The sequence below is a fragment of the Acidithiobacillus sulfurivorans genome (genome assembly GCF_018853815.1).
Classification (GTDB): Bacteria; Pseudomonadota; Gammaproteobacteria; order Acidithiobacillales; family Acidithiobacillaceae; genus Acidithiobacillus; species Acidithiobacillus sulfurivorans.
The window spans coordinates 1-46,638 of record NZ_JAAOMP010000067.1 but is presented as its reverse complement, the minus strand read 5'-3'; the positions used below and the strand labels follow the sequence as shown (position 1 = coordinate 46,638).

Below are 46,638 nucleotides of genomic sequence, written 5' to 3'. Positions count from 1 at the left end.
TCTGTGTAACCGCCAGCGCCATGCCTGCCCGATCACTGGCCGCGACCGCAGATCCGGCATTAAATCCAAACCAGCCTACCCACAGTAATGAAGCGCCTATCAGGGTGTACATGAGATTATTGGGGTGCATGGCATCATGCTTGTAGCCGATCCGCTTGCCCATGACCAGCGCAGCTACGAGGCCAGCTACCCCGGCATTGATGTGCACCACGGTACCGCCTGCGTAGTCGAGGACGCCATCGGCGCCCAGCCAGCCGCCGGGTCCCCAGACCATGTGGGCGATGGGTGCATAGACCAGCAGGGACCACAGACCGGTAAACCAGAGCAGGGCTGAAAACTTCATGCGCTCTGCGAAAGCGCCCACAATCAGCGCCGGGGTGATGATGGCAAAAGTCATCTGGAAGGTCATGTACACGGATTCCGGGATGGTCGGCGCCAGACTGCTGACCGAATCCAGCCCCAGGCCGTTGAGGAACAAGCGACTCATGCCCCCCATAAAGGCATTACCTGTGGTGAAAGACAGGCTGTATCCCAGCATCATCCATAATACTGAAATCAGCGCCGTGACCGCAAAACTCTGGGCAGCTGTCGCCAGCACATTTTTTTTGCGGACCATGCCTGCATAAAACAACGCCAGACCCGGCACGGTCATGAGCAGCACCAGTGCCGTAGAGGTCAGCATCCAGGCAGTATCCCCACTATTGAAACTGGGCGTGCTGGTGCCTGCCTCTGCCAGCGGACTCCCCAGGAGGGCGAGGGCACCCATCCATGCCGTTCCTCGAAATACGTATTGCCTTGCTCCCTTCTTCATCATATCGCTCCTTGTTTTCCATCGTTTCTGAGGCTGAATGCCCCGTGTGTGCAATTTGGTTTAGCAAAAACCGTGCAAGCCATTAAAAACAACGAATAGAGGTCTTTTGAGCCAGGAGAGGGAGCAAATCATCGAAAATGTGCACCAATATGGTGCAGCGGTTTCAGGGTAAAATAATGCCCGCAGGCGCGGGCATAGGGTTCAGAAGGATCAGATGCCCCGAATTTTAGTGGTGTTTACGATAACGCATATACCAGTCCACCAGCAGGCGTACCTGTTTTTCCGTGTAGCCTTTTCGGGTCATGCGCGCGACAAAATCCTGATGTTTCCGCTCGTCGTCGGAAGAACTTTTTTTACCGAAGGAAATCACCGGCAAGAGGTCTTCGGTATTGGCAAACATTTTCTTTTCGATAACCGCACGCAGTTTTTCATAGCTGGTCCAGGAAGGGCTGATCCCATCATTGGAAGCTTTTACCCGCAGGACAAAATTGACCACTTCATTGCGGAAGTCCTTGGGATTGGCAATGCCCGCCGGTTTCTCGATTTTTTCCAGTTCTTCGTTCAGAAGGCCGCGATCCATGAGTTGACCGGTGTCGGGGTCACGGAATTCTGTATCCTGGAGCCAGAAGTCCGCATATTGAATGTAACGATCAAAAAGATTCTGACCGTAATCCCCATAACTTTCGAGATAGGCTTTCTGGATTTCCAGTCCCAGAAATTCGGCATAGCGAGGCGCCAGTTCGGTTTTCAGAAAGGCCAGATAATGGGATTCAGTTTCCGCCGGGAACTGTTCGGCGCGGATTTGCGTTTCCAGTACGTGCAGCAGATGGACGGGATTGGCAGCCACTTCATCACTGTCAAAATTGAAAGTGCGCGACATGATTTTGTAGGCAAAACGGGTAGAAATGCCATCCATGCCTTCATCTACGCCGGCAGCATCCCGGTATTCCTGCAGACTTTTGGCCTTGGGATCCTTGTCTTTCAATGATTTACCGTCGTAGATTTCCATTTTGGACCAGAGACTGCTGTTGCCCGGCTCTTTGAGACGGCTGAGCACTGAAAAACGCGCCAGCATGTCCATGGTGTCGGGTGCGCAAGGGGCGTCACTGAGGGCGCTGCTTTCCAGCAGTTTATGGTAGATGCGGGTTTCTTCCGTGACCCGCAGGCAGTAGGGCACCTTGACAATATATACCCGGTCAAGAAAGGCCTCATTCCGCTTGTTGTTGCGGAAAGCGGACCATTCCGATTCGTTGCTGTGGGCCAGGATAATGCCCTGAAAAGGCAGGGCACCAAAGCCCTCGGTACCATTGTAGGTGCCCTCCTGGGTGGCGGTCAGCAGTGGATGCAGCATCTTGATCGGCGCCTTGAACATTTCCACGAATTCGAGAACGCCCTGGGTGGCGACATTCAGGCCACCCGCGTAGGAGTAGGCATCGGGATCATCCTGGGAAAAATCTTCCAGTTTGCGAATGTCCACTTTGCCCACCAGGCTGGATATATCCTGATTATTCTCGTCACCGGGCTCCACCTTGGTGATGCCGATTTGATGCAGTTGTGATGGCATCAGGCGCTGCACCGTGAATTGACGGATGTCGCCGCCAAATTCGCGCAAGCGTTTGGCCGCCCAGGGAGACATCACGCCATTCAGGGCGCGACGGGGAATACCAAAACGATCCTCCAGTATGGGGCCATCTTCATCACGATCAAACAAACCCAAAGGCGATTCGTAAAGAGGCGAAACCTTGCCGTTGGCAGCGAGACAATAAATGGGATACTGCTCCATCAAGGTCTTCAAACGCTCAGCCAAAGAAGATTTGGCAGCCCCTACCGGACCCAGCAGGTAGAGAATCTGCTTGCGTTCTTCCAGTCCTTGCGCGGCATGACGGAAATAGGCCACTAGGTTTTCGACAACATCTTCAATGCCGAAAAAATCCTTGAAAGCCGGATAGGTGAGCAACTTTCGATTCATGAATATCCGCGACAGTCGGGGATCAGCCTGAGTGTCGATCATCTGCGGCTCGCCGATGGCGGCCAGCATACGTTCTGCAGCGCTGGCATAGGCCATGGGTTCACGGGCACAGAGATCCAGATAAGCATCCAAGGAAAGGGTGACTTCCTGCTGTTGCAGAAAACGCTCTTGATAACGGTCGAATAACGCCATTTGCCACTCCTTGCGGCGAAGCCGCGATGGTTTACAGCCTGAAACTCTTGGACATGGACGCGACCCTGGGGTTCAGGTGTTGAAGAATGTTTTATGTTAAGCATTTCCTGTGCCAAAGTGCGGGCAGCTCTGGTCTTTTCCCCCGATGAGGACTGCTGGGTATTCCTGCACTGTGTACTGACAAATTGTTCGTCAGTGGTGCGCTCTGTGCACGATTATGGTGCATGGCGGCGGGTTGCGCCAGTCCGCATCCCGACCGGAAAGTTTCTGTCCAGAAATGCTTCACAATATATTAACCGGCTGTTTATCACTGGATTATATGGGTATTTGGCTATGAGCCTGGGCTTTGAACAAAAAAAAGGGCGGGAGGACCGCCCTGGAAGCCACTTGAGGAGGAGTGATCAGATGACCATGATCAGGATATGTTTAGCAGGAAGCGTGCCATCTTTTTTGCAAAATGCCGATTCCCGCTTTTAGGTGAGTAGATTCGTTGAAGAATAAAAGGTGTTGAGGATATGGCACGCCCCTTGCTGCACTATCCATAGGTCATGATCTGATCCATTTGCACATAGACGCCACGAGCGACCTGTTGGGGGTGAATCATGAATCGCTTCGAGCATTTTCGCGAGGTACGCAAGGATCTTGCCGCACTGCTTGGGGGCGTCGTTGATGCCCTCGCCAGTCCTGCATTGTTGCAGCAGCATGCGGATGAACAACGAAAAAAGCTGACTTGTCTTATTAACCGTCACCCCTTTCTGGATTTGTGCTACCTCCTGGATGCGGGAGGTCGGCAAATTGGGGATAATGTGGCTGCTTCCCGGCGCCGTGCTGCTGGTAAAGAGGATGGGGATGGCGTGGATCGCAGCCATCGACCTTATTACCGTCTGGCCCTCAATGCGTTGTCCCCGGTCCTGACTGAACCCTATTTATCTTCGGCCAATGGTCATATTTGTGTGACAGCTACAGCACCTATTCGTGATGAAAAGGGGCAACTGCTGGGCATGCTGGTAGCCGATAGCGAACTGGATAGAGCACTCGCCCTGCTTGAAGAAGATGATATCCGGCGGGGCTTCGAACCCTATTTCAAGGCCATTTATACCCTGTTTTCGACTGGCCTGCTGGCAGTCAGCGCCGCTCTGGGTTTTCATGCGGTCGTCAGCTTGAAGCAGGTCTGGTCGGCTGTTGCCGCTCCTGGGGACTTTACGGCGCCTTTCCAGGCGACCATTTTGTTCACCCTGGCGCTGGCCGTATTTGATCTGTCCAAAACCATTTTTGAAGAGGAAGTCCTGCTGCGCAAAGACATTCGTCGTCATAGTACTACGCGACGCACTTTGACCCGATTTATTGCGGCCATCCTGATTGCGGTGTCCATCGAAGGCCTGATGCTGGTGTTCAAATTTGCTCTGGATGCTCCCCAGAATCTCTGGTTGGCTGTACTGCTGCTGGTCGCCGCTGCATTGCTGTTGGTGGCCCTGGGCGTGTATGTATATTTGGGCGGCCAGGCAGAAGTGCTCCTGTCACAGCATCGTGATCAGCGCCACGATGCGGGTTAGGACCTTGGTTTTGGGGATTTGGCCATGCGCAGATCCAGAGTATGCGGATAATCCGGTTGTTCTTCATCATAAGGTGCTTGCCAGGGGTATTCACCGCTGCCTCTGGCAACGAAACGCCCCTCACTGGGGAGCACCTTACCCCCCATGATAGAGGGTGGAGAAGACATCGATTCGGGTTGGCTGTGACCGGTCGTGGTAAAGCGGGATTGGCGGCGGGCCTCGGCTTCCCAGGCGTTGACGGGGAATACTTCCGAATTGCGTCCACCCGGATGCATGACATGGTAGGTACAGCCGCCGATGCTACGTCCATTCCAGGTGTCGATCAGATCAAATGTCAGTGGGGAATGCACCGGAATGGTCGGGTGCAGGGCAGATGGCGGCTGCCAGGCACGATAACGTACCCCTGCCACCTGGGTATCCGAGGCACGGGTTGTCTGCAGCGGGACACGCCTTCCATTGCAGGCCAGTATATGCCGTCCGGGAGTCATGCCCGTGACCTTGACCTGCAGGCGTTCAATGGACGAGTCCACGTAGCGGGCGGTGCCACTTCCGGTGACCTCCTCACCGAGAACATGCCAGGGCTCAATGGCAGCACGCAGTTCGATTTGCACATCACCAATCTGCACATGACCATGCTCTGGAAAGCGAAATTCCGAAAAGGGTGTCAGCCATTCCAGTTGAAAGAGAATTCCGTGGTTTTGCAGGTCCGTACAGACCTCGCGCAAATCTTCCCAAACATAATGGGGCAGCATGAAGCGATCATGAAGCGTCGTTCCCCAGCGAATCAGGGCATGACGATAAGGATCTTCCCAAAAGCGTAAAATCAGACTGCGGACCAGCAACTGCTGGACCAGACTCATGCGCGCATGGGGTGGCATTTCAAAGGCACGCAGTTCTACCAGTCCCTGGCGTCCGGCGGAACCGGTCGGAGAGTAGAGTTTGTCAATGCAGATTTCCGCGCGATGGGTATTTCCGGTAATGTCGACCAAAAGATTACGAAACAGGCGATCCACCAGCCAGGGTTGCACGACAGTGCCCGGAGGTACCTGGGTAAAGGCAATTTCCAGTTCATAAAGTGCTTCATGACGGGCTTCGTCCACCCGGGGTGACTGGCTGGTCGGGCCAATAAACATTCCGCTGAAAAAATAGGAGAGCGCCGGATGATGTTGCCAGTAGGTAATGAGACTTTGCAACAAATCCGGACGGCGCAGGAAAGGGCTGTCGCCGGGGGTGGCGCCGCCCAGCGTCATGTGATTGCCGCCGCCAGTACCGGTGTGGCGGCCGTCCAGCATGAATTTTTCGGCGGTCAGGCGGCAGGCATGCGCCTCTTCGTAAAGCAGGCTGGTTTTTTCCACCATTTCCGGCCATCTGGAAGAAGGGTGAATGTTCACCTCAATAACACCGGGATCCGGTGTGACCAGCAGTTTTTCCAGGCGCGGATCACTGGGCGGCGCATAACCTTCAATGACGACCGGCATTTCCAGGGCAGCCGCAGTGGCTTCAATGGCGCTGAGTAGTCGCAGATAATGTTCAGTCACCTGCAGGGGTGGGAAAAAGCAATACAGACAGCCTTGGCGAATTTCCAGGGTGACTGCTGTGTGGGGAATTTCCTCCCAGCTGGGGGCTTTGTTGCTGGCGGGGCTTTTCGCTGTTTGGGATTTAGCGGTGCTCCCCGGCGTCGGCTTGGCATGCATATCCGGTAAGGGCGGTAAGGGCGCGAAGGGGTCCGTTTCCGGCTGCCATTTTTTGTGCGGATCGACCATCCATGGCAGGCTATCGAGGGGTAGACGCATGCCTAAAGCCGAGTCACCAGGAATGAGAATCAGGCGTCCGCTGCGAAATACCCAGGTTGCGGAGTGCCAGCACTGCTGATTCCATTCCCAGGCCAAAGGTAGAACCCAACCCACGGGGCGGTCCAGACCAGCCTGAAGCTTTTCCATGAGGGCCTGACGCTCCAGAGGATCATCGAGGCGATGGGTACTGAGGTCAATGTTGACCGGAACCCGTCCCTCCTGATGAAGGACATGCCAGGCATCTTCGTAGGCAGGAATGAGCCGGGTGCTGTCTACCTGCAATTGTTCGCAGAGCTGACAGGCGAAATGATGGAGATCTTCCGGTTTCCAGCCGTAATCCTTGAGTGGGTCCGCCAGCAACGTCGGATCTTGCCACACCGGCAGGCCATCTTTGCGCCAGTATAAGCCTAAGGCCCATCTGGGCAGGGGTTCGCCCGGATACCATTTACCTTCACCCGTATGCCGCAAGGCGCCTTGCGCAAAATGCTTGCGCAGGCGTTCCGAAAGGATTTCAGCGCGTTCCCGTTTGTGTTTGCCCAGCGCCTCCAGATTCCATTGTGGATCATCCACCGCTTCCGTAGCCACAAAAGTGGGCTCCCCGCCCATGGTCAGACGGACATCTGCCGCCTGCAGGCGGTCATCGACAATCCGCCCAAGCACCATGACTTCTTCCCACTGGCTCTCGGTATAGGGTTTGGTGACCCGAGGTGTTTCCGGCAGCCGGGTGACCTGGTTGAAAAAATGAAAGGTAACCTCACATTTTCCGGTGGCACCACTGATCGGCGCGGCACTTTGGTAATGCGGCGTACAGGCCAGTGGAATATGCCCTTCACTGGCAAACAGACCGGAAGTGGGGTCCATACCAATCCAGCCTGCTCCGGGGATGTACACTTCCACCCAGGCGTGTAGATCAGTGAAATCCTGAGCGGGACCGGAGGGTCCTTCGAGGGGTGCCTGATCGGCCACTAACTGAACCAGATAACCGGAAACAAAGCGGGCCGCGAGACCCAGATGTCGTAAAATCTGGACCAGCAGCCAGGCGCTGTCCCGACAGGAACCGCTGGCTTTTTTCAGGGTTTCTTCGGGAGTCTGGACGCCGACTTCCATGCGCAGGTTGTAAGCGATGGCAGTTTGTAACTGCTGATTGATACCGACCAGAAAATCAATGGTCCGCTGTTTGCGTTTCATGATACCCAGCAACATTTGTTGCAGTAGGCGCCCGGCTTTTTCTTTTTCCAGGTAGGGAGCCAGCTCTTTATATAATGCCGGTTCGTAACGGAAGGGCCAGCGTTCCGCTCGTTCTTCAATAAAAAAATCGAAAGGATCAATCACGCTCAGGTCGGCGATGACTTCGATGTTGAATTTGAGGGCCTTGACGCGTTCAGGGAAAACCAGGCGGGCCTGATAATTCCCGAAGGGATCCTGCTGCCAGTTGAGGAAATGTTTTTCGGGGCTGACTTCCAGCGAATAGGCAAGAATCGGAGTACGACAGTGTGGTGCTGGCCGCAGGCGCAATACGTGAGGATGGATTTCCACCAAACGATCAAAGTCATACTCGGTCTGATGACGCAGAACGACATGAATACCCATAAAATATCCTCGGTGGTGAAATGCTGTGGGACTTAAGCTTGTGCAACCTGCAAGTGGAGTCCATTCAGAGCATTTTCCGAACCACTATCTTCCCTGGCGAAATAGGTACCCTGAATGGTCCGATGGACCATGGCGAGATCCCTCTGGGCCTGATCCAGATATTCATGGAGCAGGTCCGGGCGGAGGTCGCTCAATTTCAGCTGATCCAGGCGTCGCCGGGCCCGGCGGACGGCCTCCGCAGGGGTTCCGGCATTGGGCAGATAGGCTAGAGCCACTTCCATTTCTCCCAGGCAATATTTCATGCTGCGCGGGAACTTGCCGTCCTTGAGCAGATAGTCCACCACCTGATTACTGCGCACCTGTACGGAAATGTGGCGACGGTACATTTCAAAGGCACTGAGTGACTTCAGAACCCCGATCCACAAGCTGCTGCCCGCGGTTTTCTGCAGGCCCTGATCCTGGGGTAAAATCACGGCACTGGTGACATCGACAATGCGCGTGGTCATGTCCGCCCGTTCCATATTGCGTCCCAGCTTGATGAACTGGTAAACATTATCCTGACTCATGCTGCTGATCAGCAAGCCTACCAGGGCGTGGCGTCGGGTAATGACTTCGTTGAGAAAAGCGTAACGGGCATGGCGGCTATCTGCTCCAGAAACCGCCTGATCGCGAACATACAGAAACAAGGTGTTGAGGCGTTCCCAGAACTCGCCAGGCAGCAAGTCGCGAAACGTCCGGCAGTTTTCCCGAGCCTGATGAATGGCCGCCATGACCGAGTTTGGATTACGCTCGTCGGCAATCAAAAAACGCATGATGCGGTTTTCTTCGGGGGCACCATAAAGCTCTGCATAAAGCGTCGCATCACCGGTGACCTGCAACAGGATATCCCAGCCAAAATAGGCTCCAGGAGGCAGATCCAGCAGCATCAGGGTGGTGGCATTAATCAGGCGGGCTACGTCTTCCGTGCGCTCCAGATAGCGCGCCATCCAGTACAGATTTTCAGCTACTCGGGAAAGCATGGTGCCTCCTCATCAACAATCCAGGTGTCTTTGCTGCCGCCACCCTGGGAGCTGTTCACGACCAGTGACCCGGGCTGCATCGCCACCCGGGTCAACCCCCCAGTGGTTACATACAGTTTATCCGCTTGCAAAATAAAGGGCCGCAGGTCGAGGTGTCGTGCCTCCAGATGATCATCTACCAGTGTGGGTGCGGTGGAAAGATTCAAGGTTGGCTGGGCAATGTAGTTGCGCGGGTTGGCCTGAATCAGTTCGGCAAAACGGTCGCGTTCAGCCTGACTGGCGCGGGGGCCGATCAGCATGCCATAACCCCCGGACTCGTTGGCAGGTTTCACCACCAGTTCGGCAAGATGGCTGAGGACATAATCACGATCCGCCTCGCGCATGCACAAATAAGTCGGAACATTGGGAATAATGGGTTCGGCATCCAGGTAGTATCGAATGATTTCCGGAACAAAGGCGTACACGACCTTGTCATCGGCTACCCCGGCACCGGGCGCGTTGGCAATGGCCACATTTCCGCGTCGCCAGGCGCGGAGCAGTCCGGGGATGCCAAGCGCCGAATCCGGAAAAAACACTTCGGGGTCCAGGTAGTCATCATCAATACGGCGGTAAATGACATCGACGCGTTGTAATCCGGAAATGGTGCGCAAATAAACAATATCTTCCTTGCTGACGTAAAAATCCGTCCCTTCGGCAAGATAAGCGCCCATCTGCTGGGCTAAATAACTATGTTCGAAATAAGCGGAATTGTAGATGCCAGGGGTAAGTACTGCGAGCACGGGCTTTTCTTCCGGGCGCGGAGACAAGGCCGCCAGGGTTTCATACAGGCGATTGGGGTAGTCGTCCACGGGCCGGATAATGGATGATTTGAACAATTCCGGGAAAAGTCGCTTCATGATCTGACGGTTTTCAAGCATGTAAGAGACGCCCGAAGGTACCCGGAGATTATCTTCGAGCACATAGATGGTCCCGTCAGCATCACGCACCAGATCACTTCCGCAGATGTGTGCCCAGACCCCGAAGGGGGGATGAATGCCCCGACAGGCTTCCCGAAAATTGCGCGAACCTTCCAGAACTTCGGCCGGGAAAACGCCATCAGCGACAATGCGCTGATCATTGTAGAGGTCATCAATGAACAGGTTGAGTGCCTGCAGACGCTGTTTGAGGCCCTCTTCAATGCGCGTCCATTCGCTGCTCGAAAGAATTCTCGGGATAATGTCAAAAGGCCAGGCACGATCAATATTGCCAGCTTCACTATATACGGTAAAAGTGATTCCCATGGCGAGAATGGAGGCATCCGCAGCCTGACGACGCGCCTGCAACTCGCTGCTGTCCAGGGTGTTCAGATAATTGAACAGGGGTGCAGCCGCCCGGCGCGGTCGGGCATTTTCATCCACCAGTTCGTCATGGGTAATCTGCTGCTGATAATGGGTTCTGAGCCAGTCCATCTGCTTTATCTCCTCGTTGCAAGATTCTCGCCCAAGTTTTAGTGAGATGAATGAAGCAAAGCGCGTGCCAGTCAGGCTGGTCGGTTTGTGGAGGCAACAAACCGTCACGCCAAGGCGATAATTGTATCATATTGGTGCATGTTGCACTAATAAAGTGCAGAGCTGTTCCGTGTGTTTACACGCTGTTACTTCACAACGGTGGCATGGCTGTCGGGGTTTCCCAGTCAAAAGGAGGAAGACCGTCCAATGCCTGTAATAATCCCTGACTCCAGCGTTCACCAAGATTCCGATAAAAACGATCTTCCTCGGTCAGCGAAAGATAGCGGCCCATCTGCAGAGAATTAGTTTTATAGATGAGTAACTCAACCGGCGGGCCGACCGTAACATTGCTACGCATGGTGGAATTCATGGAAACCAGCGCGCAGCGGGCGGCGGCTTCCAGGGAAAGTTCCGGTTTGATCACGCGGTCGAGTATGGGTTTGCCATATTTGATTTCGCCGATTTGTAAAAAGGGGTGATCTGCCGATTCGTGAATGTAGTTTCCCTGAGGATAAATCATGTAGGTAACAGGCGCTTCGCTGCCGATCTGACCACCCAAAATGAAAGTGGCCTCAAAATTGGTGTTGGCCGTATCACGGCAGACCTGATTACGCTGGATTTCGGCGTTAATCAGGCCAATGTAATCTGCAGCTTCTGCCATGCTGGAAAGATTCAATAGATGGATTTCGGCATTTTGGTCCATATCCTGCTGCAGGCGTTTGACGACTCCCTGAGTGGTAGCCAGATTGCCGGCTGAAAGCAGGCAGAGAAAGCGATCACCCGGCCAGCAAAAATTATGCATTTTTGAGTAAATACTGACATTGTCAGTGCCTGCATTGGTGCGGGAATCAGAACAGAAAACCAGCCCCCCGGAAACGTGGGCAGTGAGGCAGTAAGTCATAATTATCCCTGTAGGCATGCAGCGTTGTTTAGTCATAGTCGCTGATATTTTGGTGTTTTGGAAGCCTGTTCACCATGAGCATGATTTACCGGCGTTGTGGTGATCAGAGGTTGTGCACTATTATGGTGCGGTCGGTGCACTATCCTGGTTGCGACTGTTGCTCTGGATGATGGGCGGTCATTTTGATTCGAGACGTTGTTGTTACTGGCTAAAGCTGGTACCCAGCTGAAGGGTTGTATGCGTACGCAGGGCAATTTCCCGGCTGCCAGAGATTGGTTTGGTGTGCTTTTTGCTTAGATGAATTTATGAAAGCGCCTCCAGAGGCGGATACCTATTTGGAGCTTGCATGGCGCAGCGCAAAAGCACAAAAGCAGCATTGACGGAAAACGCGGTACTGGATGCCCTGGAGTCAGCAGTAATGACTCTGGACGCTCAGCACAAGCTGCGTTTTATGAATCCGGCAGCAGAAAACCTCCTGCGCATCAGTCAGCATCAGGCACGCGGCCAAACCGTTGCAGCCTTATGCAGTATTGTGGGAGAAGATCGTTTTGCTGCGTTGTTTGCCGATGCCACCGATTTGAATGGGACCATACTGCGTCGCGCCTTGCCATTGCAGCTCCATGATGGCAGCCATGCGGTGGTGGACCTGGTGGTGACGCCTTTGGCCGATGGTCATCTGATTATCGAAATGCGGCCGATGGAGCTGCCCGCACGTCATGCAGAAGAAGAAATGCAGGATCGGATTTATGGAGCGGCTCAGGAAATGTTGCGCGGCCTTGCCCATGAAATCAAAAATCCCCTGGGTGGATTGCGCGGCGCCACCCAACTTCTTGAGAGAGAATTGCAACGTCCTGAATTGAAAGATTATACCCGAGTCATACTCCATGAAGTCGACCGTCTGCATCATCTGGTGGATCGTTTACAGGGACCACGCAGTCGCCCGATTTTTGCCAACGTCAATATTCATCAGGTGCTGGAGCATGTGCGGCGTCTCCTCCAGACCGAATTACCCACGGGTATTGCGTTGCGTTTCGATTATGACCTTTCCATTCCGGAAGTTTATGCGGATCAGGAGCAACTGGTGCAGGTTTTTCTCAATTTGCTGCGTAATGCCCAGCAGGCGCTGGATCGCCATGGCACCATCCTCATCCGGACTCGGGTGGATCGATATGTCACCTTACTCCACCAGAAATTTCGCCTCGCCCTGCGGGTCGATATTGTCGATAGCGGTCCCGGGATTCCTGAAGATCTTTTGCCCCGCATTTTTCTGCCCCTGGTGACCAGTCGTGCGGCAGGCATGGGGATGGGGCTGGCTATTGCCCAAGGCCTGGTGCGCGGACATGGTGGCGTCGTGCACTGTCATTCCCGACCGGGGGAAACCATTTTTTCGGTCTCCCTGCCCCTTGGCCAACATCGTGAGGAGCCGCAATGAAACAGGTCTGGATTATTGACGATGATCCCTCTATTCGATGGGTACTGGAAAAAGCGCTGGCCCAGGCAGAAATTCCTTCCCGGAGTTTTGCCGATGCGGATAGTGCCTTGCGGGCGCTGGGCCGTGATCAACCCAATGCCATTGTCACGGACTTACGCATGCCCGGTCTGGACGGCCTGGCTTTTCTGAGGGAAGTGCAGGCGCGTTGGCCCAAGCTCCCGGTTATTGTCATGACGGCCCATTCGGACCTCGATAATGCCGTTTCGGCTTTCCAAAGTGGGGCTTTTGAGTATTTACCCAAACCCTTTGATATGGACGAAGCCATCAATCTGGTCCGCCGGGCTTTGGGGAGTCAGGAAGAACCGACAGCCAGTAGCCAGGCGGACGATGCGGACCCGGCGGAAATGATTGGTGAAGCGCCAGCGATGCAGGAGGTGTTTCGAGCCATCGGACGCCTGTCCCGATCACAGATCAATGTGCTCATTACCGGTGAGTCAGGAGCCGGTAAAGAGCTGGTGGCCAGCGCTCTGCATCGCCACAGTCCACGGGCCAGAGGGCCTTTTATTGCTATCAATACCGCCGCTATTCCCGCCGAACTGCTGGAATCCGAACTGTTTGGCCATGAAAAGGGTGCATTTACCGGAGCGGTACAAACCCGCCAGGGACGTTTTGAGCAAGCCTCCGGGGGTACCCTGTTTCTGGATGAAATCGGGGATATGCCTGCTGCTTTGCAAACCCGCCTGCTGCGGGTGCTCTCGGATGGTACTTTTTACCGGGTGGGGGGGCATGCCCCTTTGCGTGCTGATGTGCGGGTGCTGGCAGCCACCCACCAGAATCTGGAAGCCAAGGTCCGCGACGGCAGTTTTCGCGAAGATCTCTATCATCGTCTGAATGTCATCCATATTCACTTGCCGCCGCTGCGCGAGCGCCGCGAAGATATTCCGAGACTGGCGCGGCATTTCCTGCGCCGCAGTGCGGATCAGCTGGATGTCGAGCGCAAGCTGTTGAGCCCGGCTGCCGAAATGGCTTTCACGGAATGGCACTGGCCGGGCAATGTCCGGCAACTTGAAAATGTGTGTCGCTGGGTTACCGTCATGGCCCCCACCAGTGAGGTGCAGATCACCGATTTGCCTCCGGAGATGAGCGTTGCGGCGCCGCTAGCGGAACTGGCAGATGCACCGATCCACCAGGATTGGCGGCTGCAACTGGGCACGCTGGTGCGCCAACGTCTCGCTAGTGGGGAAGAATCCCTGCTCGATAAAATTCAGCCCCAGTTTGAGCGTTGCATGCTGGAAGCAGCACTTCAGCATACCCGTGGTCATAAACAGGATGCTGCCCAGAAATTGGGTTGGGGACGTAATACACTGACCCGCAAGCTGAAAGAACTGGGTATGGAAGATCACTAAAAATATTCTTGCGAATTCTGGCCCTTAGACTAATTGCACTTGAACATGCAGGATTAAGAGCATGTTTGGAAGCACGGTCGTGGGGTTGAGGTGTTTATGCAAGGCTTGATGATATTCCTGGAAGTGGTTGTTGTACTGCTGTTACTGGTAGAAGTGTTTATTCGCTTGCGCGCCCGGCGGCGACGTTTGCAGAATCGCGCTGCGGCGGCTTCGCCAAATCTTTCCAGGGATGCATCTGTTCTACCAGTCAAGGCTGTCCCCGCTCCCCCGCGCGAAGTCACAGCCATTCCTGAAGCTGAAAAAGTGACAGCGACCCTGCAGGAAGCGCTCAGCATTGATGACTTACTCAATGAAGCGAATATTTATCTGGAATACGGTCATCATGCGCAGGCGGCAACGGTATTACGTTGGTATGTCGATCTGAATCCCCATGAAACCCGGGTGATTAATCAACTGCTGGACACCTATATTGCCATGGCTGATATGGACAGTTATGCAGATTTGCTGGAAAGTCTGGGCGAAAAATCCGCCAAGGTTCCTATGGATGAAACCTGGTGGCGGGAGCGGGTGGAACACGGTTTGCAGCAAGATCCCGGCAATCTCGAACTTCTGGTACTGGCCGAAAAGGTGGGAATGACTGTTCCCATGCCGCAGGAACAAGGCATTGAGGCAGTGATGACCGCAGAAATGGCCCTCGCGCTGGTTGCCCGCAATCGTGATCCCCATTATGGCATGGCTATATTGTGGCGAGCGATTGCCCATGAGCCACTGCGCTTGCCTCTCTATGCCGAGTTACTGCGTATTACCCACCAGCAGCATCTTCTTGAGGAATATATCAACGCCTTGATTTTGTTGTTCTTAACGGTGGGCAGTGGCGGAAAAACGCTGCGAGAACGGATGTTGCGAGCGGGTCAGGATCTTGGGCCGCACCCCTTATGGGATGTGCTGGCAGAATGGCAGGGTGATCCTGAAGAATTGCGACAGCTGGCCCGTTCCCGACAACTGGAAATCCCCAAGTCTCTCCCCGGTGCCTGAGCCGTTGGGCAGCAATCATGCTTGACAAGCCATTGTCGCCCTCACCACAATCCCCTGCGGCCGCAAGCTTGGCACTTTCTGGTGTAAAGTGGTGCCGATGCCAATAAACAGGGAGCAGCAAGGTATGGATCTGGAGTCGGTTAACCAACTGGTGCGGTCGGATATGTTGGCTGTAAATCAGGTAATTCAGGAGCAACTACGTTCCGGAGTGCCGACCATTCCCGCGATGGGCACCTATTTGATTAACGCTGGTGGAAAACGACTACGTCCTATCGTGCTGCTCCTGGCCGCGCGCATGGGTGGTGAACACAGCGCACGACCAATCCCCCTGGCGGCAGTGGTGGAATTTATTCACACGGCGACGCTCTTGCATGATGATGTGGTAGATGGTTCCGAGCTGCGCCGCAATAATGCCACGGCCAATCAGTTGTGGGGTAATGCGGCGGCGGTTTTGGTGGGCGATTTTCTCTATGCCCGCTCCTTTGAAATGATGGTGGCAGATGGGGATATGCGTATTCTGGCGACCATGGCCGAGGCAACCAGTGTCATTGCCCAGGGAGAAGTAGCACAACTGGAAAACGCGCACGACCCGGATTTGAGTGTGGCGTCTTATTTTTCGGTCATCGAAGCCAAAACCGCCAAATTGTTTGAAGCGGCCATGCGGATTGGTGCCTTGATCAACCATCTGGACCCGCAGACTGAAACAGCACTGGCGAAATATGGTTCGTTACTCGGGATTGCTTTTCAGTTGATGGACGATGCCCTGGATTATTCCACCTCCGCCGAAAAAATGGGTAAAAACCGGGGCGATGATCTGGCGGATGGCAAGGCGACCTTACCCTACATTCACGCCATGCAGCATGCTACTCCAACTGAGCAGGCCATTTTGCGCACGGCTTTGGATGGCGAAAACCCGGCCGATTTTGCGGCGGTCTGGGAAATCATTGCCAGAACAGAAGCTATTGATTACACTTTGCGCGTCGCGGCAGAAAAGGCTGAACAGGCCATTGCTTGTTTATCCAGCTTTCCCGATGGTCCGGAAAAGTCAGCATTGACATTTCTGGCCGGGTTCGCGGTGCAGCGTGACTTTTAGGTAACAGCATCGGGGCGTGGCTCAGCCTGGTAGAGCGCCGCCTTCGGGAGGCGGATGTCGGAGGTTCGAATCCTCTCGCCCCGACCAAATTGTTGAAAAGGCCCGCTTCGTCGGGCCTTTTTGGTGTTTTCATGGCGGTCCAAAAAAATGCGGCTCGAAGCAGACAGGGATTTTGTGGATGTTTAAATGGTTGTTACTGGCAGGTTTTCTGGGCTTGTTGTTTTATTTCTGGCGACAAAAACAGCGAATACCCAAAAATCATCCCGAAGTGGAGTCCCTGGTTCGCTGCTCCGTTTGCGGGCGCCATATATCCGTCCACTCCGCCATGTTAAGTGCTAAAGGCCATTATCGTTGTACCCTACATGCGGGAGATCCGGATTGACGACTACCAGTTATTCCTCGGGGACGAAAACCTCCAGGCCAATGATTTCATTCCGGGCGGGTTTATACGCCGTTTTGGCCTTGGTGGTTTACGGTCTTTCCTGGTATTACAACGGTCAGCTGATTCCGTTGCTCGCTGCTGGAAGTATTGTGTTGATGATCTGGGGGGCTATCGTCTGGTGGCCGTGCCTGCGCGCTGGCTTGATCTGGCCGCGTGGTTTTTTGCCGATATTCATGTTGTTATGGTTTGTCTGGTTTGGTTTGACCTTGTTCTGGAGCGGGTCTCCCTACAGCAGCTGGTTTTACTTTTGGGTGCTGGGTGCGCTGCCGTTGACCTTTCTGATAGCCATCATGATCCCGGAGCCAGTGGCTGAACAATTCTGGGTGTGGCTCTGGCGCGGAATTTTAATCAGCGCCTGGATTTTGAGTGCCATGGCACTCTGGCAATATTATCAGGGGATGGTCACTAATATTGGTCTGGCCAATTTACGTCCTTTTGGCCCCTTGCTAGATACCAACAGCTTTGCGGCCTGGCTGAATTTGCTTTTTTTTCCGGTGCTTGCCTTGTATTTTGTCAAAGATGGCCGCCGCCAGGTGTCCTTTCTGCGGGGTGGCGTTCATCTGGAGGCTTTTTTCTATCTTCTGACCTTGTCGGTATTGCTCCTGGCGTTTTTCTCGACCAGCAGTCGGGGTGGTCTTCTGGCCTGGGTCTGCACCATGCCTTTTGCGGTCTGGGGATTATGGCGTCAGCCTGCCGCACGGTCGCGTTTTCTTGTCGTTGCGGCTTTGGTCATCATCGCCTTTTTACTGATGGACTACGCGCATGGTTATGACCTGATCGGCCACCTTTCCCCAGGATACATTACCAGCAATATTACTACGGTATCGCGCAAGTTGATGTGGATTGCGACCTGGCATATGTATCTCAGTCATCCTTGGCTGGGTACCGGGATCGGCAGCTACTTTTTGAATTATCCGGCTTACCGGCTGCCAGGCGAACTGGCATCAGCAGGTACTTATGCACACAACGATTATCTGGAGTATCTGGCCGAGGGCGGACTGATCAACCTGGGCTTCCTGCTGAGTTTTGCCGGGATTTTGATGTACGCCATGTATCGTCTTTTATATCGGGCGGGGAAAGCCCTGCAGATGAGTGATGAACAGCGTCTGACAGCGCTCGGCCTGGTGTTGGGCGTGTTTGCCATCACTGGTCATGCTTTGGGGAATTTCATTTTTTATAATCTGCCTCTGAGTGTACTGGCAGGGCTTTTCATGGCGCGTGCCTGGCGGATTTATGGCACTTCCGAAAATACCCAACCCTTGCTGCCAAAAATTGGCATCAATCATGGGTTCATAGCCCAGATTATTTTGTTACTGGGCATAGTCGTCGCCTCCTGGAATTTGCTGGCAGATGCCGCCACTTATGCTTTTCTCAGCGATAATACCTGGCTGAATTCCGTTATTAAAAATCCCCGGCAACGCACTACGTTACTGTTGAAGGTCGCAGATACGTTGACTTCACTGCGTCCCTTGGCGACCCAACCCCACGTTTACCTTGCCAATACTTATCTGACATTGGCGGAACGCGATACCCGGATGGACAGCGCAAGCCGTCGTTCTTTGGTTCAGGCGGCACTGCATCAATATGAACAAAGCCTGATAGGGATTCCTCAACAAGCTGGCGTTCTCAATTCCATTGGGACGCTTTATCTTACTCAGGGGAAATTACTGGGTCTGGATGCCACACAAAGACAACGCCAGACGCTGCTGGCCTGGCGTCGAGGCCTGGCTATTAATCCTGAAAGCATCAGTCTCCGTAACCAGATTGCCCAACTGGCTTATGCCGATCAGGGCGATGTAAAAGGCGGTTTGACCTTTTTGCGGGCAGGATTAGCGCGACCGCTCTTCCCTTATCCCCGTTCTGAACTTTTGCTGGATATTGCGCTGATGCAATGGCGTGCAGATGAAAAAACGGGTGCGGAAAAAACCCTGCTACGTATTTTGCATGAAAACCCGGCTTACGAGCCTGCCGTTTCGTGGTTGCAGTCCATTCATCGCCAGGCCGAACTGCATTCCGGGGATAGATGAGCGCAGAACGCCCAAAGTCGAATCGCATTTTGCCCCGTTGGCGGGCTGTGCTCATTCTGGCGATCATCTTCGTCGGCTTTGTCATTGTGCTGACCCGGGACACGGATTTGCAATGGTGGCAGGATCATACCCTGCGTGATCAGGGGCGGATGCGGTATATGCAGGATCGTCCTCTTCCTGCTGATCGCGGCGTGATTTATGCCGGTAATGGTACGGCACTGGCAGTCAATGTACCCGCTGTTACCATCTGGACAGACCCGCGAATTTTTAATCGATACCAGAAAGATTGGGATAAGGTCGCTGCTGCCTTGAATTTAAGCCCACAGGCGCTGGCAGAACGTGTGCAATCCGGTGGTTCCGGGTTTGCCTATATTTTGCGTCAGGGCGAGCCGCAAATGGGCAATGCTTTGAATGCCCTCCATGTGCCGGGTATTTACGTGCAGGCAACCAGTCGCACTTACTATCCACTGGGTGCTGTGACTACGCCTCTGCTGGGCTTGGTACATCTGGATCATCATGGTGCTGCCGGTCTGGAAAGGGGCTATGACCAATGGCTTGCAGGCCATTCCGGCACGGAAAAAGTATTGGTGGACGGGCAAGGTGAAGTGCTGCGGGTGCTGGGTGCTCGTCATGCCCCCGTACCCGGTCATGATCTGCATTTGACCATTAATCCCCAGATTCAGTACTGGGCATACATGACCTTGTTGGCAGCCCAGAAGCACTTTGGGGCAACAGAAGGTTCTGCAGTGGTCATGAACGTCGAAAATGGACAGATTCTGGCCATGGCCAGCGTGCCCTCCTGCAACCCCAATTCCCGAAATGGTTGCGGCAATCCTGCCGATTACGTCAACAACGCCGTGCATCAGGCTTTTGAACCGGGTTCTGTCATGAAACCCTTTATGGTGGCGGCAGCACTGAAAACCGGCAGTATTCAGCCGGACCAAAGCTTCAATGTTTCGCACTGCCTGCCCGTCGGTGGGTTTTGTATTCGTGATGATGTGGTGCATCATGAATTGAATGTGGCACATATTCTCAAATATTCCAGTGACATTGGGGCAGCCAAAATTGCTCTGCGGACGCCTGCCCAAGCCATTTATGATATGTATCGGTCCGCAGGTTTCGGGAAAGAGCCGGATTTGGGCTTTGCCGGCGCTACTGGTGGCGTCCTGCCACAACCTCAGAACTGGGATAAAGCCCGCCACGCCACCATTGCGCTCGGTTATGGCGTTTCGGTGACGACCCTGCAGCTCGCCGAAGGTTACGCAGCCATTGCCAACGGTGGTTATCATGTGGCACCGACCCTGATAGCGGGTCAGCCAGTGCAAAAACAGCGCATCATGCCGGCAAATATTGCCGCACATTTGCGCCACTGGCTTGAGGGGGTGTGTGCAGCCAATGGGACCGGTATTTTGGCCGCCATTCCTGGTTATGCGGTGGCTGGCAAAACCGGAACCGCCAACATGGCCAATGGCAAAGATGGTTTCCAGAAAAACAAGACCAATGCGACTTTCGTGGGCTTTGCCCCCGGCTTTGCTCCAAAACTGGTCATGGCCGTGACCATGCGCGGCAGTACGCGGTACTGGAACTTCGGTGGCGTCGAATCGGCACCGGTGTTTCGGGTTACCATGCGCCATGCGCTGCAAGAATTGAATATTTCTCCACGCTGGTGTGGTGGCAAGGCTTGTGCTTCCAAGAATAAAGGCATTACCGCTACCCAGGCGGAAATATGGGCAGAAGGAGGCGGAAATTGAGTCGAACCGACAAATGGGTCGCCAGCATTTTGGCGCTGGGTATTGCAGGCTTGCTGCTGGGTGTTCTCGCCTTTGCCGCTGTTTCGCGCATCCCGGTAGCCCATATTTATGTGAATGCCGCCGGTGCCCGAAATATTATTGTGGCCGGACATCAAGCCGTAGCCGCACCGGATTGGCCTGGCGCCTATCGAGTAACCCCGCGTTTTACCAATCCTGCTTTCTGGTCTGATGCCACCCTCTACTTTCGGCAGGGCAAGGCGGTGACTATCCCGCGTCAGGACATCAAACTCTGGGTGTACCGTGGTTAAAGCAGACCCCATGACTGCGGCTCTGAAGGTCTTGCTGCAAGGCGCCATCGCCGTTGTTCTGGTGCTTCTGGCGGTTTTGTTATTGCTGGCACTGGATGGCCTGTTACTCATTCCCGGATTGATGTTGGCTTACACATTGATGGGTCTTCCCTGGCACTGGCCCGGTATTTTGCCGGACCCCCTGCATCCTCCCGGCCCCTGGATCAGTATGGCCGTCGGGGTCATTGCTACATTGGTCCCGGCTGTAGTGGATGCGATCGTCCTGCACTTTTTTCTGCGCAAATGAAATAATTTCTGGTTAAGCGTTGCTGCTGGCAGCGGCTTTGGCTTCCAGGTGCTCCCAGCGTGAATAAGTCTGCTGCAATTTTTTTGCGAGTTGTTCTGACTGCAGTTGGAGCGCTTTCAGTTTTTCCGGGTTCTGATAGGTTTCCGGTAAAGCCAGAGTCGTTGCCACGTTTTCCTGTTCCTGCTCCATAGCCTCTATTTGGGCAGGTAAAGCAACCAGTTCCTGACTTTCCTTGTAACTGAGCGTAGTTTTTTTGTTGTTTTCCCGCTTGCCAGATGTTTTGCCCGTAGAGTTTTCAGCATTCTTGCTGGAAGCACGCTGAATTTCTGTCTGCCAGCGTAACCAGTCCTCATAGCCGCCCGCATTCTGGGTAAGCTGACCATTTTCTCCGAAAGCAATGACCTGGGTGACTACGTTGTCAAGAAAGTCCCGGTCATGAGAAACCAGAAACAGGGTGCCCGTATAATTCTGGAGACGCTCTTCCAGAACTTCAAGCGTTTCCAGATCCAGGTCATTGGTCGGTTCGTCGAGCACCAGAATATTGGCGGGACGGGCAAACAAGCGAGCCAGTAGCAAGCGCGCCCGTTCGCCGCCCGACAGGGCCTTGATCAGCCCCCGGGCGCGACTGGGAGGGAACAGAAAATCCTGCAAATATCCCAGAACGTGGCGCCGCTCCCCATTGATTTCAATGAAATCATTACCATCCGCAATGGCATCCACCACCCGGCTTTCCGGATCAAGTGTCGCCCGCATCTGATCAAAATAAGCGACTTCCTGTTTGGTGCCGCGCCGGATCTGGCCTTGCTGGGCCTCCAGTTCGCCGAGAATCAGGCGTAGCAAAGTGGTTTTACCGGCTCCGTTGGGGCCGATAATACCGACCCGGTCACCGCGCTCAATACGCGTCGAAAAATTCTGGATGATGGGACGATCTTCATAATAGAAGGACACCTGTTCCAGTTCCGCAATCAACGCCCCGGAGCGTTCCGCTGTACTGATCTGCAGGCTCGCCTGACCCTGCTGCTGGCGACGGCTGGCGCGCTCCTCGCGCAGGCTTTCCAGCCGACGCAAACGGCCCTGGTTGCGCTTGGCACGCGCCTTCACACCTTGACGCAACCAGGCTTCTTCCTCTGCGAGTTGCCCTTCCAGACGATTATCCGCCGAAGCCTCGGCCGCCAGCACTTCCGCCTTACGCGCCTGATATTCGGCAAAGCTGCCCGGAAAGCTGCGTAAAATGCCACGATCCAGTTCGACAATACGGGTTGCCAGGCGATCCAGAAAACGCCGGTCATGGGTGATGAATACCAAAGTGCCGCGATAGCGCAGCAGGGACTGTTCCAGGGCAAGAATGGCGGGTAAATCCAGATGGTTGGTGGGTTCGTCAAAAAACAGAATATCCGGTTCGGACACCAGTGCAGCAGCAATGGCTACGCGCTTGCGCTGCCCCCCTGACAAAGCAGAAACCACGCCTTCCGGGGGTAGGCCCAGGCTATCCCGCAGGGCTTCCGCTTTGTAGTCGATTTGCCAGACATCATGATGATCCGCCAGGGCATGGGCCTGTGCGTCTCCCGCTTCGGCATTTTGAAGCTGCCGCCAGGCGGGGTGTCCGGATTTGATGGCAGTGAGCAGATCGTGATCGGCGGCCAGTTCGGGTTCCTGAGCCAGATAACTACGGCTAAGTCCCGGCGCTACCCAAAGATTTCCGGCATCCAGCCTGCAAAGACCGGCAAGCGCTTGCAGCAGGGTCGATTTACCTTCGCCATTGCGACCAATCAGACCAATGCGTTCACCGGCTTCAAGATTCAGATCCGCGTGGTCCAGTAAGGCGCGGCCTCCCCACTCCACCTGCCCCGCTTCCAGCCGCAGAATTGACATCGCCCCAATCTCCCATGTGTTTTCATTCAGAAAGGAGATAGGGTACGGGGCGGGCTCTGGCGGCGCAAGCCGTCATTGCGGATAGATGTTGGTTTAGCTCAGCAGACGCAGGGTAAGGGGATAACGGTAGCCTTCACCGCTACTCGATTTCAGCGCGGCGATAATGCAAAAAACCAGATTGAAGAGAAAAATCAGGGGAAAAATAAAAAGCCCGATGAGTAAGGCGCTGAGAATACTGGCGACGATGTAAGCGAGGAGAATGGTGATCTGAAAATTCAGGGCTTCTTTGCTCTCGGTGATGAGCCATTGATTGTCGCCGTCCTTCTTGATCAGGTACACAATCAGCGCCGGTAAAAAACCGAATAAAATACCTCCGGCCTGGATTAATGCCATAATGTTGCGATCTTCCTTGTTGTCGGTTGTTACCAGACTGCCTGTTTCCATGATAAAGCTCCCTTGCAAAATGAGTGGTCCAGCTATTTGATGTTGCGTGATTGTATGATGCTGGTTTTTTATCATACTGATTATCATCATGAAGTGGAATATGCTTGTGTTACATGGGCCGCAAATTATATTTGCCAGCACAGCGTCCGACCCTTAGCATAAGGCGATGTCAGAGATTTTTACTATAGAGCAGCGGCAGTTTCTGAAACTCCTGGGTTTGGCGGTGCCAGGGGAGAGCCCCGTTCTGCCCCCCTTAAAAAACCAAGCAGTTTCTGCCCCGGCGCAAGCAGCCGCCGAGCCAAAAATCCCGGAATCCATAGCAAACTCTCTGGAAGCCCCAGAGGGTATCAGTACCTTGCGCGCAGCCGCAGGTATTCTCAGTGCCCGACCCAAAGCAGTGGGCGTACCGCAGCCGGTAACCCCGGAACCGCAGCAAAAAATCCAGACTGAACCGGAAGCGGTGTCGTCATTATCTGAGCTGCCTACACCCGCCGAATCTGGCGAACCGCAAAGACTGCAGCAGGTCAGCGCGAGTGATTGGCGTGATCTGCAAATCATGGTGAATAACTGTCGGGCTTGTTCATTGGGCGAAACCCGCCAGCACGCGGTTTTCGGAGCTGGTAACCCCCGTGGTTCCTGGCTTTTTGTGGGAGAAGCCCCCGGCGCCGAAGAAGACCGGCGTGGCGAAGCTTTTGTCGGTCGCGGCGGGCAGTTGCTGGATAACATGCTGAAAGCCATGGACCTGACCCGGCAACAGGATGTCTATATTGCCAATGTGCTCAAATGCCGTCCCCCCAACAATCGTGATCCTTTGGGTCCAGAGGTACAGTCCTGCCTGCCTTTTTTGCAGCGTCAGATTGCTCTGCTCCAGCCCCGTATTATTGTTGCCCTGGGGCGCTTTGCCGCCCAGAGTCTGCTGCAGGTCACGACACCCATCGGCCAGTTACGCGGGCAAACCCATCAGTACCAGAATATTCCATTGATCGTTACCTACCACCCGGCCTATTTACTCCGCAGTCCTTTGGAAAAGCGCAAGGCCTGGGAGGATTTGCAGTTGGCTGTGCAGGTGTACTCAGCGCAATCATTGCCTGAATAATTCCAGTGAAACCTGCTCGTGACTTTTGGGTAAGCCTTCTACCCAGACACCACCTTCACTGACGGAAAGAAAGGTACTGACTCGCTCGTGCATCTACTGTGATTATGCAGGTTAAAAGCAGGCAGGGCTGTAGGCATTTTTGAACAAACCTAATGGATGGATTCAACATGCTTTCTCCGTGAATGATGCGTGGCATCAGGCACCTGCATTACAAATGTGATCGGGCACCGGCGCTTTATCGTCAGAAATAGTGGCGAGATCGCTGGGAGAAGTGGGAAGTGGCTCCATGTTCGAAGGAGTTGGGGTGGAACCGGGTACACTTTCCGCCTCTGGGTGTTGCACAAGCTGGTTTTGACTAGGTAGCCCCGCCACAAGCACAGGGCTTTGCATGCGCATCACCGTGTCTGTCTGCAAAGGGATTCCCCAGCCCATTTGGCCATTAATACCCATTACCGGACTTAACTTCAGACCAAAAATGCTGGGTAAGCCCATTTCCTGTTTCAAGGCATAGAGGCCACGCCCAAGTTGATCAATGAAGGGTATAACGAGCGGCTGTACAGTAGTAATTTGTACTTTCAGAAGAGTCGCATCCTGTATGGACATTTTGCTGTTGACGCCGGTTCGTGTCTGCCGGTAAGCAAGATGATCTACAGGAATCGCATGGACCGGAGCCCCGGACCCGTCACGGGTCAGTTCAGCAAAATCGTCAAAGGCTTCTCGAGTGGGGCTGAGTATTTGGATATTGGCTTGTGCTGCAGCGGTTTTGGCGGCGGCGTAGCCTCTGGCCAGAGCTTCCAGATTTTGACCGTGGGTATACAGCGGAGTCAGACCACGGGCCAGGGCTTCACGGATTGCTTCAGTGTTCGCACCGTGCAGCGTTCCTGCGCGCACAGCCTCCTGAGTGGCCACTTCAAATTGAGCGCGAGCCTGATAAAAAAGAGCTCCTTGAAAAGTGCCGAGCAGGGCCAGCAGTAGAGTTGGCAGGGTGATGGCAAACTCTACGGCACTGACCCCCCTTTCGCTAAGGGGTATAGCGACAGTCTGCTCGACTACTGTGGGACCCGTCCGATCAAACAAATAAAAACTAGGCAACATAATGTTCTGCTCCCGACCCACGTTGCGGTTCAGGTGTCTGGAAAATTCCGAGATCAATGGGTAATCCCCGCTCGCGCATTACTTCATAAAATTCTGGTATAGCTCCGGTCGCCCTGAATGCACCACGCACCCCGCCTTCACTGTCGTAACCCTGTTGTTTGAAAGTGAATAACTCTTGCAGCTGGATGGTTCCGCTCTCGGTCCCGGTTACCTCGCAGATGCTGGTGACCTTGCGAGAGCCGCAGGAGAAACGGGTGATTTGCAGGATGACATCTACTGCTGAAGCAATTTGTTCCCGGATAGCGGTGAGTGGTAGATCCATGCCTGCCATCAGTACCATGACTTCCAGACGGGAGAGCATATCGCGGGGGCTGTTGGCGTGAGCTGTAGTAAGGGAGCCATCATGCCCTGTATTCATGGCTTGCAGCATGTCCAGTGCTTCACCACCGCGACATTCACCAACAACGATGCGATCGGGCCGCATACGCAGGGCATTACGTACCAGTTCCCGAATGGGTATTTGTCCTTTTCCTTCCATATTGGCAGGTCGGGCTTCAAGAGAAACGAGGTTTGGCTGGTAGAGACGCAATTCTGCAGCATCTTCAATGGTGACAATGCGCTCGTGGTCGGGAATATAGTTGGAGAGTACGTTCAGCAGGGTGGTTTTACCCGATCCTGTCCCTCCGGAAATAATCATGTTCTTACGCTGCTGGACACAAACCTGAACAAATTGCGCCATATCGGGTGCGATGGATTCATAAGCCATCATGTTCTCCATCTGCAGACGTTTTTTGGAAAATTTGCGGATGGTGATGCAGGCACCTTTGAGGGATAAAGGCGGGATGACAGCATTGACACGGGAGCCATCGGCAAGGCGCGCGTCCACCAACGGTGAGCTTTCATCAATGCGTCTACCAATAGGCGCAACAATTCGATCAATAATATGACGAACGGCTATTTCACTACTGAACAGGGCGGGCGCTGCCAGTAGCTTTCCTTGCCTTTCAATAAATATTTCGTCAAAGCGGTTTACCATGATTTCGGTAATGCTTTCATCAGCCAGAAAATCTTCCAGTGGACCCAGCCCAATGGCTTCATCCAGCACTTCTTTGGCAAGCCGTTGTCGATCAATGTCCGCTGATGGATTCATGCGCCAGACGATTTCGCGCACCAGTTCACCCACCATGCGGCGCAGTTCTTCTGTGGAAAGCGTGCTGAGATCAATGCGGCGTAAATCCATCTGGCTACGGACTGATTCATGTACTTCCCGAACCATGCTGAGCCAGTGTGCGTCGTATACAGGACGAGCTATCTGCTCAGTTTTGGAGATGTCCAAGGCCTTGGTTGTTAACTGTGGAGGAGTAAGAAATGGTTCAGCAGTGGATGGAATATCAATGGAACAAGGTATTTTATTACTTAAAAGAGCTGTTGCGGAATTGTCTTTGTCGACTTCTAAGATTTCGTCGTCAAAGCGGGGCAGTATCTGCAGACAATATCCGGCGATAACAACTTCGTCTTGTGCACCCACTGGCCCATAGGCGCGCATGCGTTCACCATTGACCATGATCGTGGCGAAATTGCTGAGCCCTTCAACATACACTCCGCCCTGCTCGAAGTAAGCGCGTGCATGTTCCTTGCCAATGTTCCAGCCTTCCAGACGTAATTGAGCATACTCAGCCTTTCCCATGAGACATACCCCATCCCTGGGTGCAATAATTTGGGTTCCTGTTTTGGGATGTGATGCGCGGATCAGAAACATGGTCTTCTCTCCTAACGAATAAGTCCTTTATTTGAGCTGTGTTGGTACATATTTTCGAGATATTTGGCCTGAGAGGCAGCATCAATATTTTCGCGTGAATCTGCTGTGATTACGGTGGGGGTAACTAGAAAAACTAATTCGGATTCGTTATCCCTGAAATCATCGGACTTAAAAAGGTAACCAATAATTGGTATGTTTCCCAACCCGGGAATTTTGCTACTATTTTTGGCAAGGTTGTGATCCACCAATCCTGACATTACCAGTGTTTCACCATCTTTCAGGTTGATTTCCGTTTGACTGCGATTGGTAAAAAATCCTGGCACACCGCCAACTGTCAGTGAAGGGTCAATGTTGCTCACTTCCGTAAATATTTTCAGACCTACATTATGGCGATCATCGGCAACGGGTGAAAATTTCAGTCGAATTCCGAAGTCCTTAAAAATCACTGATGTCTGACCAAAGCCTATGGCTAGTGGAATGGGTATTTGTCCGCCAGCCAGAAATTCAGCGGGTTCCTTGCTGCCGCTTTTAGCGCTTAATTTGGGATTGGCAATCTCATAGGCTTCACCATTTTGTAGCGCATAATTAATGCGTGAAGCCACGGAAGCTATGATGCCAAAGTTACTTGCAAATGGGGCCACTTTCAGCGGTAAATCAGTTATTCCGGAATTAGGAAATGAGAAGTTCGCTAAAGGCCCACCTGTACCATTACTGGTTGGAACTCCCATGCGGAAATAGGAGTTAGAAGTAAAATCACCCACAATTCCAGCTTGTGGGCCGGCCATGGATTGATTCCAATTGACCCCGAGACTGCGGAAAAAATCTGTTTTCATCTTAAGTATTCGCACGTCCAGAAGAACAACTTTTTCCATTCGCAGGGGTTCTTTTTCGGCGAGATTTACCACGTTGGGGTAAACTGCTTTAAGTTTTTCAATGCGATTCAGAGTTTCTTCAGAAAGGTTTTTTCCATCTATGATGATTTTGTCGCCGACAATCCTGACCTGAGTGTTGGGGCTGGCAGTCAGCAAGCTTGAAATTTCGTCCGCCGCATGTCCAATATCTTTGGGAGCGATTACTACCCGAGCAGCACTTTCTGTTCCGTTTTTGTACCATAAATGCAGATTGGTTTCTCCAGTACCCTCTGCAAGGAGCAATAATTCCTTGTTATCTACAAGTGTCACGCTCAAAATTTTACCGTTACCAACCGCGACTCTTCTGATCGTGCTGGTCGGAATGATTTTGACCTGACCAGAATACATCGAAATGTTTTCTGCTTGATTAAGAAAAGGATCTGCTGTGGCTACGGACCATGTTGATATACATAAGATGGCCGCAGTCAAAATATTGGTAACGGGTTTCATCAGAGGCTATTTCCTGTCATGACTGAGGTAAAGGAGGAATATAGGAAAACGGTAAATATTGGATTTTTTGTTCAGCAGGAGGGACGCTGTGCTCCTGATTGTGGTGCTCTTCAAACGATGGGTTAGATTTGAGCGCACCATCATCTTTCTGTCCCGCAGTGGATATTTGAGTGATGTCCGCTGGGCCATTCGAGGTTGTACCACCCGCTATATATTCCACTCCTGCGGGAGGAATAGGTGGATAGCCAATGATGTCATGCAAGGATACACTACGCTTTGGCCATGCTGCATTTTTTTCATTACCACGTAAATCCATTCTGATTTCCCCGCTTTTTTGCGCAACCAAAATTTTTTGTGCTTGCAGAGGCGTAACTTCAAGAGTAATGGTGTTGTAACCCTGTGAAGAATTGTCAATATTGTTGGGAGAAAGTTCTCTTCCGGTGGCGATTATTTTTAAATTTTGGCCTAAAAATCGCACCAGCGAACCTTCTGATGTGGAACTTATTGTTTGTAGGCTATTCAGGGCGGCGTTATGAGAGATGCTTGACGAAGTGATCCACAATAAGTCGATGCGATCTCCTGGCCGCAGCATTTTATCCAGGGAGTTCTCGGAATTTACCGAAATGGTCAATGCAACGTGTTGGTCATCAAGAACGTCCGCTGGACTCTCTGTCGCATTGATCATCGACAGTGTAATTGGCTTTCCTCTTTCTGCCTGAAAGAGCAGTCTTTTCAATGCGATTTTATCGAAATCAGTATCCAGAACTGCGCCTGCAGGAGCATTGTCGGCCGGGATGACACGCCGTGCTACCTTGGCTAAGGTAAGGACAGTACCAGCGGGTAAATTTTCTATTGGGACAACTACTGATACGGTGCTTTCCTTCTTGGGAGTTAATTCACTTAGAAGGCGTTTTTTCAGCGCAGTTTCCTGAGCATCCAGCGTGTGAATAGCAAGCACTGCTGCGGCAAAACCCGCTGTGATAGCAAATGCCAAAATGATCCAGCCACTTAGGGCACGCTTTTTCTTTTGCAGTAATGGGGGGATGGCGGATGGTTCAGGGATGTTTTGAGTCGACACGAATTATCCTCAAAAAGGCAGAGTGGCGATAGCTGCAGCCCAGGAAAAATCGCTGGAAAATTTCCGCAATGCATCCATCAGTTGTACGATGGGACTGGGTGTACCCACAAACAGTAAGCCGAGTGCAAAAATGGCGACGATGGCATACTCGATGCTGGACTGACCTTGTTCATTCATCGTCTGTTTCTACCGTTGATCCAGTACAACAACGACACGACTTTCACCAACTCCATCGGCACTAATAATCATATCCAGGTGGCGGTTGTCCTTATTCATGGAAATAACGGATGTCTGCCCCTGCATTGCCGGGCTTCCACGCCATTGTCGTGCCAGAAGTGCTTTTTCCAGGAGCGTACGCAAATCAGATGCAGGCATGTTCACATGTATATGCAAAACTCGTCCGTGTATCCCATGATCGTGACTATCAACGTCCTGCAATATCTCGGCATTCGCAGGGAGAGGTAAATCATCTGGCAGAGGATCGCGCTCTGTCTTTTGGTCCATGCGTAGGCTGGAGAGTGTCCCGTAGGCAGTATTCCCTTCCATATGCCACTGGCTGGTGAGCGAATAAGGAGGAGTTATACAACCCTGGATATGCTCACCACGAAGATTATTTTCGGTATATGATCCTCTTAGTTGGGCGCAGGCTTCGACAAAATGGGAACGCAGTCGCTCTTCCTCCGCACTGACATGAAATTGTGTAGCATGAATATCCACGCCATTGATTTTGAGGCGGCCCGCTAAAGGCTCTGTCACAGTATTTTCAGGTGTTGGTAGTAAGAGGGGATTTTCTCCCGCCCAAACGTCTGTGTTACCCAGACAGAACATACAGAGAAGAAGGAGTTGATTTTTTCTCATGACTTTCCATCTCCAGGATAAGGTTGCAGGCGATCTCCATACTGAACTTCTGGATCCACATGCCCGTAGCCCAGCTGATTGAGTTCAGGAAACAGCAACCCCCCCATGGTCTTTACGGTGTTGATCAGACCATTGTCGAGATAGGCGCTGGGCAGGAGAGTTTTAACGATTCTGACTTCTTCTTCAGGACCATTAGCGGTCCATGCGTCCGTCAAAACCGCTGCTTGCGCGTTAAAGCGCAGACCATCTGAGAAGGTGCGGCCTGGCAGGTAGACGTAAGAGGGTAAACCTCTTAGTGGCACACTGATGTTTGCCACTGTGGACCCTGTCATCTGCAAGGGGATTTTGGAGATTTTCATGAGCGTTCCCAAAAATTTCATAGACACGCCATCGGCGATGTTTTCCTCATGCGTCGAAATGCTTATGTCCGCCAAATTGCGGAGTAATGGCTGACCATCATGTCGGGTTAGTATTGGGTTTACGGTATTACCATTGCCCGGGTTGATAGATCCGAGCCCTATACTGTGAGGACCAAAAAAACGTATTGCGGCCTCGTTTCTTAGCTCACTGTCATTTTTGATGGCGGACCATTCCCGCCCTGGAGGAGGAGACTTTCTCCACACTATTCTCTCCCAAGCTACATAGCGCGCTGCCTCGATACTTCGCAATTGCGTAAAGCTCCATTTGCCGGTGTAAATGACAAGGAAAAATAGAGGAATTATTGCAAAAGCCGCAAGCACGACGAATTCGGTGAGTGACTGCCCTCGTTCTGGACTATGTGAGCTATCCTCAAATAATTTTTTTTCAGCATGGTTTTTTTTCAGCATGGGAAGCATCATGTTTATTGCAAGCCAAGCAAAGTCGCATACAGCGATCTTTCGCGTGCATTCAAATCCACTAGTCGTGCTTCCCAGAACGGGCTGAAAAGATTGGCGCGCTCGTCATAGGCATCAGCGCGTTGCCATAATGATGCAGGGCGGCGGAAAAATGCTTGAGCTTTGGCCATGGAGCGTATGTGCTTGCCTGGATTGTCCTGTGCCAGTGAAATATTTGTTTTTTCCTGAGCTGAATGCTTGATGCCCAAAGCGTTGCTGGCGTCCCGTACGTTTTGGCGACCATGCTCCACAACTACAACATAAGAAGGCATTACTTCAGCTGGATCTCCATTCGCGTCCTTAAGTTGTGGGCTACTCCGATTAAAATCCCAGTAGCGACTGATTCCACCAGCAGAAAAGCGTGTTGCATCGCCGCCGACCGAACGCATGGATGCCGCTGTGCTATCTTGCTCTCCGGGATTTTTGAAAGCAGCAATATTGGATCCTTGAGCATTTTGCGAACGGGAATCCTGATAGGCTGGTAAGTTGACTGTACGTTCTTCAGATGGAAAAACGGTTTGGGGAGTAGATCTTTTTTCCAGATATCGACCAGGATAGGAGAAATTACTGCCATTACCGGTTTGTGATGCTCCATAACCTAATGGAATTTCAATCCATTTTTTGCCACCAAACAATATCCCTTTTCTGGTCCAAACATGTAATGACAATGTGTCCATACCGGACCAAACAAACTTTCCTTCTGTAGTTTTGGCAATCTCCGAGCCTCCAGAGCGACGAAATTCCCAGCCGGTAACGTACAGATTTCCGGATTTAACAGGGAGAAGAGGTGTAGGCAGATGATTCCGAGTGGATGTAAAACCATCTCGTGAGGCATTGATCATGGAGGCCATGCGGTTTTGAGCTTGCTCTTTGTCACCGCCCCAACGTTGAAGGAGGTCTCCACGATTTTTGAAATAACTGCTGAGGTTGGTAGCCATAATAATGGTGTTTAGTTGACCGTTGGCATCATTCAGTTTAACAACCTGTTCAGCAACGGCTGTCATTGCTCCACCAGGATGATTGTTGCCTCCTCCTGGATCGAAAACACCGTTAGCAATGTGGTAGGCTTCTTGCGAACCACTCAAAGCCGAATCGGCTAAATCCAGTGCGGGTAGCAAGACGCTGCTTGCAGTTTCGATGCTTTGATTCAGCACGTTGGTGCTTTGTGCAATGGCATTGGTAATGGTGGCTATGATCGAGCCTACACCTGGAATGATCTGGGCCAAATTTCCAACATTCCGGATATTAACGCCCAGACTATTTATGTATCTTCCCCAGGAAACAAGACTGATGGTTTGACCAATAGCTACTTGATTTGCCACCATAGCGCGATTGGTGTAAGCAATAAAATTTAGTTCTCGCGCTTCCATTTGCATGGCTGAAAATGCTGCCGCGTCAGCCGCATTTTGCGTTTTAAGTTTGACAGCTGTTTGCTGCCCAGTATTAAAAACAAACAACCCTGCTAACAGTATGGCTGGAATTAAAGCAACAGAAAACAACGCTGCCTGCCCGGATTCTGCGATATTTTTCGCAGTAAATATCATATTTATAGACGTTGAACGCATAATAAATTCCATATTTATATGAAGTTGATGATCCGGGAAGGTGCGTATGAAATTATTTCTGAATTGGAATGAATGAAAAATTCTAAATTAAAATAATTATTTGCCTAAGTCGGATTTGTAATCGCTCATATTCTTCTGAATGGCAGCATTGCCTGTTGCTTGCCCTGCAGTGCCCTGCGCTGCAGTGATTTCGGTTCCTCCACTTTTACCAGATAGTTCCTGGGAAATACCCGCCATTTGATGGCGTAACGTCTGTCCAAAATAGGAAAATACTGCAATTCCAGTTATGGCGATGAGTGCAACGATGATGAGATATTCTGTCATTCCTTGACCGTACTCTTTTTGCTGATTTGACGTGGATAAATAATGTTTCATAAATCCTCCATAAAGGTCGGTTAATTGATCGGTGTAATATTATTTAAGCACGCCATAAAAACATGAACAATATGGTCAATAATCACGCATTTTATTTTTTAATTATTTGGAAACATTGAATAAATAATTTTTTATAATTATGGCTGATAATTTATTATTTTAATAATGATTAATGTTTTATGTATAAATATTTTTTTATTGTTTAATATGTTGTTATTTTTTGTTAAATTTATGACAAATAGTAATTTTATATACTTTCCTGATTAGCACGATGATTCCGCTGAGCGGAGCCAGTGCTCGGGTCTTGGTCCGGTGTTGACAGCAGAGCGAAGCAAACTCATTGGTAACGTGGCCAGATTAAAACGACGGTTGAAGCGATAAGTTATGGTGGAGAGATAACGTTGCGTGAGGGGCTAGTGTAATAGCATGAGTGCGACTTACGGGCCGATTCGCAAGCTCGCATCCTCTGGATGTGGCTGATGACTGCGAACGAGATAAGGATTCCCGGCCTGCGAAAGGATCCTGCCCGGTGCGATAAAAACAAGTTACGGTTACGCCAATTTAATAATTTCTACGCGTCTGTTGATAGCCCGATTTGCCTCAGTATCGTTGCTAACCAAGGGTCTGCTTGATCCATAGCCTGTTGTTTCAAGGCGCTGGGGATCTATGCCTTCGGCAATTAAGGCATTTTTAACAGCCACCGCCCGAGTGACGGACAACTTTTGGTTGTGGCTTTCTGAGCCTACCTGATCTGTGTGCCCCTCAATTCGTACATGTAACTGTGGATGCTTCTTTAGCAGATCACTCAATGCCTTCAAGGAGGGTTGGGCATCTGTCCTGAGGGTTGAGCGATTGAAATCAAAAGGTAAATGCAAGGAAAATTGCCCTTTGTCATTCAGTGCGTAGAGCATGTTTTCGCTAGTCAGAGGGTCGGACGAACTGGGCACCATCCCGTTTTGCATAGGCTGCGTCTGTATTGCATATACTGAAGCATCCTGGGAGTGACCGAACAGAGTGTTGTCGTTGATGAAAACTAAAGTTCGTACTCCATCAGTAGCTCGATGTTCTGCTGTTAGCATGCGCCCGTCATCAAAAAGAAAATTTTCAACGCCTCCTGTATAGCCTGTCGGCGCGTTTCGCCAGAGAGATGTATTGATGGCTGCATCTCCATTGGTTCTGCAATTGTGATTGGCGCACTGCCACAAAATGTGGAACCCTGCATGCTGCAAAGCTTGTTGATAGTTGCGGATCACTTCCAGTGGCGAGCGATCTCTGGGAACCTGATATTTGATATAGGTGATTTGGCCCTCCAGTGTTTCAGAACGGGTCAGAGCATTTTTACCTAATGGTCCCAGGGGAATTGTCATTTCATCGTAATGAGTGCTGCGATAATTATCTACTACGCTTCCGGGGTATCGCCCCAGAAAGGGAAGATCTTGACCACTTTCTGCAAGGGTAGATGTTGATCCTGCTAAAGATATCGTCAGAAAAAAGAAAATATTAAAAGTGTTACGCATGCTGTTCACTCCGGTCAGAAGTGGTCCCGAAAGACGGCGTGGCGATTCGTTTTTTACTGCCAATGGTCCTTAGAAGGCGCGCGAGGAGCATGCGCCTGTTTGGCACCCCATGACGGCGGCATAGTGCGGCTATCCGGGAGCGTATGGTGCTTTCACTCTGTCCAAGTTGCAGTGCAATTTGGCTTTGACCAATACCGTTAACCAGTAATTGTGCAATACGTAAATCTGTCGGGCTTAGTTCAGGATGAAAAGGGTATTCTATTTCTAATTTGCTGTGCAGGAGGGTTAGACCTGCTTGAATTTTTTGCATTTCTGCAGAATTTAGTATTCTTTGGGTGTCAAGATGAAACAGTACGATCTGCATGGGAGCGTCATTGCAGATGAAGCTTGACGCGATTTCCAGCGATGTCATGACTGTGTGCGGAGTTGGGGTGTTCCCCGTGGCTTCCCTTTGAGCCCGAACGATCAGTTCCCGAGGTGGGCTGGGCCAGCGTCCGGCAGGGTAGCGCCACCAGCAATGTGTTTGCCAGCTCTTGCTTTGTCGATGAATACGGTAGGTTTTTATCTGGCGCAGCCAGCCTATATCACGCCAATATTGGGCCATCTGTGTTGGGGATAGCTGCAAATTGTTGTTCAAAAGTGTTGCATCTGCGCCCTGAAGTTTTGTCTGGGCCAATAGTTTTAACCACATCGTTCGCTCCCTCCATTATGGAAGTTGATATATCTATAATATTTTCAGAAAATAATACTGTTATTTTTCATGATGTCAATAGCATATATAAAATGGATAATGACTGCTTTCATGATTTTAAAATTTTTGTTTATCAGTTTATATATAAATAAAAAACAAGTAGTTATAATATATATATTATGATTATTGAACATCTTTTTAGAATTTTTATCTTATGATTAAATGATCCTGTAAAGCAGCTGTGGGTTATGGCTGAAAATGTAATGCTGATTATAATGTGTATTGTTTTACTTTTTGTCTGAGCTGCTTGTTTGAGTGGGAGAGACCTGTTGCGACATGAAGCATTTGCTTTTCTGGTCTTTATGGCCGTTCTGGGCCTGACTCTGCTGCTATCATTTGCTGCCCGTCAGCTTCTGTATAGAGGACAGAGCCGCTTCGCGCGCGACAGTCAAATGGGGTTGAAAAGTCTTTTCATTTTTGCGGACCCCGTGTTGCTCTGGAAATTGAATCTGATGTTGCTGGTTGTTCTGCCTATTCTGACGTGGTGGGCGTCGGGGTCAGTTGTGGTCGCTGCCGGGGCTGCCTTTTTGATCCTGCTTCTGCCGCGCCTGATTATGCGTTGGCTGCAGAAGCGACGTCTGGACCGGCTGCATGCGCAGTTGCCTGATGCGCTGATGATGTTGGCCAGTGGGCTGCGTGCTGGTGCTAATTTGCAACAGGCTATGGAGGGGCTATCTCGTGATCTCAGTCCGCCCATCAGTCAGGAGTTGGGCTTGGTGGTGCGAGAACAGCGTCTTGGAGCTGCTTTTGAAGAAGCAATTGACCATTTGGCTGAACGCATACCTAGCCCGGATGTACAATTGGTCGCTTCCGCATTGCGAATTAGTCGGGAAGTTGGAGGCAGCCTTGCCGATACGGTGGCTCGACTGGGAGAAACTATTCGCAAGCGACTGATGATGGAACAGAAAATAAAAGCATTGACTGCGCAGGGCCGTCTTCAAGGAATAGTCATGACGGCGCTTCCTGCATTGATTATTTTGGCCCTCTTGCAAATCGAACCGCAAGCTATGGGTGCATTATTTAGTACGAACCAGGGATGGGCAGTATTGGCCGTTGCCATTCTTTGTGAGTTTTTGGGTTATTTTTGGATACGGAAAATTGTGAGCATTGAAGTATGACAAATCTACCAATATGGTTACTTGCCGCGCTGATAGGGTTGTCTATTGCTGTTGCAATTTATGGATTGGGTTATCTGGCACGCCAGATGGAGCCCTCGCCCAGGGATTACATGGATCCTTTACCCAAAGGGTTGAGGCTGCTTTGGCCCATAGTTCAATTTGTTCGTTCAACATTGGTTGTTTTCATTCCCGATCGTTTGCTGTTACCGGTACATCAACGGTTACAAAGAGCGGGTATGCACTACTTGCTGAGTGCCAGAGAGTTTATTGCACTGAAGGTTCTGAGTACGACGGTACCCTTGATTTTTTGCGTGTTGTTATATCGGGTTTCAGGGTTATTCAATATCTGGCTGTTATTTTTGACCATGTTGTTTGCGAGCTTTTATCCTGACATCTGGTTGGTTGAACAAGCCAAGCGGCGTGGGCGTCTTATTCTAAAAGAGTTACCGGTTTACCTGGATTTCATCACCCTGATGATCGAGGGAGGGCTTAATTTAACCAGTGCGATTCAGGTGGCCGTTGATAAGGGCCCCGCAGGACCACTGCGCAACGAGTTCGCGATCATGATTCGAGAATTGCGATCCGGTACGGCAAAAATGGACGTGTTTCGACGCTTTGGAGAGCGCGTATCGTTGACGGAAGTACGCAGCCTGGTCAGTGCGCTGGTTCAATCAGAGGAGCGTGGCGGAGATCTGGGGCCAGTATTGCGTGCTCAAGCAGAACAGCGACGGGAAGAACGTTTTTTGCGGGCGGAAAAATTGGCTCTTGAAGCACCAGTCAAGCTTTTGGCGCCGCTGGTGGTTTTTATTTTTCCGATTACCTTCCTGATGCTGGCTTTTGTGATTTACATGAAATTTTTACAGGAGGGTGGATATTGATGCCAGTAGGTTGTATCTCTCGGGGAGAAGACATTTTATGGGCAGAAGTGTCTTGCGCCAGCCATTTTGGAGATCGTCTGCGTGGGCTGTTGGGGAAGAGTCATCTCAATGCAGACGCAGGATTGCTGTTGATGCATGTAGGTAGTATTCACAGCATAGGCATGGCGTTCCCTATTGACGTAATTTTTTTGGACCAGAACAAGCGGGTTACTGCTTGTCACAGCGATCTGCCCGCCTGGCGCTGGCGATTTTGCCGCACTGCAGTAATGACCCTGGAAGTAGCCGCAGGCGGCATTCGTTGTTATGGAGTTGAACCCGGCCAACAGCTTGAATGGCGCCCGCCATTGCACGACTGAGCCATACAGTCCAAAATCCACCCCTGATATGAGGGGGACCCATGTTTGACAATCTGACCCAAAAACTCACCCAGACTTTTAAAAACCTGCGCGGCCAGGGGCGTTTGAGCGAGGACAATATTCGTGACGCCCTGCGTGAAGTGCGTTTGGCCTTGCTGGAAGCCGATGTGGCGCTGCCGGTGGTGAAAGACTTCATCAACAAGGTGCGCGAATCGGCGCTGGGGGAGGAAGTGGTTAAAAGCCTGTCTCCGGGGCAGGTGTTTATCAAAATTGTCAATGATGAACTGGTCAAGCTTATGGGCGAGCACAACGACCGGCTGGATTTGAGTGCCCGTCCTCCGGCAGTGATACTTTTAGCCGGGTTGCAGGGTTCCGGTAAAACCACGACCAGTGCCAAGCTCGCCTTGTGGTTGAAGGACAGAGAAAAAAAGCGGGTCATGATGGTGAGTACCGACGTCTACCGGCCCGCTGCCATGGAGCAGTTGGCGCATCTGGGCAAGGATATTGAGGTAGAAGTATTCCCGTCCCGTCCAGATCAGCAGCCAGTACAGATTGCCAAAGATGCGTTAGAGGCAGCGCAGCGTGGGGTATTTGATGTGTTGATTGTCGATACTGCCGGACGCCTGCATGTGGATGACGCCATGATGGCGGAAGCTCAGGCTTTGACCAGTGCCGTTCAGCCAGTGGAGTTGCTGTTTGTGGTGGACGCCATGACGGGTCAGGATGCCGTCAATACGGCCAAGGCTTTTAATGATGCCTTGCCGCTGACCGGCGTCATTTTGACCAAGGCTGACGGTGACGCGCGTGGTGGGGCCGCCTTGTCGGTGCGGGCCATTACCGGCAAGCCCATCAAGTTTATGGGTATTGGCGAAAAAATCCGCAAGGGTCTGGAACCTTTTTATCCGGATCGACTGGCTTCGCGTATTTTGGGTATGGGCGATATTGTCAGTCTGGTTGAGCAGGTCCAACAGGATGTGGATGTTGAACAAGCGCAGAAAATGACCGAGAAGCTGCGCAGCGGAAAAGGGTTTGACCTGGAAGATTTTCGCCAGCAACTCCGGCAGCTGGAAAAAATGGGGGGCATGTCGAGCATTATGGATAAATTGCCGGGTATGGGCGAGCTCCCCGCTGAGGCACAGGCGGCCATGCAGGACGGTAAACCCATGCGTCGTCTGGAGGCTATTATCAATTCCATGACGCCCGGCGAACGTCGGCATCCGGAAATCATCAAGGCTTCGCGTCGGCGTCGCATCGCTGCCGGAGCCGGAACGACCGTGACTGAGGTCAACAAACTGCTCAAGCAGTTTGAGATGATGCAGAAAATGTTCAAAAAAATGGGGAAAGGGGGGCGCGGACTCAGCCGTTTATTGGGGATGAATCCCAAATCGATGTTAAAGGGCGGTTTACCCTTCCGTTAGAGCTTGTTTTTAGTTACGATACGCGCCTTTCTCCCGTCCAGTGGGAGAGGACATGGTTAAGGAGAACACATGGTAGTTATTCGTATGGCCCGGGGCGGCGCCAAAAAGCGGCCTTTTTATCACATCGTGGTGACGGATAGTCGTAACCGGCGCGATGGCCGTTTCATTGAGCGCCTGGGTTTTTACAATCCCATTGGAGCTACAGCCGAATTGCGCATCGACAAAGAGCGTGCAGCTTACTGGTTAAGCCAGGGCGCGCAGCCTTCCGATACAGTAGCCGGCTTTTTCAAGAAAGAAGGCGTGAGTAAGACGGGTGTCGCTGCCGCCTGAGTCTGAAGAATGGGTGGTGCTAGGAAAAATTTCCGGCATCTACGGTGTGCGTGGAATGGTAAAAGTGTTCTCTTTTACGGATCTGCGTGATGCCATTCTCGACTACTCACCCTGGTTTTTGGGTTCTGAACTACGGCCTTATGTGCTTGAAGAAGGACGTATGCAGGGTGAGGGCGTGGTTGCCAAGCTGGCGGAAGTCAGTGACCGGGAACAGGCCCGTGCCCTCATTGGTCAGGAGATAAGAATTGCGCGGGCGTATTTGCCGGACCTGGAGCCCGGTGAATTTTACTGGCGTGATTTGATTGGCATGCGGGTGCTGAATCAGGAAGGCCTGCTTTTGGGAAAGGTGAAGGCCTTTCTGGAAACCGGTGCGAATGACGTTATGGTACTGGACGATGAAAAAGGTGGGGAATTGCTGATTCCCTGGTCAGATGCAAGTGCAGCTGGGGTGGACCAGAGTGCCGGACTGATCACCGTGGACTGGCAAGCGGACTGGTGATGCGTTTTGATGTCATCACTATTTTTCCGGAGCTGATTCACGGTTATCTGCGCGAGGGGGTGCTGGGGCGGGCCCAGGCGCGTGGGCTGATACAGATACATGCCTGGAACCCTCGCGATTTTAGCGATAATGCTTATCGCCGCGTGGATGATCGGCCCTTTGGTGGTGGTCCGGGAATGTTGATGATGGCGCCCCCGTTGTTGGCAGCCATTGCTGCGGCACGCGAAGCAAATCCGGGAGCACCGGTGATTTACCTGTCCCCCCAGGGGCAGCGCCTGCAGCAGGACGCCGTGCAGGGCTTTGCTGGTGCAAAAGGGTTGATTTTGCTGGCAGGCCGCTATGAAGGTATTGACGAGCGGGTGCTCGCGGCGGTGGATGCGGAATGGTCCATAGGCGATTATGTGCTGGCAGGTGGAGAGTTGCCTGCCTTGGTATTGATTGAAGCGGTAGCCCGGCAGTTACCGGGTTTGTTGGGACATGCGGACTCGGCAGCCGAAGATAGCTTTGCGGATAACGGCTTGTTGGATTGTTCACATTTTACGCGCCCGGAAGTGGTGGGGGGAGTAAAGGTTCCGGAAGTTTTGCTTTCGGGAAATCATGCCCGGATTCGTAGTTGGCGCTTGCAACAGTCTTTGGGGCGTACGGCTGAGCGGCGTCCGGATTTGTTGGCGCAGCGCGTTTTGAGTGCGCGTGAGCAGAAGTTATTGGATGATTATCGCCGTCAGGACGGCGAAGTGCAGTAATACTAGGCGAAGGAGCAGGGCTGTGAACATCATTGATGAAATCAACAAAGAACAGATTCAGTCGGAACTTCCGGCTTTTGGCGCAGGCGATACCGTTGCCGTGCATGTCAAGGTGAAGGAAGGTGACCGCGAACGTATCCAGATTTTTGAAGGAATCTGCATTGCCCGTCGCAATCGTGGCCTGCATTCTGCCTTCACGGTGCGGAAAATCTCCAATGGTGAGGGTGTGGAACGCGTTTTCCCCTCTTATTCACCGCTGGTGACCAAGGTAGAAGTCAAGCGTCGCGGTGATGTGCGTCGTGCCAAGCTTTACTACCTGCGTAACCTGTCTGGTAAGGCTGCCCGCATCAAAGAAAAACTGGGCTGATGATTTCTGCTGCGCTTCCTGGCGAAGGCCGGGTTCGCTTTGGATAATCTGATCATGACGCCAGCGTCCAGGGAAATCCTTGAACGCTGGCGTTCTGCGTCTGTTGATGGGCGGTCGGCTCTGTGGGCCGACCCCGCCCGGAAGTTGCTGCTCCATTCGGCCTGGCAGGAGGACATCCTGCCGTATTGGTGGAGTGCAGCAGGCAATACGGAGGCTTTGCAGGTGGTGGTGGATAGCCAGTCCATCTGGGCCGCAGCTGGGCAGCTTCCTGTCGAACTGTTGGCCGCTGCGCTAGGTATCCAGGAAGAAAAACGCGCGTTATTGACTGCCGCCCCTTTGCCGGAGTTGCTCAAGCTGGAAGCCAGTGAGCCAATGCCGCTGGATATGGAAGTCGATCTGCTGTCCAAGGCGGTGGAAGAAGCCGATCTGGAGCATCTGGTGCCTTTGCTGCAGAGCATGGCCGATGACGAAAATGCCCGGCGTGTGGTGCTGAATCGCCTGGCCCAGCGGCTGGCAGATGACAGCCATGCCCAGGGCCTCCGTAGCATTCTGTTTGGTGAATGGCATGACGCAGCGGCCGGGCTGCCTGCCCGGCCTTTTGCTTTGGGGGCTTTGGCTCTGCTGCAGAGCCATTGGCAGCAGGCATCCGGTGTTGCGGTGGTCGTACCGGAAGGGCGTGCGAGCCGCGATCCTGAAGTGGATAAGCCGTTGCTGCATGCCCTGCGGGAGCGCGATCTGCCAGCCTTCATGGGGCGGATTCGGGCTTTGGGGGATCAGCCTCTGGATGCCATTCGTCAGTTGTTTCTGACGGTGACCCTGATGATTATTGAGGGTGGTCATCGTCATGATCCCCAGGCGCTGATGCGTTTGTATGTTTGGCTGGGAACCCTGCTGACCTTGCCCCATCGCAGTTTGCGCCAGGCACGTAAGGTGTTGTTCAGTGCTGCCGCCTCCACTTTTGGCTTTGCCGGTTGGCAGCGCCGTGAGGATTGGCCGGATTTCAGTACCCTGGCTGCTTATCGGGAGCGGGCGCTGTCCGAACCAGTCCCCGCGCATTTTACCTGGCAAGGGGCGCTTTATGCCGCCGCTTCCGGAACGTCCGCTGATTGGTGGTTACAATTGGCTGAACGGGCGGTAGCCCAAGGGAATCCCACGGGTTTCTGGTCGATCTGGCGAACCGCGCAGCGTGCCGGACAGGTCACAGGAGGACCCTTGGCATGGATTCACCCTTTGGTCGTATTGCGTTTTTATTTCGATTAAGTAATCAGCCTCATGACGATGGCATCACCCCCATCTGAAGATCGTCAGCGCATAGATGCTTTTCTGGATGCGCTTTGGCTCGAAAAAAATCTGGGTGAAAATACCTTGGCTGCTTATCGGCAGGATCTGCTTCAGCTTTCCTCGGCTCTTGCAGAGCAGGACGCGCATTTACTGAGTGCGGATGCAGGGATGTTGATGCGTATTCTCGGACAAAAACTGCAATCCGGCGCGGCAATGCGTTCGGTAGCCCGGTTGCTATCCAGCATCCGCCGTTTTTATGGTTATGCGCTGCGTGAGGGCTGGGTAACCCACAACCCCAGCCAGAACTTGCAAAGTCCTCGTCTTGCCCGCTATTTGCCCCATGTGCTGAGTGAAACACAAATTGAAGCCCTCCTGGCCGCGCCTGATCAGACCCGGCCGCTGGGGTTGCGCGACGCGGCGATGCTGGAGTTGATGTATGCCTGCGGCTTGCGGGTTTCAGAACTGGTCAATCTGGAAATGCGGCAACTGGATTTGAGCGCGGATCTGGTCATGGTTTTTGGCAAAGGCCGTAAGGAACGGCTCGTGCCCATGGGGGAAATGGCGGCTGAGCGAATAGCGGCTTATTTGCAAAATGCCCGTCCCCGGATTCTGGGTGCGCGTATTTCTGCAGCCGTATTTGTGACAGCTCGCGGGGCGGCGATGACGCGTCAGCGTTTCTGGCAGAATATGGAAGCCTATGCAAAAGTCGCCGATATTGAACAGGCGGTTTCACCCCATAGTTTGCGCCATGCTTTTGCCACGCATCTGCTGAATCATGGCGCTGATTTGCGGAGCGTTCAGTTGATGCTGGGGCATGCGAATCTGGGCACTACCGAAATTTACACCCATGTCGCCCAGGCCCGCCTCAAGGCCTTGCATGAAAAGCATCATCCCCGCGCGTAGGATCATTCATCGGTTACTGAACCGGCTGGACTTGCAGCTTGACGCGTTTCGACTATCTTCAGAATACGTACCCTAATCAATGAGCGTGGCAAAACATGAATCAGCTTCCCAGCATATTTACGCAGCGCGATCCTAAGACTGGCATAGTCACCATTGATAATGAACCAGTGATTTTTCACTGTAATCATTACAATCGCTTTTTGCAGTTGGTGGTCGAAGATTGCCACTACATTCAGCGTGATCCTATTCTCAAGCAATCAGCGGCTGAGGTCAGCTTCCGGCAGTTGCAGCAACATTTTCAATCCTGTCCGGACTGGTCAGTGGAAGATCGGCTGGCCTATGCAGAAGCTGTTTACCGATTTTGTGGATTCGGTGATTTGCCCCTGGCATCTTTTCACCTGCCGGAAAATCCGGAAAATGCTTTTCAGATTATCGAAAAGCATTCTCATTATGGTTTTGCTCTACGTCTGAATTATGGGAAAAGACGCTGGGCAGGAGAACACTTTGACCTGGGATTTGCTATTGGTGCCTTATCAGCGGTTTATGAGATGCCATTTGCCGGTCATTTGGGAAATCGCCTTGGTGATCAGTCCCTCAGCCGTGGGGACGAACAAACAGAACTATGGATGAGTCAAACCCATATTGCCAATCCGGACGGAAATATTGTGGGTACTCAGGCCATTGCGGAGGTACGATTGCCTTCAGAAGCGGCGGATATTCCCGATCGCACTATTGGCCTGCATGTGGATGAAGCGAGTATTATCGCGGCAGTCAGTGGCATGCCGCTTCAGGGCGATGAGCATGGTTTGATACGGGAATTTGGCGTTTGTCTGACGCGTCATTATGCGGACTATTATAATTTGGTATCTTTTCGCTTCGAAGAGGCGTTAGTTAATGCTCTGGCGACGCATCCTCTGCTCGATGAAATGCTGTGGTATGAATATCCCGCCCTGTTTTATTACAAGGAAAAATTTGCGGGATTACAGGGTAAGGATTTGGCCGATACCCTGCTTATTGAAGCCGGTCATATCTGTGGTTTCAATACGATGGGTGGCATTATGCGCTCGGATCCCTGGTATCAGCTGGTGGTCCCTCAAATACGTTGTCGTGAGGACTGGATGGCGGGTATCGTCGCCTGTATTAATGCCCTCGGCTGGGGTATCTGGCGGATTCATGAACTGGTGCCCAACGAACGTCTGGTGCTGAGGGCCTGGTATCCCTATGAATCTCTCGGTTACCTGCGTAGTTTCGGCATGGCAGATCATCCAGTGGATTATTTGATGACGGGGATTGGCGCTTCCTTGATGAACCTGCTGTACAGTGCTGATATTACCGCCAAACCCGATCTGACCCTGGAATTTTATTATCAGGTGAACCGCTCAAAAGCAGGTTTCTGGGGACGGCAAAGTGCTTGTGTGGCTATGGGCGATCCCTATTCTGAAGTAATTGTCGAGCGCAATGTTCTGTAGCGCCCAAATAAAAACCGCAGTCCCAAGAGACTGCGGCAACTTTTATGCAAAGAACGGGTTATTTCTTTGCCAGGGTAATGACCACATAGATGCTGGCTTTACCCTGACGGACCAACATGGGAATGGGTTGGTCTTTTGGTAACCCGGCGACAATGTGCGCCAACTCGCTGACATTTTGGACATCCTGCTGATTGATCTGCTGAATGATCATTCCGGGCATCAGTCCCGCCTCGGCGGCAGGGCCTTCACTGACGCCCACCACCACGACGCCATGGTGAACATCCAGCTGTTTTTCAATGTCTGGGGTCAGATTTTGAACATGAATATCCATCCGACTGATTTTCAGGGTCTTTGCAGGCGCTGCCGGTTGGGTACTGCTGGGCTGCTCGTCCATGTTTTTCGGCAGGGCGGTGACCAGGACATTTTTGGTTTCCGCGACGCCATGATGAAGGATGCCCACGCTGGCATGGGTGCCGGGAACCGTGTTGCCGACCATGGGCGGCAGTTGGCCGACGTTGTAAACCGGTTTGCTGTCATAGGTCACAATGACATCACCGGGCTGGATGCCAGCCTTGGCAGCGGGGCTGCCCGGCATCACCGAAGCCACGAGGGCGCCTACCGGTTCCTGAAGATGCAGGGCTTGCGCCATTTGCGGCGTGACATCCTGCACTTCGACACCCAGGTACCCGAACTGAATGGGTTTATGATCCTTGAAGTCCTGCACTACGCGCATGACGGTATTGATGGGGATGGAGAAAGACAAGCCCATGTATCCGCCGCTGTTGGTATAAATCTGATCATTGATGCCGATTACCTGGCCCTTCATGTTAAAGAGCGGACCACCGGAGTTACCGGGGTTGATCGGCACGTCGCTCTGGATGAAAGGGATGTATTCGTCATCAGGCAACGGCCGGTTCATGGCGCTGACCACCCCCTGGGTGACGGTATTGTAAAAACCAAAGGGCGCACCTACAGCCAGCAACCACTGGCCGACTTTCAGATGGTCAGAATTGCCGATAGGGGCTGTGGGAAGGTCCTTGGCATCAATTTTCAGCAAGGCGGTGTCGTAGCGTACTGAAAGTCCAATCAGTTTGGCTGGATAGGCATGATGATTGGTCAGGGTGACGACAATATGATTGGCACCCCGTACTACGTGACCGGCGGTGACAATGTAACCATCCGGGCTGATGATAAATCCGGAACCCAGGGATTGAATTTTTTCGTGCTGCTGATGGCTGGGTCCGGCTTGTCCGGGTGCGCCGAAGTGCTGAAAAAACTGGTAAAAAGGAGAGTTTGGCGGAAACGGATTGTTCTGCTGGTGAATGACTTTGTTGGTGGTGCTGCTGATGTTCACCACTGCCGGACCATAACGGTCAATGATGGGGGTAAAGTCCGGAAGGGCAACCAACGCCTGTTGGGGTGCCGTGTTGGTGTTGATGGATAAGGCGGGTGCCGTAGGGGTGGCATCGGCCTGTGCCCATTCGGTGGCGCCCAGCGTAAAACCAAAGCACGCAGCAACAACAGCAGTAATCAGT

General features: G+C 52.3%; 42 protein-coding genes, 1 tRNA gene and 3 pseudogenes. 23 read left to right on the top strand and 23 right to left on the bottom strand.

What is annotated here, in order from left to right; translation table 11 throughout:
- Together HAP95_RS05940 and HAP95_RS05935 are read right to left on the bottom strand one after the other, a co-directional pair.
- A partial coding sequence (locus HAP95_RS05940) for an ammonium transporter (RefSeq protein WP_226832598.1) occupies positions 1-814 on the bottom strand: 814 nt, incomplete at its 3' end.
- A 223-nt stretch (positions 815-1,037) separates the two neighbouring features.
- Positions 1,038-2,972, bottom strand: coding sequence for a PrkA family serine protein kinase (locus HAP95_RS05935; RefSeq protein WP_215883381.1), 1,935 nt, complete (start codon positions 2,970-2,972; stop codon positions 1,038-1,040).
- A 602-nt stretch (positions 2,973-3,574) separates the two neighbouring features.
- Here HAP95_RS05935 and HAP95_RS05930 point away from each other — a divergent pair.
- Positions 3,575-4,525, top strand: a complete 951-nt coding sequence (locus HAP95_RS05930; protein ID WP_215883380.1) for a PDC sensor domain-containing protein — start codon at positions 3,575-3,577, stop codon at positions 4,523-4,525.
- On the opposite strand, the gene HAP95_RS05925 is transcribed toward HAP95_RS05930, so the two are convergent.
- The 4 genes from HAP95_RS05925 to HAP95_RS05910 form a co-directional block, all read right to left on the bottom strand.
- Complete coding sequence (locus HAP95_RS05925; protein ID WP_215883379.1) at positions 4,522-7,908, bottom strand: transglutaminase family protein; 3,387 nt, start codon at positions 7,906-7,908, stop codon at positions 4,522-4,524. The genes HAP95_RS05930 and HAP95_RS05925 overlap by 4 nt on opposite strands.
- A gap of 32 nt (positions 7,909-7,940) precedes the next feature.
- Positions 7,941-8,927 carry an alpha-E domain-containing protein gene (locus HAP95_RS05920; RefSeq protein WP_215883378.1) on the bottom strand — a complete coding sequence of 329 codons (987 nt, stop codon included), beginning with the start codon at positions 8,925-8,927 and terminating at the stop codon, positions 7,941-7,943.
- Positions 8,912-10,375: a circularly permuted type 2 ATP-grasp protein gene (locus HAP95_RS05915; protein WP_215883377.1), complete on the bottom strand. Its 1,464-nt coding sequence runs from the start codon at positions 10,373-10,375 to the stop codon at positions 8,912-8,914. Before HAP95_RS05915 ends, HAP95_RS05920 begins: the two co-directional genes overlap by 16 nt.
- A 190-nt stretch (positions 10,376-10,565) precedes the next feature.
- The gene (locus HAP95_RS05910) at positions 10,566-11,315 is read right to left on the bottom strand and encodes a proteasome-type protease (protein ID WP_215883376.1); all 750 of its coding nucleotides are present in this window, start codon (positions 11,313-11,315) and stop codon (positions 10,566-10,568) included.
- Positions 11,316-11,661: 346 nt separating this feature from the next.
- Between HAP95_RS05910 and glnL the strand changes: the two genes are divergently transcribed.
- From glnL to HAP95_RS05860, 10 genes are all read left to right on the top strand, one after another.
- Entirely contained in the window at positions 11,662-12,747 is a 1,086-nt protein-coding gene (gene glnL, locus HAP95_RS05905) for a nitrogen regulation protein NR(II) (RefSeq protein ID WP_215883375.1), read from the top strand.
- Positions 12,744-14,153, top strand: a complete 1,410-nt coding sequence (ntrC, locus tag HAP95_RS05900; protein ID WP_215883374.1) for a nitrogen regulation protein NR(I) — start codon at positions 12,744-12,746, stop codon at positions 14,151-14,153. Before glnL ends, ntrC begins: the two co-directional genes overlap by 4 nt.
- Before the next feature lie 96 nt (positions 14,154-14,249).
- Complete coding sequence (locus HAP95_RS05895) at positions 14,250-15,188, top strand: tetratricopeptide repeat protein (RefSeq protein WP_215883373.1); 939 nt, start codon at positions 14,250-14,252, stop codon at positions 15,186-15,188.
- A gap of 124 nt (positions 15,189-15,312) precedes the next feature.
- Positions 15,313-16,281 carry a polyprenyl synthetase family protein gene (locus tag HAP95_RS05890; protein ID WP_215883372.1) on the top strand — a complete coding sequence of 323 codons (969 nt, stop codon included), beginning with the start codon at positions 15,313-15,315 and terminating at the stop codon, positions 16,279-16,281.
- A gap of 10 nt (positions 16,282-16,291) precedes the next feature.
- Positions 16,292-16,368: transfer RNA gene (locus tag HAP95_RS05885), tRNA-Pro, on the top strand.
- Positions 16,369-16,459: 91 nt separating this feature from the next.
- On the top strand, positions 16,460-16,663 hold the full coding sequence (locus tag HAP95_RS05880; RefSeq protein WP_215883371.1) for a hypothetical protein: 204 nt from the start codon (positions 16,460-16,462) through the stop codon (positions 16,661-16,663).
- Positions 16,660-18,750: an O-antigen ligase family protein gene (locus HAP95_RS05875; RefSeq protein ID WP_226832597.1), complete on the top strand. Its 2,091-nt coding sequence runs from the start codon at positions 16,660-16,662 to the stop codon at positions 18,748-18,750. The genes HAP95_RS05880 and HAP95_RS05875 overlap by 4 nt, the downstream gene beginning before the upstream one ends.
- Positions 18,747-20,501, top strand: a complete 1,755-nt coding sequence (locus tag HAP95_RS05870) for a peptidoglycan D,D-transpeptidase FtsI family protein (protein WP_215883370.1) — start codon at positions 18,747-18,749, stop codon at positions 20,499-20,501. Before HAP95_RS05875 ends, HAP95_RS05870 begins: the two co-directional genes overlap by 4 nt.
- Positions 20,498-20,809, top strand: coding sequence for a hypothetical protein (locus HAP95_RS05865; RefSeq protein ID WP_215883369.1), 312 nt, complete (start codon positions 20,498-20,500; stop codon positions 20,807-20,809). The genes HAP95_RS05870 and HAP95_RS05865 overlap by 4 nt, the downstream gene beginning before the upstream one ends.
- Positions 20,810-20,819: 10 nt before the next feature.
- Positions 20,820-21,095 carry a hypothetical protein gene (locus HAP95_RS05860; RefSeq protein WP_215883368.1) on the top strand — a complete coding sequence of 92 codons (276 nt, stop codon included), beginning with the start codon at positions 20,820-20,822 and terminating at the stop codon, positions 21,093-21,095.
- A 12-nt stretch (positions 21,096-21,107) separates the two neighbouring features.
- Here the strand turns inward: HAP95_RS05860 and HAP95_RS17620 are convergent, their stop codons facing one another.
- From HAP95_RS17620 to HAP95_RS05850, 4 genes and pseudogenes are all read right to left on the bottom strand, one after another.
- Complete coding sequence (locus HAP95_RS17620) at positions 21,108-21,629, bottom strand: ATP-binding cassette domain-containing protein (protein ID WP_438263650.1); 522 nt, start codon at positions 21,627-21,629, stop codon at positions 21,108-21,110.
- A pseudogene (locus HAP95_RS17615) lies at positions 21,621-22,097 on the bottom strand (ATP-binding cassette domain-containing protein); the annotation flags it as partial. The gene HAP95_RS17620 and the pseudogene HAP95_RS17615, both read right to left, overlap by 9 nt.
- Positions 22,098-22,127: 30 nt before the next feature.
- Positions 22,128-22,967, bottom strand: a pseudogene (locus tag HAP95_RS17610) (ATP-binding cassette domain-containing protein); the annotation flags it as partial.
- 93 nt (positions 22,968-23,060) lie between these two features.
- Positions 23,061-23,411 (bottom strand): DUF4870 domain-containing protein, encoded by a 351-nt coding sequence (locus tag HAP95_RS05850; protein ID WP_215883366.1) that lies wholly within the window; start codon positions 23,409-23,411, stop codon positions 23,061-23,063.
- Positions 23,412-23,577: 166 nt separating this feature from the next.
- Between HAP95_RS05850 and HAP95_RS05845 the strand changes: the two genes are divergently transcribed.
- Positions 23,578-24,507: a uracil-DNA glycosylase gene (locus tag HAP95_RS05845; RefSeq protein WP_215883365.1), complete on the top strand. Its 930-nt coding sequence runs from the start codon at positions 23,578-23,580 to the stop codon at positions 24,505-24,507.
- Positions 24,508-24,702: 195 nt separating this feature from the next.
- On the opposite strand, the gene HAP95_RS05840 is transcribed toward HAP95_RS05845, so the two are convergent.
- From HAP95_RS05840 to HAP95_RS05790, 12 genes and pseudogenes are all read right to left on the bottom strand, one after another.
- Positions 24,703-25,602: a TadE/TadG family type IV pilus assembly protein gene (locus tag HAP95_RS05840; RefSeq protein WP_215883364.1), complete on the bottom strand. Its 900-nt coding sequence runs from the start codon at positions 25,600-25,602 to the stop codon at positions 24,703-24,705.
- Positions 25,592-27,289: a TadA family conjugal transfer-associated ATPase gene (locus tag HAP95_RS05835; RefSeq protein WP_226832596.1), complete on the bottom strand. Its 1,698-nt coding sequence runs from the start codon at positions 27,287-27,289 to the stop codon at positions 25,592-25,594. Before HAP95_RS05835 ends, HAP95_RS05840 begins: the two co-directional genes overlap by 11 nt.
- Before the next feature lie 83 nt (positions 27,290-27,372).
- A complete protein-coding gene (locus tag HAP95_RS05830) occupies positions 27,373-28,722 on the bottom strand; it encodes a type II and III secretion system protein family protein (RefSeq protein WP_215883362.1) in 1,350 nt (449 codons plus the stop codon).
- A 16-nt stretch (positions 28,723-28,738) separates the two neighbouring features.
- On the bottom strand, positions 28,739-29,800 hold the full coding sequence (gene cpaB / locus HAP95_RS05825) for a Flp pilus assembly protein CpaB (RefSeq protein ID WP_215883361.1): 1,062 nt from the start codon (positions 29,798-29,800) through the stop codon (positions 28,739-28,741).
- A gap of 9 nt (positions 29,801-29,809) precedes the next feature.
- Positions 29,810-29,977: a hypothetical protein gene (locus tag HAP95_RS05820; RefSeq protein WP_215883360.1), complete on the bottom strand. Its 168-nt coding sequence runs from the start codon at positions 29,975-29,977 to the stop codon at positions 29,810-29,812.
- 9 nt (positions 29,978-29,986) lie between these two features.
- Positions 29,987-30,556 carry a hypothetical protein gene (locus tag HAP95_RS05815; RefSeq protein ID WP_368356559.1) on the bottom strand — a complete coding sequence of 190 codons (570 nt, stop codon included), beginning with the start codon at positions 30,554-30,556 and terminating at the stop codon, positions 29,987-29,989.
- Positions 30,557-30,654: 98 nt separating this feature from the next.
- A complete protein-coding gene (locus HAP95_RS05810; protein WP_226832595.1) occupies positions 30,655-31,485 on the bottom strand; it encodes a hypothetical protein in 831 nt (276 codons plus the stop codon).
- Between the two features lie 14 nt (positions 31,486-31,499).
- On the bottom strand, positions 31,500-33,098 hold the full coding sequence (locus HAP95_RS05805; protein ID WP_226832594.1) for a pilus assembly protein TadG-related protein: 1,599 nt from the start codon (positions 33,096-33,098) through the stop codon (positions 31,500-31,502).
- Between the two features lie 96 nt (positions 33,099-33,194).
- Positions 33,195-33,473 carry a Flp family type IVb pilin gene (locus HAP95_RS05800; protein ID WP_215883356.1) on the bottom strand — a complete coding sequence of 93 codons (279 nt, stop codon included), beginning with the start codon at positions 33,471-33,473 and terminating at the stop codon, positions 33,195-33,197.
- 263 nt (positions 33,474-33,736) lie between these two features.
- Positions 33,737-33,874 (bottom strand): annotated as a pseudogene (locus HAP95_RS17080) (IS1595 family transposase); the annotation flags it as partial.
- A 150-nt stretch (positions 33,875-34,024) separates the two neighbouring features.
- Positions 34,025-34,990 carry an OmpA family protein gene (locus HAP95_RS05795; RefSeq protein WP_215883355.1) on the bottom strand — a complete coding sequence of 322 codons (966 nt, stop codon included), beginning with the start codon at positions 34,988-34,990 and terminating at the stop codon, positions 34,025-34,027.
- Entirely contained in the window at positions 34,983-35,681 is a 699-nt protein-coding gene (locus tag HAP95_RS05790; protein ID WP_215883354.1) for a helix-turn-helix transcriptional regulator, read from the bottom strand. Before HAP95_RS05790 ends, HAP95_RS05795 begins: the two co-directional genes overlap by 8 nt.
- 329 nt (positions 35,682-36,010) lie before the next feature.
- Between HAP95_RS05790 and HAP95_RS05785 the strand changes: the two genes are divergently transcribed.
- The 11 genes from HAP95_RS05785 (at position 36,011) to HAP95_RS05735 (ending at position 45,103) form a co-directional block, all read left to right on the top strand.
- Positions 36,011-36,859 (top strand): type II secretion system F family protein, encoded by an 849-nt coding sequence (locus HAP95_RS05785; protein WP_215883353.1) that lies wholly within the window; start codon positions 36,011-36,013, stop codon positions 36,857-36,859.
- Entirely contained in the window at positions 36,856-37,737 is an 882-nt protein-coding gene (locus HAP95_RS05780) for a type II secretion system F family protein (RefSeq protein ID WP_215883352.1), read from the top strand. Before HAP95_RS05785 ends, HAP95_RS05780 begins: the two co-directional genes overlap by 4 nt.
- On the top strand, positions 37,737-38,093 hold the full coding sequence (locus tag HAP95_RS05775) for a DUF192 domain-containing protein (RefSeq protein ID WP_215883351.1): 357 nt from the start codon (positions 37,737-37,739) through the stop codon (positions 38,091-38,093). The genes HAP95_RS05780 and HAP95_RS05775 overlap by 1 nt, the downstream gene beginning before the upstream one ends.
- 41 nt (positions 38,094-38,134) lie before the next feature.
- Positions 38,135-39,511 (top strand): signal recognition particle protein, encoded by a 1,377-nt coding sequence (ffh, locus tag HAP95_RS05770; protein ID WP_215883350.1) that lies wholly within the window; start codon positions 38,135-38,137, stop codon positions 39,509-39,511.
- A gap of 69 nt (positions 39,512-39,580) precedes the next feature.
- On the top strand, positions 39,581-39,841 hold the full coding sequence (gene rpsP / locus HAP95_RS05765) for a 30S ribosomal protein S16 (protein WP_010637598.1): 261 nt from the start codon (positions 39,581-39,583) through the stop codon (positions 39,839-39,841).
- The gene (gene rimM / locus HAP95_RS05760; protein WP_215883349.1) at positions 39,825-40,340 is read left to right on the top strand and encodes a ribosome maturation factor RimM; all 516 of its coding nucleotides are present in this window, start codon (positions 39,825-39,827) and stop codon (positions 40,338-40,340) included. The genes rpsP and rimM overlap by 17 nt, the downstream gene beginning before the upstream one ends.
- On the top strand, positions 40,340-41,083 hold the full coding sequence (gene trmD, locus HAP95_RS05755; protein ID WP_215883348.1) for a tRNA (guanosine(37)-N1)-methyltransferase TrmD: 744 nt from the start codon (positions 40,340-40,342) through the stop codon (positions 41,081-41,083). Before rimM ends, trmD begins: the two co-directional genes overlap by 1 nt.
- A gap of 22 nt (positions 41,084-41,105) precedes the next feature.
- Positions 41,106-41,450 carry a 50S ribosomal protein L19 gene (gene rplS, locus HAP95_RS05750; protein WP_215883347.1) on the top strand — a complete coding sequence of 115 codons (345 nt, stop codon included), beginning with the start codon at positions 41,106-41,108 and terminating at the stop codon, positions 41,448-41,450.
- 54 nt (positions 41,451-41,504) lie between these two features.
- Positions 41,505-42,710 (top strand): hypothetical protein, encoded by a 1,206-nt coding sequence (locus HAP95_RS05745; RefSeq protein WP_215883346.1) that lies wholly within the window; start codon positions 41,505-41,507, stop codon positions 42,708-42,710.
- A 12-nt stretch (positions 42,711-42,722) separates the two neighbouring features.
- Positions 42,723-43,634: a site-specific tyrosine recombinase XerD gene (gene xerD, locus HAP95_RS05740; RefSeq protein WP_215883345.1), complete on the top strand. Its 912-nt coding sequence runs from the start codon at positions 42,723-42,725 to the stop codon at positions 43,632-43,634.
- Between the two features lie 95 nt (positions 43,635-43,729).
- On the top strand, positions 43,730-45,103 hold the full coding sequence (locus tag HAP95_RS05735) for a hypothetical protein (protein WP_215883344.1): 1,374 nt from the start codon (positions 43,730-43,732) through the stop codon (positions 45,101-45,103).
- A gap of 58 nt (positions 45,104-45,161) precedes the next feature.
- Here the strand turns inward: HAP95_RS05735 and HAP95_RS05730 are convergent, their stop codons facing one another.
- Positions 45,162-46,637 carry a Do family serine endopeptidase gene (locus tag HAP95_RS05730; protein ID WP_226832593.1) on the bottom strand — a complete coding sequence of 492 codons (1,476 nt, stop codon included), beginning with the start codon at positions 46,635-46,637 and terminating at the stop codon, positions 45,162-45,164.
- Between the last annotated feature and the right edge of the window lies 1 nt (position 46,638).

Bases quoted from the DNA above. Each gene is read 5' to 3' on its own strand.
- HAP95_RS05935 (WP_215883381.1), bottom strand. From the start codon at position 2,972: ATGGCGTTATTCGACCGTTATCAAGAGCGTTTTCTGCAACAGCAGGAA.
- HAP95_RS05930 (WP_215883380.1), top strand. From the start codon at position 3,575: ATGAATCGCTTCGAGCATTTTCGCGAGGTACGCAAGGATCTTGCCGCA.
- HAP95_RS05925 (WP_215883379.1), bottom strand. From the start codon at position 7,908: ATGGGTATTCATGTCGTTCTGCGTCATCAGACCGAGTATGACTTTGAT.
- HAP95_RS05920 (WP_215883378.1), bottom strand. From the start codon at position 8,927: ATGCTTTCCCGAGTAGCTGAAAATCTGTACTGGATGGCGCGCTATCTG.
- HAP95_RS05915 (WP_215883377.1), bottom strand. From the start codon at position 10,375: ATGGACTGGCTCAGAACCCATTATCAGCAGCAGATTACCCATGACGAA.
- HAP95_RS05910 (WP_215883376.1), bottom strand. From the start codon at position 11,315: ATGACTTACTGCCTCACTGCCCACGTTTCCGGGGGGCTGGTTTTCTGT.
- glnL (WP_215883375.1), top strand. From the start codon at position 11,662: ATGGCGCAGCGCAAAAGCACAAAAGCAGCATTGACGGAAAACGCGGTA.
- ntrC (WP_215883374.1), top strand. From the start codon at position 12,744: ATGAAACAGGTCTGGATTATTGACGATGATCCCTCTATTCGATGGGTA.
- HAP95_RS05895 (WP_215883373.1), top strand. From the start codon at position 14,250: ATGCAAGGCTTGATGATATTCCTGGAAGTGGTTGTTGTACTGCTGTTA.
- HAP95_RS05890 (WP_215883372.1), top strand. From the start codon at position 15,313: ATGGATCTGGAGTCGGTTAACCAACTGGTGCGGTCGGATATGTTGGCT.
- HAP95_RS05880 (WP_215883371.1), top strand. From the start codon at position 16,460: ATGTTTAAATGGTTGTTACTGGCAGGTTTTCTGGGCTTGTTGTTTTAT.
- HAP95_RS05870 (WP_215883370.1), top strand. From the start codon at position 18,747: ATGAGCGCAGAACGCCCAAAGTCGAATCGCATTTTGCCCCGTTGGCGG.
- HAP95_RS05860 (WP_215883368.1), top strand. From the start codon at position 20,820: ATGACTGCGGCTCTGAAGGTCTTGCTGCAAGGCGCCATCGCCGTTGTT.
- HAP95_RS05850 (WP_215883366.1), bottom strand. From the start codon at position 23,411: ATGGAAACAGGCAGTCTGGTAACAACCGACAACAAGGAAGATCGCAAC.
- HAP95_RS05845 (WP_215883365.1), top strand. From the start codon at position 23,578: ATGTCAGAGATTTTTACTATAGAGCAGCGGCAGTTTCTGAAACTCCTG.
- HAP95_RS05840 (WP_215883364.1), bottom strand. From the start codon at position 25,602: ATGTTGCCTAGTTTTTATTTGTTTGATCGGACGGGTCCCACAGTAGTC.
- HAP95_RS05835 (WP_226832596.1), bottom strand. From the start codon at position 27,289: ATGGGAAAGGCTGAGTATGCTCAATTACGTCTGGAAGGCTGGAACATT.
- HAP95_RS05830 (WP_215883362.1), bottom strand. From the start codon at position 28,722: ATGAAACCCGTTACCAATATTTTGACTGCGGCCATCTTATGTATATCA.
- HAP95_RS05820 (WP_215883360.1), bottom strand. From the start codon at position 29,977: ATGAATGAACAAGGTCAGTCCAGCATCGAGTATGCCATCGTCGCCATT.
- HAP95_RS05810 (WP_226832595.1), bottom strand. From the start codon at position 31,485: ATGCTGAAAAAAAACCATGCTGAAAAAAAATTATTTGAGGATAGCTCA.
- HAP95_RS05805 (WP_226832594.1), bottom strand. From the start codon at position 33,098: ATGCGTTCAACGTCTATAAATATGATATTTACTGCGAAAAATATCGCA.
- HAP95_RS05800 (WP_215883356.1), bottom strand. From the start codon at position 33,473: ATGAAACATTATTTATCCACGTCAAATCAGCAAAAAGAGTACGGTCAA.
- HAP95_RS05795 (WP_215883355.1), bottom strand. From the start codon at position 34,990: ATGCGTAACACTTTTAATATTTTCTTTTTTCTGACGATATCTTTAGCA.
- HAP95_RS05790 (WP_215883354.1), bottom strand. From the start codon at position 35,681: ATGTGGTTAAAACTATTGGCCCAGACAAAACTTCAGGGCGCAGATGCA.
- HAP95_RS05780 (WP_215883352.1), top strand. From the start codon at position 36,856: ATGACAAATCTACCAATATGGTTACTTGCCGCGCTGATAGGGTTGTCT.
- HAP95_RS05775 (WP_215883351.1), top strand. From the start codon at position 37,737: ATGCCAGTAGGTTGTATCTCTCGGGGAGAAGACATTTTATGGGCAGAA.
- ffh (WP_215883350.1), top strand. From the start codon at position 38,135: ATGTTTGACAATCTGACCCAAAAACTCACCCAGACTTTTAAAAACCTG.
- rpsP (WP_010637598.1), top strand. From the start codon at position 39,581: ATGGTAGTTATTCGTATGGCCCGGGGCGGCGCCAAAAAGCGGCCTTTT.
- trmD (WP_215883348.1), top strand. From the start codon at position 40,340: ATGCGTTTTGATGTCATCACTATTTTTCCGGAGCTGATTCACGGTTAT.
- HAP95_RS05745 (WP_215883346.1), top strand. From the start codon at position 41,505: ATGACGCCAGCGTCCAGGGAAATCCTTGAACGCTGGCGTTCTGCGTCT.
- xerD (WP_215883345.1), top strand. From the start codon at position 42,723: ATGACGATGGCATCACCCCCATCTGAAGATCGTCAGCGCATAGATGCT.
- HAP95_RS05735 (WP_215883344.1), top strand. From the start codon at position 43,730: ATGAATCAGCTTCCCAGCATATTTACGCAGCGCGATCCTAAGACTGGC.